Genomic DNA, 56,808 nt, shown 5'->3' on the forward strand with positions numbered 1-56,808 from the left:
TGGAAGAGCATGGAAACGAAAAAAAAGAATATTGAATATATCCCTGAGTTTCATAAATCATTTCGCCATCCGCGTTACTGGGGGGCCTGGCTGGGTGTGGCGGCGATAGCAGGAATTGCGTTAACTCCCGCATCGTTTCGCGATCCTGTGCTGGCGAAGCTGGGACGTCTTGCCGGAAGATTGGGGAAAAGTTCGCGCCGCAGAGCGCTGATTAATTTATCCCTGTGTTTTCCTGAACGTAGCGAAGCCGAGCGCGAAGCTATCGTCGATGAGATGTTTGCAACGGCTCCACAGGCGATGGTGATGATGGCAGAGCTTGCCCTGCGTGGCCCGGAGAAAATCCAGAACCGGGTTGACTGGCAAGGCCTGGAGATCATTGAAGAGATGCGCCGCAATGAGGAAAAGGTGATTTTTCTCGTTCCGCACGGTTGGGGTGTAGACATTCCGGCCATGCTGATGGCCTCTCAGGGCCAGAAAATGGCCGCGATGTTCCACAACCAGGGCAATCCTGTTTTTGATTACGTCTGGAACACGGTACGCCGTCGTTTTGGTGGCCGTTTGCATGCGCGTAACGATGGCATCAAACCCTTTATTCAGTCCGTGCGTCAGGGCTATTGGGGATACTATTTGCCGGATCAGGATCATGGTCTGGAGCACAGCGAGTTTGTCGACTTCTTCGCAACGTATAAAGCAACGTTGCCGGCGATAGGCCGCCTGATGAAGGTGTGTCATGCGCGTGTTGTCCCGCTATTCCCTGTGTACGACGGTAAAACACACCGTCTGACAATTCAGGTTCGCCCGCCGATGGATGATATTCTGACCGCAGATGACCACACTATTGCCAGACGCATGAACGAAGAGGTGGAGATTTTTGTTGCGCCGCACCTCGAGCAGTACACCTGGATCTTAAAACTGCTGAAAACCCGCAAGCCCGGCGAAATTGAGCCGTATAAACGTAAAGATCTTTACCCGAAGAAATAAAAAAAGCCTCTCATTTGAGAGGCTTTCTGTATCAGGTATCACCTGTAGGCCTGATGAGCAAAGCGATATCAGGCATCGAGCGGCGCGATTATTCTACGGTCAGAATACGCGTGGTATTGGTGGAGCCAATGGTGCTCATGACGTCGCCCTGGGTGACAATCACCAGGTCGCCAGAAACCAGGTAGCCTTTATCACGTAGCAGGTTCACCGCTTCGCTGGCGGCAACCACACCGTCGGTTTCGCTGTCAAAGTGAACAGGGGTGACGCCACGATACAGGGAGGTCAGGTTCAGCGTACGCTCATGACGCGACATGGCAAAAATCGGTAGACCGGAGCTGATACGGGACGTCATCAGCGCGGTACGGCCGGATTCCGTCATCGCGATGATGGCAGTGACCCCTTTCAGGTGGTTCGCTGCATACATTGCAGACATGGCGATCGCTTCTTCAACGTTATCAAACTGCACGTCGAGGCGGTGTTTGGAGACATTAATGCTCGGGATTTTTTCTGCGCCCAGGCAGACGCGTGCCATCGCGGCGACGGTTTCAGCCGGATACTGACCTGCGGCAGTTTCTGCCGAGAGCATAACGGCGTCGGTGCCGTCGAGTACGGCGTTCGCCACGTCCATCACTTCTGCACGGGTCGGCATCGGGTTGGTGATCATCGACTCCATCATCTGCGTGGCGGTAATGACCGCACGGTTCAGCTGACGCGCACGACGGATCAGGGCTTTTTGAATACCGACCAGCTCCGGATCGCCAATTTCAACGCCCAGGTCGCCACGAGCAACCATAACGACGTCAGATGCCAGGATGATATCATCCATCGCATTCTGGTCGCACACGGCTTCTGCACGCTCCACCTTGGCAACAATTTTCGCATCGCAGCCTGCATCGCGCGCCAGACGGCGGGCATAGTTCAGATCTTCGCCGCAGCGCGGGAAGGAGACGGCCAGATAGTCAACGCTGATTTGCGCCGCGGTGATGATGTCGGCTTTGTCTTTTTCGGTCAGTGCTTCTGCAGAGAGACCGCCGCCCAGTTTGTTGATGCCTTTATTATTGGAAAGTGGGCCACCGACGGTCACTTCGGTGAAGACCTTCATACCCTGAACTTCCAGCACTTTGAGCTGAACGCGACCGTCATCCAGCAGCAGGATGTCGCCCGGCACTACGTCAGCAGGTAGGCCTTTATAGTCAATACCGACTTTTTCTTTATCGCCTTCGCCTTTACCCAGGTTGGCATCTAACAGGAACTTGTCGCCAATATTGAGGAATACTTTGCCTTCTTTGAAGGTTGATACGCGGATTTTAGGTCCCTGCAGGTCACCCAAAATAGCAACGTGGCGTCCCAGTTTGGCGGCAATTTCACGGACTTTATCCGCCCGCAGTTTGTGATCTTCTGGAGAGCCGTGCGAAAAGTTCATACGTACAACGTTTGCGCCCGCGGCGATAATCTTTTCAAGGTTGTTATCGCGGTCAGTTGCTGGGCCTAACGTGGTAACGATTTTGGTTCTGCGAAGCCTTCTGGACATGTAATACTCCGTTGACTGAAACAACTAGGTGTTGCGTGTGAACATTGATCCGGCCGTTCTGGAACATAACGGTAAAAACGAACGACCCGGATGATAAAAGGGTAGAACATCGTTATTGCTTTTAGCGGTCATCACTCTTGATGAGTAATTCTTTATCAAAACGCGATTCCCTGAGCGCTTCCTTGACACGCTTCAAGTTATCTCTAAATTTTGCCCCACGGCGCAAAGTAAATCCCGTAGCCAGCACATCTATCACGGTCAGTTGAGCAAGTCGAGAGACCATGGGCATATATATGTCAGTATCTTCCGGTACATCCAGGGTAATTGCCAGCGTGGCTTCACGAGCCAGCGGCGTGCCGGGAGAGGTGAGGGCTATCACCATGGCATCGTTTTCCCGCGCCAGTTGTGCCAGCTCAACCAGACTCTTTGTTCTGCCGGTATGTGAAATGAGTACAATGACGTCATCATCGCTACAATTCATACAGCTCATACGTTGCAGTACAATATCGTCGGAATAGATAATCGGCACGTTAAAACGGAAAAATTTATTCATGGCGTCGTGCGCCACGGCGGCAGACGAGCCCAGGCCGAAAAAGGCGATTTTCTTCGCCTGGGTTAATAAATCGACCGCTCGATTGACCGCCGCGTTATCCAGCGACTGACGGACATGGTCCAGGCTTGCCATTGCGGATTCGAAGATTTTCCCGGTGTAGGACTCGACGCTGTCATCCTCATCGACATTACGATTAACATACGGGGTACCATTTGCCAGACTTTGCGCCAAATGCAGTTTAAAATCAGGGAAGCCCCTTGTGTCCATGCTGCGACAGAATCGATTCACCGTCGGTTCGCTGACGTTGGCTTCCAGGGCCAGTGTGGCAATACTTGAATGGATAGCCCGGTCAGGTGAGGTCAGAATGACATCGGCGACCTTACGTTCTGACTTGCTCAGATGTTCCAGTTTTAACTGGATTTTTTCCAGCATATTCATGATGTGGGTAGACTCATCGGCCATGGGCAAAAACGATTTCAGCCATATGGGGAAATCGAGCGGTAACTCTGGTAGATATTACCCCTGTGAACCCACATTCGGGGCAAAATGGACAGAAAAGTTGTTGTTTTTTTTCAATACATGATCGGAGTCGGGTTTTCTTACGTCTTCATAGGTACGCAAAAAAGCGACTTTTTTATCCATTTTGCGGCGGGAAACGCCAATAACGCTGCTGTTCACGGTAACAGCACGGCAGGATAAGCGTTTACGGTTCACGTAATCACGTAAAAGCAGTACAGTGCACTGTAATAAAATTACATTCAGTGTCGGGCATGAGAACCAGGCACTCAACTGAGGAGAATGACATGGCGGTAACGCAAACAGCCCAGGCATGTGACCTGGTCATTTTCGGCGCGAAGGGCGACCTTGCACGTCGGAAATTGCTGCCTTCCCTGTATCAGCTGGAAAAGGCCGGCCAGATTAACCCGGATACCCGCATTATTGGGGTAGGCCGCGCTGACTGGGACAAAGCAGCCTATACCAAGGTTGTACGCGAAGCGCTCGAAACTTTCATGAAAGAAAAAATCGATGAAAGTTTGTGGGATACCCTCAGTGGCCGTCTGGAGTTTTGTAACCTGGACGTCAATGACACCGCCGCTTTTAGTCGTCTGGGTGAAATGCTGGATCAAAAAGCACGCACCACGATTAACTACTTTGCCATGCCGCCAAGCACGTTTGGCGCGATCTGCAAAGGTTTAGGTGAAGCGAAACTGAACGCCAAACCGGCTCGCGTGGTGATGGAAAAACCGCTGGGAACGTCTCTGGCGACTTCACGTGAAATTAACGACCAGGTCGGTGAATACTTTGAAGAATGCCAGGTCTACCGTATTGACCACTATCTGGGCAAAGAAACGGTCCTGAACCTGCTGGCACTGCGTTTTGCCAACTCTCTGTTTGTGAACAACTGGGATAATCGCACCATCGATCACGTCGAAATTACCGTGGCGGAAGAGGTGGGTATTGAAGGACGTTGGGGCTATTTTGACCAGGCCGGTCAGATGCGCGACATGATCCAGAACCACCTGTTGCAGATCCTGTGCATGATCGCCATGTCGCCGCCGTCTGACTTGAGCGCTGACAGTATCCGTGATGAGAAAGTGAAGGTCCTGAAATCACTGCGTCGTATTGATCGCACGAACGTGCGTGAAAAAACGGTGCGTGGTCAGTACACCACCGGTTTTGCGCAAGGTAAAAAAGTACCTGGGTACCTGGAAGAAGAGGGTGCGAACAAAAGCAGCAACACCGAGACCTTTGTTGCTATCCGCGTGGATATCGATAACTGGCGCTGGGCGGGCGTACCGTTCTACCTGCGTACCGGTAAGCGTCTGCCAACCAAATGCTCTGAAGTGGTGGTGTACTTCAAAACACCTGAACTGAACCTGTTTAAAGAATCCTGGCAGGATCTGCCGCAGAACAAGCTGACCATCCGTTTGCAGCCAGACGAAGGCGTCGATATCCAGGTACTGAATAAAGTGCCTGGTCTGGACCACAAGCATAATCTGCAGATAACCAAGTTGGATCTGAGCTATTCCGAAACCTTCAATCAAACGCACCTGGCGGATGCTTACGAGCGCTTGCTGTTGGAAACTATGCGCGGCATTCAGGCGCTGTTTGTACGTCGTGATGAAGTCGAAGAAGCGTGGAAGTGGGTGGACTCTATCACCGAAGCCTGGGCAATGGACAACGACGCACCGAAGCCGTATCAGGCGGGGACCTGGGGACCGGTTGCCTCGGTGGCCATGATCACCCGTGACGGTCGTTCCTGGAACGAATTCGAGTAAAACTTCATCTAGCCATTAGGTGTTATTTTACCGGTAACATGATCTAACACAGATTGTAGAATAATTTTTGCACTTTTAAGCCTCGCGTGGATTCACCCGCGGGGCTTTTTTTATTACACTGCCTGAAACGATTTTGCCCCTGAGCTACGGCCTGCAAGCTCTTCAGTATGGTTTTACCACACTGAAACGCATTGTTAATCCTGATGCTCTGACAGATAAATTTTAGGAGCCTCTATGAATCCGAATTTGTTACGCGTAACACACCGTATCGTTGAACGTTCACAAAAGACGCGTTCTGCCTACCTCGCCCGTATCGAACAGGCTAAAACGAACACCGTTCACCGTTCACAACTGGCATGCGGAAATCTGGCCCATGGTTTTGCCGCCTGCCAGCCAGAAGACAAAGCATCGCTGAAAAGCATGCTGCGTAACAATATCGCGATAATTACCTCCTATAACGACATGCTTTCTGCGCATCAGCCGTATGAGCATTATCCGGATATCATTCGCAAAGCTTTGCATGAAGCCAATGCGGTGGGTCAGGTTGCGGGTGGCGTGCCTGCTATGTGCGATGGTGTAACCCAGGGACAGGACGGGATGGAGCTTTCCCTGCTGAGCCGCGAAGTGATTGCAATGTCGGCGGCCATAGGTTTGTCTCACAATATGTTCGACGGTGCGCTGTTCCTCGGCGTGTGCGACAAAATTGTCCCGGGTCTGGTGATGGCGGCACTGTCGTTTGGTCACCTTCCGTCCATCTTTATCCCTTCAGGACCGATGGCGAGCGGCCTGGCGAACAAAGAAAAAGTCCGTATTCGTCAGCTCTATGCCGAAGGCAAAGTTGATCGTATGGCGCTGCTTGAATCCGAAGCTGCGTCTTACCACGCGCCGGGAACCTGTACTTTCTACGGTACCGCAAACACCAACCAGATGGTGGTGGAGTTTATGGGTATGCAGTTGCCGGGATCCTCTTTTGTGCACCCGGACGCCCCATTACGCGAAGCGCTGACCGCAGCGGCAGCCCGCCAGGTTACGCGTCTGACTGGTAACGGTAATGAGTGGATGCCAATCGGTAAAATGATTGATGAAAAAGTGGTAGTGAACGGCATTGTGGCGCTGCTGGCGACCGGGGGGTCAACCAACCATACAATGCACTTGGTGGCGATGGCGCGCGCGGCGGGGATACTCATCAACTGGGATGATTTCTCCGATCTGTCTGACATCGTGCCGCTGATGGCGCGTTTGTATCCGAACGGCCCGGCTGATATTAATCACTTCCAGGCCGCGGGCGGTGTGCCAGTGTTAATGCGCGAGCTGCTCAATGCGGGTCTGCTGCATGAAGATGTCAACACCGTCGCGGGCTTCGGTTTGTCGCGTTATACCCTGGAACCATGGTTGAACAACGGTGAACTGGACTGGCGTGAAGGGGCTGAGAAGTCGCTGGACAGCGCCGTGATTGCGGCATTTGACCAGCCGTTCTCGCCTCATGGCGGCACTAAGGTATTGAGTGGCAACCTGGGACGCGCGGTGATGAAAACCTCCGCAGTACCGGTTGAAAACCAGGTGATTGAAGCACCTGCGATTGTCTTTGAGAGCCAGCATGATGTGTTACCAGCGTTTGATGCTGGCCTGCTTGACCGGGATTGCGTGGTAGTGGTGCGTCATCAGGGACCCAAGGCGAACGGGATGCCAGAATTACATAAACTCATGCCGCCTCTTGGTGTATTATTGGACCGTTGTTTCAAAATCGCGTTAGTTACCGATGGACGACTTTCAGGTGCTTCAGGTAAAGTGCCTTCAGCAATCCATGTAACACCGGAGGCCTATGATGGCGGGCTACTGGCTAAAGTACGCGATGGCGACATCATTCGTGTGAATGGACAGACAGGTGAATTGACGCTGCTGGTCGATGAAGAGGAACTTGCCTCTCGTCAGCCCCACATTCCCGATCTCAGTGCATCGCGGGTAGGAACAGGGCGTGAGATGTTTAGCGCGTTGCGCGAAAAACTGTCCGGTGCGGAGCAGGGCGCAACCTGTATCGATTTTTAAGACTCATTTTGTAATCAGGCGAGAGAAGATACTCTGATGAAAAACTGGAAGACAAGTGCAGAAGCAATCCTGACCACTGGCCCGGTTGTACCGGTTATTGTGGTGAATAAACTGGAACACGCGGTGCCGATGGCAAAAGCGCTGGTTGCAGGTGGTGTGCGTGTTCTGGAAGTGACCTTACGTACCGCATGCGCGATGGATGCCATTCGCGCTATCGCTAAAGAAGTGCCGGACGCGATTATCGGTGCAGGTACTGTTCTGAACCCGCAGCAACTTGCGGAAGTGACCGAAGCCGGCGCGCAGTTTGCGATTAGCCCAGGGCTGACCGAGCCTCTGCTGAAAGCGGCAACCGAAGGGACGATTCCGCTGATCCCTGGCATCAGCACCGTTTCTGAACTGATGCTGGGCATGGATTACGGCTTGAAAGAGTTCAAATTCTTCCCGGCTGAAGCGAACGGCGGGACAAAAGCGCTGCAGGCGATTGCGGGTCCATTCTCCCAGGTGCGTTTCTGCCCGACAGGCGGTATCTCTCCAGCCAACTACCGTGACTATCTGGCGCTGAAAAGCGTGCTGTGTATCGGCGGCTCCTGGCTGGTTCCGGCGGATGCGCTGGAAGCGGGCGACTACGATCGCATCACCAAACTGGCTCGCGAAGCGGTAGAAGGCGCGAAGCTGTAAGGCGAAAAATGCCCGATGACGCGATGTGTATCGGGCCGAGGTAATACCGTAAAACGGGCCATCTGGCCCGTTTTTTATCCAGCTACGTTTACCTGTGCGGCGGCGTTTTTCGCTCGCTCAACCGCCTCGTCAACGCTTTCCGCCATCGCCAGCACAACGCCTAAGCGACGTGAGCCATCAATTTCCGGTTTACCGAACAGACGAAGCTGCAAACCGGCGCCAACGGCATTTTCAACGTTACCAAACGTCACATTCTGACTGGTGAGTTGCGGCAGGATAACGGCTGATGCGGACGCGCCATACTGGCGGATTGCGCCGATGGGTAATCCGAGGAACGCGCGAACATGCAGCGCAAACTCGGACAGATCCTGCGAAATTAACGTCACCATGCCGGTGTCGTGTGGGCGAGGGGAAACTTCGCTGAAAATCACTTCATCACCGCAAACAAATAACTCTACGCCAAACAGTCCGTGCCCACCCAACGCCAGCACGACCTTACGGGCAATCTCCTGTGCGCGTTTCAGCGCCAGTTCACTCATCTGTTGCGGCTGCCATGATTCGCGGTAATCGCCATCTTCCTGACGATGGCCTACTGGTGCGCAGAAGTGCACGCCGTCAATGGCGCTGACGGTAAGTAAAGTGATTTCAAAATCGAAATTCACCACCCCTTCCACAATTACACGTCCCGCACCTGCCCGACCTCCCTGCTGGGCATATTCCCAGGCCTCGGTAAGCTGCTCAGCAGAGCGAATAAAGCTCTGCCCTTTGCCGGAAGAACTCATTACCGGCTTCACGATGCACGGAAAACCAATTTCAGCCACCGCATCACGAAAACGGGCTTCGCTATCGGCAAAGCGGAAAGAGGATGTGGGCAATGACAGTTCTTCAGCGGCCAGGCGACGGATGCCTTCACGGTTCATGGTCAACTGTGTGGCGCGCGCGCAAGGCACGATGTTCAGACCTTCCTGTTCCATTTTTACCAGCATATCCGTCGCAATGGCTTCAATTTCTGGCACGATATAATGTGGCTTTTCACGTTCGACGACCTCGCGCAATGCGGCGCCATCCAGCATATTAATCACGTATGCGCGGTGGGCTACGTGCATCGCCGGTGCGTCAGGGTAACGATCCACGGCAACGACTTCCACACCCAGGCGTTGGCATTCAATTGCCACTTCTTTGCCTAGCTCCCCTGAACCTAATAACATCACTCGCGTTGCTGCCGGACGCAGCGCTGTGCCTAATAACGTCATAAATTAATCCCCTGTTTTATCTGGGCGCAGTATATACGAAAACGTTTGCGTCTGTCTTTATAACCAGGTTGATTTCGAAGCGCAAAAAGAATATACTGTACATAAATACAGGTAATTTAAGAGGCTGCAAAAATGGCGGTTGAAGTTAAATACGTAGTCATTCGGGAAGGTGAGGAAAAAATGTCGTTTACCAGCAAAAAGGAAGCCGATGCGTATGACAAAATGCTGGATACAGCAGACTTGCTAGACACCTGGCTGGAGCAGTCGCCGGTCGCGCTGGAAGATGAACAGCGTGAAGCGCTTTCTCTGTGGCTGGCCGAGCAAAAAGACGTGCTGAGCGCCATCCTGAAAAACGGCAAACTGCCGTCTCCTCAGGCAGTAGAAAACACGGCTTCCGACGAGGACGACACACAAGCAGCCTGATCCAACTTGCGCTCCCGGCGTTTTGTACCATGCTTTTCCCTGAATCATTGTGCTGTACCCAACTGATTTCGTGTTGCATTTCTGCGGCCTGAAAGACGAAGGGGATAAAGGAGAAAAGAATGAATAAAAGAAAAACGCTATTGAGCCTGCTGCTGTTATCCGCCAGCGTAACGGCCTTTGCTGCAAATACGGAAAGTAAGACCGTTCAGTTTCCCAAGTGTGAGGGGCTCAACGCCGACGGTATTGCTGCGAGTGTAAAACGTGATTATCAGCAAAATCGCATTGTGCGTTGGGCTGACGATCAGAAAAAACTGGGGCAACTCGATCCCGTTGCCTGGGTTAATCCGCAGGACATTGTTGGCAAAGACGGGCAGTGGACGGTACCGCTTACCGTGCGCGGCAAGAGTGCGGATATTCGCTATCAGGTGAAGGTTGATTGCAAAGCGGGCAGCGCAGAGTATCTGGCGCAGTAACCCGGTATTTGCGCATCTTTTGCTACAATAGACACTTCCTGACATCCCCTCGGGTACGCTGTGATGATTCATCGTCAGTACTTGAGGGGCAAAATGGCTAACTGGCTAAATCAATTACAATCTCTTCTTGGGCAAAAAGGATCTTCCGCATCCTCTTCGGGCGATCAGGGACTGAGCAAACTGCTGGTTCCCGGCGCATTAGGAGGGCTGGCGGGATTACTGGTTGCCAATAAATCCTCACGTAAATTGTTAACCAAGTACGGTACCAGTGCGCTGCTCGTTGGTGGCGGTGCGGTAGCCGGAAGCGTGCTATGGAATAAATATAAAGATAAAGTGCGTTCGGCGCATCAGGATGAACCGCAATTTGGTATGCAAAGTACACCGGTGGATGAGCGGACTGAACGCCTGATCCTCGCGCTGGTCTTTGCGGCAAAAAGCGATGGTCATATTGATGCAAAAGAGCGTGCGGCCATCGAGCAGCAGCTGCGTGAAGCGGGTGTGGAAGAGCAGGGGCGCATCCTGATTGAACGCGCCATTGAGCAACCGCTTGATCCTCAGCGTCTGGCGCAGGGGATCCGCAATGAAGAAGAGGCGCTGGAAATCTACTTCCTCAGCTGCGCGGCGATTGATATCGACCACTTTATGGAGCGCAGTTATCTGAACGCGCTGGGAGATGCGTTAAAGATCCCGCAGGATGTTCGAGAAGGTATTGAGCAAGATCTTAAGCAACAGAAACAGGCATTGCCGGGCTAAATAGTTACCGCATAGGAGCATATTTCGCTTGCATCATTGCTGACTTTTGCCACCCTTATAGGATGATTAAGCAAAAGAACAATGACATGCTACCCAACGCTCCTCGTATTCCACACGCCATGACACAACATGGCGACACCCGCGTCGATAATTATTACTGGTTGCGAGATGATACCCGCTCGCAACCAGAAGTCCTCGATTACCTGAAGCAAGAAAATGCTTATGGCCGACAGGTTATGGCCTCACAGCAGGCGTTGCAGGATCGCGTGCTAAAAGAAATTATCGACCGTATTCCCCCGCAGGATGTTTCCGCTCCCTACGTGAAAAACGGTTATCGCTACCGGCATATCTATGAGCCCGGTTGTGAGTATGCCATTTACCAGCGTCAGTCTGCACTCAGCGAGGAGTGGGATACCTGGGATACACTGTTGGACGGGAACCAGCGCGCAGCCCACAGCGAGTTTTATACGCTGGGTGGCCTGGCAATATCCCCGGACAACACCATCATGGCACTGGCTGAGGATTATCTCTCACGTCGGCAATATGGCGTGCGTTTTCGCAATCTGCAAAGCGGTAACTGGTATCCGGAAGTCCTCGACAACGTCGAGCCTGAACTCGTCTGGGCCAATGACTCGCAAACTTTCTATTACGTGCGTAAGCATGAAACAACATTACTGCCGTATCAGGTTTGGCGACACACCGTCGGCTCACCGTCGTCCGAAGACAGGCTGGTCTATGAAGAGGCAGACGATATGTTCTATGTCAGTCTGCACAAAACGACTTCGCAGCATTATGTCGTTATTCATATTGCTAGTGCGACCACCAGTGAGGTCCTGCTGCTTGACGCTGAGCTGGCCGACGCCGAACCGTTGGTTTTTTTACCGCGGCGTAAAGACCATGAGTACAGCCTTGATCACTATCAGCACACGTTTTATTTGCGATCTAACCGACAGGGCAAAAACTTTGGCTTGTACCGCACCCGAGTGCGTGATGAACAAGCCTGGGAAGCGTTAATCCCGCCGCGTGAAAACGTCATGCTGGAAGGGTTTACGCTGTTTACCGACTGGCTGGTGGTGGAAGAACGTCAGCAAGGCTTAACCAGCCTGCGGCAGATAAACCGCAAGACGCATGAAGTCGTTGGGATTGCCTTTGACGATCCGGCCTATGTCACCTGGCTTGCCTATAATCCCGAGCCAGAAACATCGCGGCTGCGCTATGGCTATTCGTCCATGACGACACCGGACACGCTATTTGAGCTGGATATGGACACCGGAGAGCGACGAGTGCTCAAACAAACGGACGTCCCCGGTTTCGACGCGGCGCATTACCGCAGTGAGCATGTGTGGGTAACCGCGCGGGATGGTGTCGAGGTACCGGTTTCACTGGTTTACCATCAGCAGCATTTCCAAAAAGGGAAAAATCCACTGCTGGTATACGGTTATGGTTCGTATGGCGCCAGTATGGACGCTGATTTCAGCAGCAGCCGTTTGAGCCTGCTGGACCGCGGTTTTGTGTATGCCATTGCCCACGTCCGTGGCGGCGGTGAGTTGGGGCAGCAGTGGTACGAAGACGGTAAATTCTTACAGAAGAAAAATACCTTCAACGATTATCTCGACGTTTGCGACGCGCTGCTCAATCTGGGCTACGGATCGCCTTCACTCTGCTACGGCATGGGAGGAAGCGCGGGTGGAATGCTGATGGGCGTTGCCATTAACGAACGTCCGGATCTGTTTCACGGGGTGGTTGCCCAGGTGCCGTTTGTTGATGTGGTGACTACGATGCTGGACGAGTCGATCCCGCTCACCACCGGAGAGTTTGAAGAGTGGGGCAACCCGCAGGATGTGGAATATTACACCTACATGAAAAGCTACAGCCCGTACGATAACGTTACGGCCCAGACCTATCCGCATCTGTTGGTCACCACCGGGCTTCACGACTCCCAGGTGCAATACTGGGAACCGGCAAAATGGGTGGCGAAACTGCGTGAGCTGAAAACGGACGACAATCTACTGTTGCTGTGTACGGATATGGACTCCGGACACGGCGGTAAGTCTGGTCGCTTTAAATCTTATGAAGGTGTAGCTCTTGAATTCGCCTTTTTGATTGCCCTGGCGCAGGGGACGTTGCCCGGCCACGCGGCCGTCTAGGCATTATCCAGATAGTGTTTCAGCGTTAACCGCAGCTCCGGGCTCATACTGTCAAGGTTATTAAACAGCCAGCGCAGATAGCCCGGATCGCGTTCTGCCACCTCGGAAACGGGTTTACCGCGGTATTTACCAAAGGTAAAGGTGGTTAACAGTGCAGGGCGTCCGGTGATATCAACCATTTGCTCTGCCGACCAGCCCGAGGTGTTCATGATGTCGATCAGCAGTGCTGCGGTAATATAGCAATCGTACAGCGCGCGGTGCTGATGCAAACCTACGGGCGTCTGTACGCTCAGCTTGCGGGAGTTATACAGCGCCATGTTGCTGTATTTGATCCCCGGCCACAGGCGGCGGGACAGCTTCATGGTGCAAATCCATTCGCCAGGCATATCAGGTAATACACGACGATCAAAACTGGCATTGTGCGCGACGTACCACTCGCTGCCGTAATAATGCGAGATGACGTCTTCTATCCATGGTTTATCCGCCACCATGGCTTCCGTAATCCGATGAATCGCCATTGCCTGCGGGCTGATGGGGCGGTCGGGCCGCACCAGATGGCTCATCGGATTCACAATCTTGCCATCAACCACATCGACAGAAGCGATCTCAACAATGCCCCCCTGCAGGCCACAGGTTTCCGTATCTATTATGCGCAACATGCCATGCTCCAGGCCGAAAACGACTAGCGTAATGGAATGATATCGCCTTGCCAACCCTGAGAGGTACGTTTGCCGGTTAAGAGCAGTGAACCGCTATCCGCGCGTACGATTAAACGGCCCCGTTCATCCCATAATGCACTGCTCCCGCGTGCATTAGCCATCAGCACAGCAATGGCGAACTGATGTGAGAAACGCTGCAGGCGGGAGGCGGATGGGAGAAGGTCAGGTTCGCTGACGCACTGGCAGGTGGTAAACAGTGAAAACGCAGGATCAATATCGATACCTTCCGGCTGGCTGTCGACGACGCTGATGATATTTCGCTGTCTGGCGATACAGGCGCCGTGGCTTTGGTGAAACGTTAACGGTGATGTCATCCACGGAGAAAAAAGAGCCATGCCTTTCACAAAACGCTCGTTATGTTCAACAGGTAACCCGACGATAATGGTCATGCAATACGTCGCTGCGGCGTGGGCGAGGGGCAGCAACAAAGATTCATCGGGCGGGGCTGGAAGCTCATCGCTCTCATCAATGCAGCCCAACAGAGACAGGGAGGGAAAAACCAGCAGCTCACATTGGCATTTTGCGGCTGCTCTGATGAATTGCAGGTGATGGGCGACATGTTCAGTTAGTGATGTTTGAAGCGGTTCATACTGCGCTGCGGCGATTTTCCAGTGTGACATAATGACTTCCTTTTCATAGTGCCTACAATCATCTTCAAAGTATAGGTTAAGAATATACTTATACTGTAGCAGTCAGCATGTAAGGAATCGTAACGTATTATAAGGTTTATTTAACTTTCGGCTCGTAAGGTAAACGTGAGAGGGAAACGGATGCTAAACGATGTGCAATTAACCGTTCACGAAACCAGTCTCGCAAATGTGCGGGTTGCTCGCGCTCGACGACTTCTGCAACGACAGGCATGTTATAGCGTTCCTTAAAGGCGACGCCAGCCGCAGCCAGGTCAACATTGACCTTATCCATTTCAGCTTGTTCGAGTTTGGCCAGGTTCATGTGTTTCTCCTTATGGGTATTTCGTAGCGCGCAAAAGTTACTAAGAGTGCACGTTAATGGCAAGTCTGAATTGATGATTCTCGACTCGTACATTATAGGAGGTTATTCTCTATAAATTAGACATAACAAAAAGGAATAGTTGATATGACTTCACCTGCATCTTCACTTCGCTATGCACTCATCGCCCTCGTATCCACGTTGATTTCTCCTGCCGCGCTGGCACATGCGCACCTGACACAGCAAAATCCAGCATCGAATGCACAGATTACCGCATCTCCAGAGGTGTTGACCCTGAATTTTTCAGAGGGTGTCGAGCCTGCATTCAGCGGCGCAACGTTGACCGGCCCGCAGCAGCAGCCGATTAAAACAGGCAAGGCGACGCGTAATGAGCAGGACAAGACGCAGCTGATCGTTCCTGTTGAACAACCGCTGGATGCCGGAAAATATACGGTTGACTGGCATGTTGTTTCAGTCGATGGTCATAAAACGAAGGGGCACTACACGTTTAGCGTGAAATAAAACGATGCTGGCATTCACCTGGGTTGCGCTGCGGTTCATCCATTTTACCTCTTTGATGCTGGTGTTTGGCTGTGCGCTGTACGGCGCCTGGCTGGCCCCGGTTTCGGTACGACGTTTAATGATGCGCCGTTTTATGCGCCTGCAACGGCACGCCGCGACGTGGAGTTTTATCAGCGCGACGCTGATGCTGGCGATTCAGGGGGGATTAATGGGGTCCGGCTGGCAGGACGTTTTCTCCGTTGATATATGGGAGAGTGTCCTGCAAACCCAGTTTGGCGGCGTATGGCTGTGGCAAATTATCCTCGCCCTGGTCACGCTGGTGGTGACCCTCCTTGTACCGCGCAGCATGTCACGACTGCTGCTGATGCTGACGATAGCGCAATTTATCTTATTAGCCGGTGTTGGGCATGCGACGCTGCATGACGGCGCAACTCGGGCGGTACAGCAGCTTAACCATGCCCTGCATCTGGTCTGCGCTGCAGCCTGGTTTGGCGGCTTGTTGCCGGTACTCTATTGTATGAGAATGGCACAAGGCCGCTGGCGACAGCAGGCTATCGCCACCATGATGCGCTTTTCACGCTTTGGGCATCTTTTCGTTATGGGGGTGTTACTGACGGGGATAACCAACGTGCTGCTTATCGTCGGGTGGTCTGTTCCCTGGCATGCGCCCTATGGGCAACTTCTGTTGTTAAAATGTGTGCTGGTCATACTAATGGTGGCGATTGCGCTGGCGAACCGGTATGTTCTCGTACCACGTATGCAGCAGGATAACCGCTGCATGACTCTTTATTTTATTTGGATGACTAAGATTGAATGGGGAATAGGGGCCGTTGTGCTGGCAATTGTCAGCTTGTTTGCAACCCTGGAACCGTTCTGATGGACTGGCAAAGCGTATGAAAAAATTGATTATCTCGGTGTTACTGCTGGTAAGTTCAGGGGCGGCATTGGCTGCGCCGCAGGTCATTACCGTCAGCCGGTTTGAGGTTGGCAAAGACAAGTGGGCGTTTAATCGCGAAGAAGTGATGCTGACGTGCCGACCGGGGAATGCGCTGTATGTCATCAACCCCAGCACGCTGGTGCAATATCCGCTGAACGATATTGCCAGGCAGCAGGTAGAAAGCGGTAAAACCACCGCTAAACCGATCGACATTATCCAGATTGACGACCCAGCAAAACCCGGCGAAAAAATGAGCCTTGCTCCGTTTATTGAACGCGCAGAAAAGCTCTGTTAATTGTCAGATATAGCTCTCTGATTTCCAATAAAAAACCGCAACGTTCTGGTAAAAGAACTTGCGGTTTTCGCGTTGTAGCGGGTGACAATCATCCTTTTTTTCAGGCCACTTTGGTCGCGGACTGGAAAACCTGGCGCTGTCATCTATTCTTAAATGGCAGGGTAACTTAGCCTGCATTAATGCCAACTTTTAGCGCACGGCTCTCTCCCAAGAGCCATTTCCCTGGACCGAATACAGGAATCGTATTCGGTCTCTTTTTATCTGGCGAATACGATGCCGTCCAAGGCAAAACACTGCGTGTCGCATGCTGTATTCTTCCCAAACCATACCATACTCCGCCCCTCAATCGTCCAGGCTTTTTTACTGCTATTGTTAAATTTTTATAAGGGTGATTTTTGTATACAGGAGGTCAAATGAGACACTCTGCCCCTGTCTACCAGAGAATAGAAGGTACACGTTGGCGCCACGTCTGGGTGGTGGGGGATCTCCACGGCTGTTTTTCCATGTTGATGGCTAAATTGCGCCAGTGCCGTTTTGATCCGTGGCAGGATCTGCTGGTTTCTGTCGGTGATGTGATTGACCGTGGGCCAGACAGTCTGCGCTGTCTGGCGCTATTACGCACAAAATGGATGGTGGCGGTCAGGGGGAATCATGAACAGATGGCGCTGGATGCCCTGAAAACGGGCGAAAAGTTGCTGTGGCAGATGAACGGAGGAGAATGGTTTACCCATGCCGTGCAACCGGCAGCGGAGTATGCGCTTGAGGTGTGTCAGCAATTACCCTGGATTGTGGAACTGCGCTGCCAGAATGGCGTACACGTTATCGCCCATGCTGATTACCCGGATGATGAATATCAATGGCAGAAGAATGTCGATTTACAACGGGTATTGTGGGATCGCTCACGGTTGATAAACAAAAATGGCGGAATTGGTGGCGCGGACCATTTCTGGTTTGGTCACACGCCGCTGCGCCATCGTCTGGACGTTGATAACCTGCACTATATTGATACCGGCGCGGTATTCGGCGGCGAGCTTACGCTGGTGCAATTACAATAATCAAAAATCGCTATATTCCTGGGCAGGTCGCCAGAAGCTGTCGATGTAGCCATCCGCCGGTAAGCATCCGCCATTACGAATACGCTGATCGTCCATCGAAATAAGACACTGCTGTTCCGTATTGTAGATATCGACCACGATATCTTCACAACCGCCATCCAGGTAGCAAACAAAAAGAACCAGCGTGAACATTCCATCCCCAAATTGTACTGCCGTACCGATAGTGTAGAAGAGGTTACTACGCGGGGGAATGAAGGCATAAATAACCCGTCTGGCGACGGGTTCTTTTTGAATCAGGCAAAACGCATGATCCAGGCATCTGACTTACGATCGTAGTGCTCGCGGAATAGAACAGAATGTTCGCCATTAAGGAGGGCCGGGACGCTGGTATCGGCATCCCAGGCGTCCAGTTGCATACATAAATCCGGATCGGATTTACACGGAATGGTTAACGTTCGGTCTCCCGGCGATTCGCCATGTAACTCGGCGTCGTCGATTTCAAAAGCGCCAATGCGCACACTGGTTTTCATCATCGTGCTCTCCGTCAATTTGCTGGTTGTGGTACGACCAGTTAGGCCGTCCATTTTTCAGCGTAGTCAACGTGAGCAAAAGCGCCAGTAAAAACGTGCGTTATCCTGTAAAGAGTTTGCCATCCCGCACAAGATCGCGTGGATAGCTGTTCTTCAACCGTGAACCGATCCTTTTTGCCAGCCCAATTGGCAGGTGTTGGAAGGTGACCAGAACGTCGTCAGTGGTTGGAGCGGTCTGCGGGTATACATCTCTGCCGCGATACCACTCTTCGGCTTCCTCAAGGGTCAGTTCGAACGCATTGCGGTGATGTAGGTCGGCGAGAGCGATGACGGCCTCATGTTGCCAGCGATACCCTTTATTGTGGGTTTCGGCGAGCTTAATCCCGAGGCGGGAAAACCGCACTTTACCAATCAGTGATTCGATCTCAACCGGGAACAACCAGATTTCTTTATCACGCTGCCAGAGGCGCATATTGTCTTCCCATTGTAATCCGCTGGCGTTAGCCGCCGCGGTAACCTGTGCAGTTTCACGACCTTTCAATGGGCTGAACGGGAAATTGCCGACCTTATATTTGGGGGCCGGCAGAGGAGGGATACTGGCCGTTTTTCGCAAACGGGCGACGAAGAATCCTTCGCAGTCGTAAATTTGCGGGAAGACATGCAGAAAACCTTCTGGCGTCAACGCGCGTTCGGCTTCCGGGAATAAATCGCCCAATGGGAGAAACTCCACGGCGTCCGGATAGGTTTCTAGCAGCCACTGCATGACGCGTTCATTTTCATCACGGTTCAACGTGCAGGTGGAATACACCAGCGTGCCGCCAGGGCGTAAGGCATGAAACGCGCTGTCGAGCAGTTCGCGTTGGGTGGCTGCAATTGCAAGATTACTGTCGACGGACCAGTTTTTCAGCGCATCGGGATCTTTACGCACCACGCCTTCACCGGAACACGGAGCATCCAGCAGGATGGCATCGAAAGACTCTGGCAGTGCAGCACCAAACACGCGTCCGTCAAAGTGGGTGAGGGCAACGTTAGCGATCCCGCAGCGACTGATATTGGCATGCAGTACTTTGACGCGACTGGCGGAAAATTCATTGGCCAGAATTGCGCCTTTGTTCTTCATTTTTGCAGCGATTTGCGTGGTTTTCGAGCCCGGTGCAGCGGCGACGTCCATCACGCGATCTGGGGTATTCCCTTCGGCAAACAGCGCGGCAACCGGCAGCATTGAGCTGGCTTCCTGAATATAAAACAGTCCACTTAAATGCTCAGCGGTGCTGCCCAGCGGGACTGACTCCTCGTCGTTGCGTTCGATCCAGAAACCTTCCTCGCACCAGGGGATCGGCGTGAGCGACCAGCCGTAAGGTGCCGTTAAATCGAGGAAATCGACAACGGAGATTTTCAGGGTATTAACGCGAATGCTGCGTCGTAACGGACGCTGGCAGGCGGCGAGAAATTCATCGAAAGAGAGCGTGGAAGGCATTGCTTCCCGCATTTGAGTCAGAAAGGCGTCAGGAAAATAAGCCACTTGGTCGCACCGGAAAAAAAACAGGCGCGCAGTGTAGCATATTTGCTCCGGCGCGAGTACGCCGGAGCAGGAGGTATCAACGTGGCAGGGCTGTTCCCCATTCACGCCACTCTTTTGGTTCGCTTTCCAGCAACAGGAAGTGTTTTCCGGCCTGCGCTTTTGGTGCCAGTGGTGTACCCGGTGGGGTGGCGAAGGCAATACCGCCGCGAATGAACTGATTAAAGGTCCCGGTTTTCACCACGCCGCCAGTCAGGCCGAAGTCGAGGTTGTACCCGGATGCAAGCCAGAACACGGAGTTGTTACGCACCAGGTGCTGATAGCGCTGGCTGATGCGCATGGCAATCATCACGCGGTCAGAAAGTGAACCCAGCGTCAGCCCGGTGACGGTACCCACCTCAATACCTCTGAACAGAACCGGGGTGCCGATATTCAGAGAACCGGCTTCCGGCGCCTCGACCACGATGCTCAGGCCATCAAGATAACGTGAGTCGGTAATGGTGGCTTCCTGTAGCTCAAAATCACGGCGTGGATTCCCGCGACCTGGCTCTACGTTTATATAAGGCTGTAAGATGGTATCCAGATGCTCTACGCCAGCCGCAGAGATTTGCGGGGTAATGACCGAGAAGCGTGTTCCGCTGCGTGCAAAGGTCTGGACATATTCCGGGTACAGTACCGCTTTCGCCTGCACTTCATTGCGTGCGGTGATGAGCTCCAGGGTTTGGATCTGGCCGATATCAATGCCCAGATAGCGAATTGGCATGCCAGCCGCGAGCTTACCGGCGTCAAAGGCGTGCAGGGTAATTTGGCCGCCTACCGCACGAGCGGCGGTTTCTGATGCGTACAGAATCTGCTTATCACCTTTGCGCTGGCTGGCGCTGGCCCCACTCAGGTTGTCGAAGCTAATTGCACCTTTTAACGCGCGTGACAGCGGAGAAGCCTGTACTGTCAGGCCGCTACCGTTAAGCTGAACTTTTGCGCCGCCTTCAGCCCAGAACACGCTGTTGTTGGTCAACAAGTTGCGATATTCCGGCTTAATGTGCAAATCGATATCAAACGCATCAGCACGGGGGCGAACGCTAATCACTTCACCCACTTCGAATTTACGGTACAGCACTACCGAACCGGCCTGCACGTCGGGCAACGTTTCGGCGCGCAGGCTGAGCGTGGTGGTGGGCAGATCGCTCAGACTGTTTTCAATCGCTTTCTCCAGGTTGGCATACAGCGGATAACTGGTTTTCATTTCACCTTTGGTGCCGGGTAAAATACGAATACCGCCGCTAATCCATTCGCTGGCGCTGGCCCCTAAGAACTCAACGCCGTCAATGCCCACTTTGACGTCAACCCGACTGTTAACCACAAATTTACTGTCACCCTGTACCAGGTCGCGATGCTGGGGTTCGATAGCGACGGTAAAGGAGACGCCTTTACTGGATAGCGTACGTTCAATTACTTGTCCAACCTGGACGCCGTGCAGGATCAGCGGTTGACCCGCCTCAATGCCGTAGCTTTCTGGCGCGGTCAGGGTGAGCGTCATCACGCCCGGATCGTGAAGTAAGGATTTTTCACCAGGAACCACCACAAACTGGCTGCGTGGTTCGCCCTCGCCGGGGACCAGTTCAAAGGTTTTACCGGTTAACAGCGAACTCAGGTTTGCATCGCTCAACGACAATTTGGGACTGTGTAGTTCAATGCGTGTGTTGTCTCGCAGTAACGAGACAACGCTCGGGTCTACCGTCATTTCTCCAGTGACTTTACCACCAGGGAGCAGTTCCAGTTTCGTCAGTTCGCCGACTTCTAAACCCTGGTACATCAGGGATGTCGAGCCCGCTTTTAGACCATCTCCACTTGGAAGTTCCAGCTTGACGATCACGCCGCGCTGGCTGTGGGCGAGGTCCTGATACAGACCAAACGTGTCATCAGCGGCAGCCGGTTGTGAATCTTCCGGCGAATCAAAGGCGATAGCGCCATTGACCAGTGCGGCCAGACTTTCCAGTTTGACCTTCGCCCCGCTGAGGCTGATATCCGCATTGACCCCGGATACGTTCCAGAAACGGCTACCTTTTTTGACCAGGTTAGTAAATCGGCGCTCAATCAGCACATCAATGGTCACGCCCTGATTGTTGGGGTTAATGGTGTAGTCATATACCCGGCCTACCGGTATTTTGCGGAAATAAACCAGCGAACCGCTGTTCAGGGAACCAAGGTCCGGCGCATGAAGATGTAGCATTAAATCGCCGTTATTCAGGCGATACTTTGGCTGTGTATCAAGGGCAACGAAATGATCGTTCGGTTCGCCGGTTCCCGGCATCATCCCGATATAGTTCCCGCCGACCAGCGCATCAAGCCCGGAGACTCCCGCCAGCGACGCTTTTGGTGTCACCAGCCAGAACTGCGTATCTTTACGCAAGGCATCTTTCATGCTGGCTTTGATGCTGACGCGAACTTCAATTTTGCGCAGATTTTTGCTGAGACTAATATCCTGCACCGTGCCAACTTCGACACCCTGATAGCGAACGGGCGTCCGGCCCGGCACAATGCCATCCGCAGACATAAAGTCGATGGTGACAGTGTTGCCACGATCTTCATAGCTTCCCCAGATCAGCCAGCCGGCGATCATTAAGGCAATGATCGGCAGCAGCCAGAACGGAGAAATGCGGCGTTTTGTTTTAATCTGCGCTTCAGTCTGCGAAGCGGGCGTTTCCTGACTCATGTGCATCCCAAAGTAAGCGACTGTCCAGCCATTCCACAGCAAGAATAGTCAAAATTACCGCTGCGCCGAAATAAAACGCAGCCGGTCCCATAGTAAAAGCCAGTATCTGGTCGCGATTAATCAGCGACATGGTTAAGGCAATAACAAACAGATCCAACATCGACCAACGGCCGATCCACGTCACTATTCGCAGCAGCAGAATACGCGTACGTAATCCCTGTTCACATTTAAAATGGATGCTAATCAATAGGGTAAGCATCACAATCACTTTGGTGAAAGGCACCAGAATACTGGCGATAAAGACGATTGCTGCGACGCCAACATTGCTGTTTGCCAGCGACATAATACCGGACAGGATCGTGTCTTCCTGCCGGGAGCCGTTAACGTAAATAACCGAGATAGGCAGCAGATTAGCAGGCAGTAGCAGGACAATCGAGGCCAGCAGCGCGGCCCAGCACTTTTGTATGCTTTGATTCCTGCGCCAGCGCAATGGAATATGACAACGTGGGCAGCGACTGCGGGTGTCCGGATAGCCCGTAAAATGGCAGCCGAGGCATACGCGAAGTTGCTCATCGGGGCGCCGTGCGGGTCTTTGCGGATAAAAACGGTCCCACAATTGTTCTACATTGAGGTGCGACAGCGTCAGAATGCTGAGGATCACCAGAGCAAGAAAAGCATACAGCCCCACGCCCGGCAGCAGAAAAGCGTAGTCCTGTACTTTAATCGACGCGACGCCAATACCCACCAGGTAAATATCAAGCATGACCCATTCCTTGAGCCTTTCCAGCATCAGCAGGACCGGGCGCAGATTCATACCGAGAATGTTACCCAACCACAGATAAGCAATTGAGGAAACGAGTATTATCGGCGCGCCCATCACGCAAAATAGCACGAAGGAGGCGGTGAGTGGATCGCCCTGCCGGGTCATCTGCCAGATGCCCTGAACCACATTGGCATCGATACGAATACCTAATAAATAGATATGTAACAGCGGCTCTCCCCAGGCGAAAGGCATCAGCAGCAGCATGGTGAAAGCCATTGCTGCCAGGCGTGTTAACGACCAGTCGCGCCCATCACGGATTTTTGCCTGACAGCGGGGACAGTATGCACTTTGGTGCGAACGCATCTTTGGCAAGCTAAATAGCATGTCGCATTCGGGGCAACGCTGGTAGTGCGCGCGGGGAAGCGCCTCACCGACGGACCTGATCGCTATTTTTTTGAAGGGCTTGATGCGTGGAGTATTCAGGGCCATGTATCGCGGATCAAAGTGTTAGAGTGATGTTATCTTAACTCATGACGGGAATGATCTTGAGCATTAACGCATTTAATGTTTATTTTAGTAGGCTGCAGTTTTTAAGTAAGACAACTAAGTGATTATATAATGAACAAAATAGAGCTATACACGGATCTGAACCGTGATTTTCGCGCATTGATGGCAGGCGAAACCAGTTTTCTGGCAACGTTGGCAAATACCAGCGCCTTGCTGTACGACCGTCTTTCAGAAGTGAACTGGGCTGGTTTTTATCTGCTCGAAAACGATACGCTAGTGCTCGGTCCCTTCCAGGGAAAGATCGCCTGTGTGCGCATCCCTGTTGGGCGTGGCGTGTGTGGTACGGCGGTGGCGCAGAACCAGGTTCAGCGCATTGAAGACGTTCATGCCTTTGACGGGCACATTGCTTGCGATGCCGCCAGCAATGCTGAAATCGTCCTGCCGATAATGGTCGACAATCAGATAATCGGCGTGCTGGATATTGATAGCACAGCGTTTGGCCGTTTTACTGAAGAGGATGAGCAGGGGCTGCGTACGCTTGTGGCACAGCTCGAAACCGTGCTTGTAATGACGGATTACAAAAAATTCTTTGCGACCGTCGCAGGATAATCAACGGATAACGTAGCAATTACTGATGACGTCATTATAATGACGCCTGTTCATGCCTGCGCTTGTTGGCTACGTCCGTTGTAATCAGGAAATTTCATGGAAAATCAACCTAAGTTGAATAGCAGTAAAGAAGTTATCGCGTTTCTGGCCGAACGCTTCCCACAGTGTTTTAGTGCGGAAGGCGAAGCGCGCCCGCTGAAAATTGGCATTTTTCAGGATCTGGTAGAGCGTGTTGAGGGTGAAATGAACCTCAGCAAGACACAGCTTCGTTCTGCCTTACGTCTCTACACTTCAAGCTGGCGCTATCTGTATGGCGTTAAGCTGGGCGCAACGCGTGTCGATCTCGACGGCAACCCATGTGGTGAGCTGGATGAGCAGCACGTCGAACATGCGCGCAAACAGCTTGAAGAAGCAAAAGCCCGCGTTCAGGCGCAACGTGCCGAGCAACAGGCTAAAAAACGCGAAGCGGCAGCTGCTGCTGGTGAAAAAGACGGCGCCCCGCGTCGCGAGCGTAAGCCGCGTCCTGCTCCGCGTCGTAAAGAAGGCGCAGAGCGTAAACCTCGCGCTGAAAAACCGGCCGCTCAAGCACCGCGTGCTCCTCGCGAAGAACAGCATACTCCAGTGTCTGATATTTCAGTACTGAAGGTAGGGCAGTCCTTAAAGGTGAAAGCAGGTAATAATGCGATGGATGCCACCGTATTAGAAATCACCAAAGATGGTGTCCGTGTACAGCTGAATTCGGGTATGTCTTTGATTGTACGCGCAGAACACTTGGTGTTCTGAAACGGAGGCCTGGCCTGGCATGAACAATTTTTTTAGGCTTACTGCGTTAGCTGGTCTGTTTGCATTAGCAGGCCAGGCACTCGCTGTGGAAGACATCACGCGTGCCGATCAACTCCCCATTTTAAAGGAAGAAACTCAGCACGCGACGGTGAGCGAACGTGTCACATCACGTTTTACGCGTTCACATTATCGCCAGTTCGATCTGGATCAGGCGTTTTCGGCAAAAATTTTTGACCGCTATCTGAATCTGCTCGACTACAGCCATAACGTGCTGTTAGCGAGCGATATAGAGCAGTTTGCTAAAAAGAAAACCGTCATCGGTGATGAACTGCGCACGGGCAAGCTGGATGTCTTTTACGATCTCTACAATCTGGCGCAAAAGCGCCGGTTTGAACGTTACCAGTACGCGTTAAGCGTGCTGGCGCGTCCAATGGATTTCACCGGTAACGACACGTTTAACCTAGATCGCAGCAAGGCCCCGTGGCCAAAAAGCGAAGCCGAGCTAAACGCATTGTGGGACGGTAAGGTTAAATTCGATGAGCTTAGCCTGAAATTGACCGGTAAAACCGATGCTGAAATTCGCGAAACGCTGACCCGTCGTTACAAATTTGCTATTCGTCGTCTGGCGCAAACCAACAGTGAAGATGTTTTCTCACTGGCGATGACGGCGTTTGCACGAGAAATCGACCCACATACCAACTACTTGTCTCCGCGTAACACCGAACAGTTCAATACTGAAATGAGCCTGTCTCTGGAAGGTATTGGCGCGGTTCTGCAAATGGATGATGACTATACGGTCATTAATTCTATGGTAGCGGGCGGTCCGGCAGCCAAAAGCAAGGCGATAAGCGTTGGCGATCGTATTGTTGGCGTTGGTCAGGCTGGTAAAGGCGTGGTGGATGTGATTGGCTGGCGTCTTGATGACGTCGTCGCGCTGATCAAAGGACCAAAGGGTAGCAAGGTTCGCCTTGAAATCCTGCCCGCCGGTAAAGGTACCAAGACGCGTACTGTTACGCTAACGCGCGAACGTATTCGTCTGGAAGACCGCGCGGTTAAAATGTCGGTCAAAACCGTTGGCAAAGAAAAAGTTGGCGTGCTCGATATTCCAGGTTTCTATGTTGGCTTGACGGATGACGTTAAAGTTCAGCTGCAGAAGCTGGAAAAACAAAACGTGAGCAGCGTGATTATCGATCTGCGTACCAACGGTGGTGGCGCACTGACCGAAGCGGTCTCGCTTTCCGGCCTGTTTATCCCTTCTGGTCCTGTTGTTCAGGTCCGTGACAATAACGGTAAAGTTCGCGAAGACAGTGATACCGACGGCGTTGTTTACTATAAAGGCCCGCTGGTAGTGCTGGTTGACCGCTTCAGTGCTTCTGCATCCGAGATTTTTGCCGCGGCCATGCAGGATTATGGTCGTGCGTTGATCGTCGGTGAACCGACCTTCGGTAAAGGCACCGTGCAGCAATACCGTTCTCTGAACCGTATCTACGATCAGATGCTGCGTCCGGAATGGCCTGCGCTGGGTTCCGTTCAATACACTATCCAGAAGTTCTACCGTGTCAACGGTGGCAGCACGCAGCGTAAGGGCGTTACGCCGGATATCATCATGCCAACAGGCAATGAAGAAACTGAAACCGGTGAAAAGTTTGAAGATAATGCCCTTCCGTGGGATAGCGTCGATGCGGCAACCTATGCGAAGTCAGATAATTTAACGCCGTTTGGCCCTGAATTACTGAAAGAACATAATGCGCGTATCGTTAAAGATCCTGAATTCCAGTACATCATGAAGGATATTGCCCGTTTCAATGCCCTGAAAGATAAGCGCAACATTGCGTCTCTGAATTACGCTCAGCGTGAGAAAGAGAATAACGAAGATGACGCTCTGCGTCTGGCGCGTATCAACGATCGCTTTAAACGTGAAGGGAAACCGCCGCTGAAGAAACTGGACGATCTGCCGAAGGATTACCAGGAGCCGGATCCGTATCTGGATGAGACAGTGAAAATCGCGCTCGACCTGGCGCATCTTGAAAAAGACAAGCCAGCGGAACAGACCGCAACGAAGCAATAATATCCTACAGGCACAAGAAATTGTGCCTGTTTTTTTAACAAGCGCATGAAGTCGTCAGTCTGATACGGTAAAATGTAAAGTTGTGTCTTTCTGGTGACTTAGCACGTATGCATGCTTGAAAATAGCCGTAAGACCCATACGATATGGGTAATCGCATAGTGCGTTTTGTTAAATTGAGGTTAAAAGAAAATTATGATGCGAATCGCGCTCTTCCTGCTGACGAACCTGGCTGTGATGGTCGTTTTCGGGCTGGTATTGAGCCTGACAGGGATCCAGTCAAGCAGCGTTCAAGGCTTGTTGATTATGGCACTGCTGTTTGGTTTTGGTGGTTCCTTCATTTCGCTGCTGATGTCCAAATGGATGGCGTTAAAGTCCGTTGGCGGGGAAGTGATTGAACAGCCCCGAAATGAAAGAGAACGCTGGCTGATGAATACTGTGGCGACGCAGGCTCGTCAGGCCGGGATCGCTATGCCGCAGGTGGCTATTTACCACGCGCCAGATATCAACGCGTTTGCGACCGGCGCGCGCCGGGATGCTTCGCTGGTGGCTGTCAGCACCGGCTTGTTGCAAAATATGAGCCCGGACGAAGCCGAGGCCGTTATCGCGCATGAAATTAGCCACATTGCCAATGGTGATATGGTCACCATGACGCTGATCCAGGGCGTGGTGAACACCTTTGTTATCTTTATCTCGCGTATTCTGGCGCAAATTGCCGCTGGCTTTATGGGCGGAAACCGCGAAGAAGGTGAGGGCAGCAACGGCAACCCGTTAATCTACTTCGCCGTCGCAACGGTGCTGGAGTTGGTGTTTGGTATTCTGGCGAGCATTATTACCATGTGGTTCTCACGTCATCGTGAATTCCATGCGGATGCCGGTTCTGCCAAACTGGTGGGTCGTGAGAAAATGATTGCTGCGCTGCAGCGGCTGAAAACCAGCTATGAGCCGCAGGAAGCAACCAGCATGATGGCCTTCTGCATCAACGGTAAATCCAAGTCGCTGAGTGAGCTGTTTATGACTCACCCACCGCTGGATAAGCGTATTGAAGCACTGCGTAGTGGGGAATACCTGAAATAACTCTCAGCAAGTTAAATAATAAAAAAGCGCGTCGATTGACGCGCTTTTTTTACGCCTGAGCCCGTGGTTGGGTGATCCGCAGTCCACTAACAATGGCGGCAAGGGTCGCCAGTATGCCCGCCGTCAACAGCGACATATGTGTTCCGCTATCACCAAACTGATTCAGCATTAATGCCACTAACGCGGCGCCAGTACTTTGGCCCAGCAAACGTGCTGTACCTAACATGCCGCTTGCGCCACCGCTACGTTCACGCGGCGCGGAAGTGATGATGGTGTGGTTGTTTGGCGACTGGAACAGGCCAAAGCCCGCACCGCACAGAATCATCGGCCAGATAATATTGAAGTCTGATGGTGTGGATGGCAGCAACACCAGCGAAAATAATCCACACGCCATCACCACCATGCCCAACGCACCCAAAAGCCCTGCGTGAACACGCTCAATCAGGTAACCTGCCAGCGGTGCCATGACCATGGTGGCCAGCGGCCATGGGGTCAACAGCAGGCCTGTTTCAACCTCACTACGACCCAACACGGTTTGTAAAAAGAAGGGCAGAGAAACCATGGCCAGCATTTGCGCGCAGAATGAACAGATAGACGTGCAGATGGAGAGCGAAAAAAGCGGTATGCACAGCAAATCAACCGGTAATAGGGGGACAGGCAGCGACAGCTGCCGGCGGACAAAGAAAAATCCGACGACTATGAGTCCTGCCAGTTCAGCCCCGATTAGCGTTAACGACTGTCCCTGAGCAAATCCGCTGAGCGCGGTTACCAGCAAACCGAACGTTAACGCATTCATCACCGCGCTGGGTAGATCAAAACGGGGTTTATTATTGCGTGCAGCATTCGCAGGCAGAAAGCGTATAGCCAGCAACAGGGCAATAATCCCGAGAGGTACGTTAATCAAAAACAACCATTTCCATGAGGCAATGGAGAGGATTGCTGCTGCAATAGTCGGCCCGGCGGCAGACGAGACCGCCACGATGAATGAATTAATTCCCATCCCGCGGCCAAGTTGGCGTTGGGGGTAAATCAGGCGGATCAGCGCTGTATTCACGCTCATTAACGCAGCCCCGCCAAACCCTTGCGCGATACGTGCAAGGGTTAGCATCTGCAGGGAGTCCGACAATGCACAGAAGAGTGACGCGAGCAGAAAAACGACCAACCCGCATTTATAAATGCGTCGGTAGCCAAACATGTCGCCTAAAAACGAGAGTGATAACAGTGAAACTACAATCGCGATTTGATAGGCATTAACCACCCAGATTGAACTGGCGGGGGAGGCATGAAGATCGGCGGCAATCGTCGGCAGGGCAACGTTGGCAATTGCCCCATCCAGTACGGCCATCGAGATACCAATAATAATGGTCAAAATTGCGCCATAGCGTTGGGGCAACGGCAGGCCATCGGCCTGGAATTTATCCATAGGAAGTCAATAGAGTCGGAAATTATGATGAGAATAATAATTTTAGCATTGATATTCAGGCGTTATGTCGCAGATTTGTAACTAAGTGAGCAAAGATGGATTGCGAGCAGTGGTACGTGAAATTATAATAAAAACCGGTTCTGATTTTTATAAAACACTCGTAATGAGGTGATAAATGGCTATCGCAGATCTGGATAAACAACCCGATTCTGTTTCTTCCGTGCTGAAAGTTTTTGGCATTCTGCAGGCGCTGGGTGAAGAGCGCGAAATTGGTATTACCGAATTGTCGCAACGCGTCATGATGTCAAAAAGCACCGTTTATCGCTTTTTACAGACCATGAAAACGCTGGGTTATGTGGCACAGGAAGGGGAGTCAGAGAAATACTCTCTGACCCTGAAATTGTTTGAATTGGGTGCGCGTGCGTTGCAAAACGTGGATTTGATTCGTAGCGCTGATATTCAGATGCGCGAGCTGTCGCGTTTGACCAAAGAGACGGTGCACCTCGGTGCGCTGGACGAAGACAGTATTGTCTACATCCACAAAATCGACTCAATGTATAATTTGCGCATGTATTCTCGCGTAGGTCGTCGTAACCCTTTATATAGCACGGCGATCGGTAAAGTGTTGCTAGCATGGCGCGATCGCGATGAAGTAAAACAGATTCTTGAAGGCGTTGAGTACAAACGCAGCACCGACCGTACTATCACCAGCACTGATGAATTGCTGCTGCTGCTGGATAAAGTGCGTGAACAAGGTTACGGTGAAGACAATGAAGAGCAAGAAGAAGGACTGCGTTGCATAGGTGTGCCGGTCTTTGATCGTTTCGGCGTAGTCATTGCGGGTCTGAGTATTTCCTTCCCAACTTTGCGTTTTTCTGAAGAACGTTTACATGAATATGTTGAGATGCTGCACACGGCAGCGCGTAAAATTTCAGAGCAAATGGGTTATAACGACTATCCATTCTGATTTGATTAATTTGTCATAGGCTAAAAAGCCCAGGTATTAAGCTACCGGGGCTTTTTAATTGACAAAATTAGCGCACGCTGGCGTAAATAATGAGCGGTTATATTGCCGCTATATTAACCGTTATCGATAATTACGGTGCTTTTCCTTAGCAGGGGACAGTCCGACAGTCCGATGATACCGCTACTGGTATGCACATACTGTGCGGTGCTGGTGCCCCGAGCTGTAAGGTACTGACATTGCAGACCGAGTCCGGCTGCGTTCTCTTTGCTTCCTATCAAAACGCCGTAGCCGCTGAGTAATAAACCGATCCAAACCAGAGCCAACAATACAATCGCGCGAATAATCAGACGCATTACAACCTCTTATCTTTTCTCGTTATAATAAGATTAGCCTGTACACTGAATGAAACAAGTGAATCATTCCTAAAAAGAGTAATACCGTTACAGTTAACGCTGGGTTTAGGTAACGCATGATAATTTAGTCGCATAAAATGTGGATGCGGAGAGTGGAGTTGGCGTGAAAAAAATTCGGTGGGTGGTCCTGATAGTTGTCATGCTGGTATGCATGCTGATGTGGGCGCAGGTGTTCAACATCATGTGCGATCAGGACGTACAATTTTTCAACGGAATTTGCGCCATCAATAAATTTATTCCCTGGTAAGCGCATTTTAGCAACAGTTGATTACCTTCTTGTGCGGCAGTGGTAAACTACGCTGTCTACATTGAGGTGGTGAAATGAACGAAGTTTTAAACTCTGGCGCGTTAAGTTTTGCGTCTTTAGTTGTATCGGTGGTGGTTCTGGTTATCGGGCTGGTGTTGTGGTTCTTCATCAATCGGGCAAGCTCACGTACTAATGAGCAGATCGAGTTACTTGAAGCGTTGTTAGATCAGCAAAAACGACAGAATGCATTGCTCCGTCGTCTTTGCGAAGCTAACGAACCGGAGAAGGTCCCTGAGCCTGCGGAGCAAAAACAGGATGAAGATGATGACATCATTCGCCTGGTAGCAGAACGCTAGTCACCTGAAAGACAGGGTGGGCGTCTGACGACGTTGTTCTCAGATACTCCATCCTGTCGCTAGTCGAGTCAGATGATTTTCTTCTGCAACCTTCGTGCTGTTTGCGCGATGAACTGTATGTAACGTCCCTCCTTCTATTCACGTTGCCTCATTAATCTCCTGCCAGCGTCCGGCGTTAAATATAATTACCCATACGTTAATAATATGATTATATCATTTTTGTGATAACGGTCGTTTTATTATCAGCGAAACGTTTCTCTTACTTTTTTTTGTGCCTTGTCATCATTGTTTCATTATTTTTCTGCAAAATCAGAAGACAGATCTCATTTTTGCTGTTGTGACAAATTATGCATTACTAAGCATAAAAAATGATATTCAGCACATGGAGCATCAGAGATTCTGGAACAACCTCACAAGGTAAGCTATGGTAGACATGTCACGGCTGCTGCGTATGCCAGCCGGGGCTGGGCGAGAGCGGCGAGAATATATCCCGACTTGGTCTGGCGCATAACTGTGCAGTTGTCGTGAGATGAACTTCTGGATTTGTGCGACCGATCGAGACACGTTTAAAAATGGCTTGCCATTATTATCGTTGTATGTGATAACACGTTTTGGGTTAAACGAGGTACAGTTCTGTTTATGTGTGGCATTTTCAGTAAAGAAGACCTGAGTAAACACGTTGACGTTGAATACCGCTTCTCTGCCGAACCTTATATTAGTGCCTCAAGCAGTAATGTCTCAGTTTTATCTATGTTATGCCTGCGGGCGAAGAAAATACTCTAAGGAATTTTGCAAATGGCAAAGATTAAAGGTCAAGTTAAGTGGTTCAACGAGTCTAAAGGTTTTGGTTTCATTACTCCTGCTGATGGCAGCAAAGACGTGTTCGTACACTTCTCTGCAATCCAGGGTAACGGCTTCAAAACTCTGGCTGAAGGCCAGAACGTTGAGTTCGAAATTCAGGACGGCCAGAAAGGTCCGGCTGCTGTTAACGTAACAGCTATCTGATCGAAACCACTGATTTGAAGCGCTCAGGCGCAGAAATCTCAGATATAAAGCCTCGCATTTGCGGGGCTTTTTAATTCAGGTTACGTCAAAATATTTCAAAATAGCCTCCCATTAGCGCTTTGTTGCAAAGGCGTGATGTTCGTAGCATTGTTTCCCCCGCTTTCTGCCGCTAATTCTCGTTAAATCAGTCACCTGAATACTAACTTGCTGGAGACCAGGTGAAAAAGAAAAACGACGGCGATGCACGCAATTTTACTCCCGTACGTTTTGCCCTGCTTTGCGCGGCAATTTTATTAAGTTTGGGACTTCTCCTTGGGCGGGTGGCGTGGCTGCAAATTGTCACGCCGACCAGTCTGGTGAAGCAGGAGGACATGCGTTCGTTACGTGAAGTCACAACGGCATCACCGCGTGGAATGATTACCGACAGAGAAGGGCGACCGTTGGCGGTCAGTGTACCGGTTAATGCTGTCTGGGCCGACCCTAAGACAATTATTAGCAAAGGCGGTGTCGGCTATAACGAGCGCTGGCAAGCGCTGGCAAAGACTCTGAATCTGTCACTTGGCTCACTGGCGGAACGCGTTAACAGTAATCCTGCCGGGCGCTTTATCTACCTGGCGCGCCAGATTTCGCCCCAACAGGCAGAATGGGTCGATAAACTGAATCTCCCCGGAATTAATCTGCGTGAAGAATCGCGTCGCTTCTATCCTGCCGGGCATGTCGCGGCGAATCTGATTGGCTTCACTAATATTGACGGCCAGGGTATTGAAGGTGTTGAGAAGAGCTTTAATAGCCAGTTGATGGGCAAACCCGGATCGCGATTGGTGCGCAAAGACAAATTTGGCCATGTGATTGAGAACATCACGGAAGTGATGCCCGTGCCCGCACACGAGTTGCAACTCAGCATCGATGAGCGCTTACAGACGGTCACCGAAGATGCGCTGGACAATGCCGTGACGTGGAATAAAGCCGAATCAGGCGCGGCGGTGCTGGTCAGTATTGCTACGGGTGAAATACTGTCGATGGCGAGTTTCCCGGATTTCAATCCTAACAACCGCGACGGCGCGGTGCTGGACGATTTTCGTAACCGCGCGATCAGCGATACCTTTGAGCCAGGGTCTACCGTTAAGCCGTTAGTGCTTATGACTGCCCTGCAACAGGGGATTGTTCAGCCCGACAGCGTGATTGATACCCACCCCTTTAATCTTGATGGGCACCGTATTCGCGACGTTGGCTATTATCCTGAGTTGTCGCTGACTGGGATTTTACAAAAGTCGAGCGATACCGGCGTGTCACATTTATCATTAGCTATGCCCATTCAGAGACTGTTGGATACCTACAAGAGCTTTGGTTTTGGCGAACCAACCGGGCTGGGGTTGACCGGTGAAAGCAGCGGTTTAATGCCCCAGCGGCGTTATTGGAGTAGCCTGGATCGCGCGACCTTTGCTTTCGGTTACGGTTTAATGGTCACGCCGTTACAGCTGGTGCATGTTTACGCCACTATTGGCAGTTTTGGCATCTATCGACCGCTGTCCATTACCCGTATCGATCCACCGGTGATAGGTCGGCGCGTAATGTCTGAGGCATTAGTTCATCAGGTTGAGCATATGATGGAAAGTGTCGCGTTGCCCGGCGGTGGAGGAACAAAGGCCGCGGTACGAGATTATCGTGTGGCGGTGAAAACCGGGACGGCAAAGAAAATTGGTGATGACGGTAAATATGTCGATAAATACGTGGCGTACACGGCGGGAGTCGCCCCGGCAAGCAATCCGAAGTTTGCGTTAGTGGTAGTTATCAACAATCCGCAAAACGGGGCGTATTACGGGGGAGCAGTATCGGCTCCTGTCTTTAGTCAGATAATGGGGGACGTGCTGCGTCTGGAAAATGTCGAACCGGATGGCATGCCCGCCGACTCTGAGCATTTGCTGGTGATGCACGGTAATAACGGCGTCTCTCCGGCGCTGTAGTTATTTTCCCTGGGCGCAATTCGCGTTACACTTGCGCCCTGAAGCCATCTGCCGGAGTTGTCATGTCGTTTTCCTGTCCCCTTTGCCATCAGCCTCTTACACAAGATAAAAACAGTTTTTCCTGTCCTGGACGGCATCAGTTTGACCTGGCGAAAGAAGGATATGTCAACTTACTGCCTGTTCAACATAAACGGTCGCGCGATCCGGGCGACAGTGCGGAAATGATGCAGGCGCGTAGGGCATTTCTCGACGCCGGACACTATCAGCCATTGCGTGATGCGATCGTGAATGTCCTCCAGGAAACATTAAGCGCAGATGATGCGTCAATGCTTGATATCGGCTGTGGGGAAGGGTATTACACGCACGCATTTGCTGATGCGATAGCAGGCGCGACTTTTGGACTGGATGTCTCGAAAGTGGCGATTAAGGCTGCAGCAAAGCGTTATCCACAGGTGACCTTTTGTGTCGCGTCAAGCCATCGCCTGCCTTTTGCCGATGCTTCAATGGATGCCATTATCAGGATCTACGCTCCCTGCAAAGCTCAGGAACTGGCGCGCGTGGTGAAGCAAGGGGGATGGGTGGTAACGGCCACGCCGGGTCCGCGTCATTTGATGGAGCTGAAAGGGTTGATTTACGATGAAGTGCGCCTGCATGCGCCGCACACGGAACAGCTGGAAGGCTTTACCCTGCAGCAGAGTATTGCGCTGGGCTACCAGATGCAGCTCAGTGGCAGTGAGGCAGTAGCGTTACTGCAAATGACGCCTTTCGCCTGGCGGGCAAAACCGGAAGTCTGGGAAACTCTGGCGGGGAAAACGACATTTGACTGCCAGACAGACTTTAGTATTCATATCTGGCAGCGCGTGAATTAACCGTGGAAATGTGCCCAGAGGATCTGGGCACCGATAACTATCAATACCACCCCGCCGAGAATTTCAGCACGTTTGCCCAACATTGGGCCAATGAAACGCCCGATCATCATCCCCAGCGTGGACATAATCAACGTGGCGCAACCGATGGCCAGCGCGGTGGCAATAATGTTCACCTGTAGAAAAGCCAGACCGACACCGACGGCCATCGCATCCAGACTGGTCGCAATGGCGGTGGTCACCAGCAGCCAGAAACCATGGCGGCGCTGCGGCTCATCATCTTCATCACCGTTATCACGGAAGCCTTCGATTATCATTCGCCCACCGAGGAAAATCAGCAGGGTGAAGGCAATCCAGTGGTTCCACTCAAGTACGAATTTACTCGCCAGCATGCCCATTCCCCAGCCAATCAGCGGGGTCAGCGTCTCGACTGCACCGAAAATAAGGCCAGTGCGCAGAGCTTCAGAGAATTTGGGTTTGTGTAGCGTGGCGCCTTTGCCAATTGATGCGGCGAAAGCATCCATCGACATGCCGAAAGCGAGAAGAACAGTAGCGGTGATATTCATAACAACGTCCTGACCGGGGTATCCATTAAACACACCACTGCCCCCAGTAACCATGCACGTCAGAACACGCAGTTCAGAAGACATACATTGCAGTTGATGTGTCTATGGTCTCGCCTGACTGTATGTTTACAGTCCGTACGTGCCACGTCTTGCGACGAGTATGTTGACACGTACATTTCCGGAGTCTGGAAATTGGCTACTCCCCAACGACGGGCGCAACCTTAGCATATTTTGAGAATATAAAACAATAAAAGGGGAAATATTATTTGGCTTCTAATTGAAAACGATTTTCATTTAGATTTAATTATCGATAAAACGTTAAATTAAATAACAAGTAAAGGCGTGAAATATAGCCTGTGCTATATTTGTTTTGCGTTGATATACAAAAATATAGTTCAGGCTATGTTTATAACTCACTGATTTGATACAAGTAGTTTATATATTCTCTCAAGGTCGTCTATATTTCGTACGCGGATAAGTAAACGTCGATGTTCTAATTGCATCACCAGTACGCCATCTTCTGACAAATTCATTTCTTTAATCCGGCTATATTCCACCCAAACATTGGCGAAGAAAAAACCTTTTTGCTTGAAGATGATTTTTGGTGTGCGGATCCAGAACAGATATATCCCCATCAACACCAGTGCACATAATAACCATGTGGTGAACTGTGCCCCATGACTGGTGACGTTGTTGTAGATAAGAATCGCGATTAACCCAATGAAGATAACGCTATCGACGCGGCTGCGAGGCAGCAGTGGAACAGCAAGCAGAGTAGGGCCATTACGGCGGGGCATGATGAACTGATCGTAGATGGCAAACACCAGCAGCGACAAGATAAAAAGTACCAGCACCAGGTCCGTGATAGTCATGAATCCTCAACCTTCTAAATAGAAAAACCGGGAGCAGTGCCCCCGGTATTGTATAGCAGTCTTACAGGCCGAGCAGACCGACAGCGTAACCCGCGATGCCGATGACGAAGAAGCCAACGATAATCCACAGGGCGTTCACTTTCTTACGCAGCAGCCACATACAGGCGAAGGTCAGCAGCAGCGGCACCAGTCCAGGCATCAGCTGGTCAAGGATAGTCTGCACGGTGGTTACGCGAGTCTGACCATCCTGACCGGTGATGGTGGAAACCACCAGCGGGATGTTCACATGCGTCCACTTATTCACCAGGGCCCCCATGACAAACAGGCCGAGGATTGACGCCCCCTCAGTCAGTTTCTGCAGGAAGCCGCCGCCCATATCTTTAACGATATCGACACCTTTACGGTAACCGTAAGCCACGCCGTAGTAGCGCGTTGCCAGGCGAACGATGTTAAACAGAATGAAGAACAGCAATGGACCCAGCAGGCTGCCGCTCATCGCGATACCTGCACCGAGGGCAGCAAATACCGGACGCACGGTACCCCAGAAGATCGGATCGCCCACGCCTGCCAGTGGTCCCATCAGACCGACCTTGATACCGTTGATGGCACCATCGTCAATCTCTGCGCCGTTAGCACGCTGTTCTTCCATCGCCAGGGTTACGCCAAGAACTGGTGCCGCAACATATGGATGGGTGTTAAAGAATTCCAGGTGACGCTTAATAGCTTGCTTACGTGCGTCGTTGTTCTCCGGGTACAAGCGGCGAATTGCCGGTATCATTGAGAAGCAAAAACCCAGCGCCTGCATACGTTCGAAGTTCCATGAACCCTGAAACAGGTTAGAACGAAGGAACACGCCACGAATGTCACTCGGAGTGAGTTTTTTCTCGGTGGTAGTTTTAGTCATATCAACCATTTCGCTCACCTACTAGTCCAGTTCGTTATCAAGGTCATTGTTGCCAGCAGCTTGCGCTGGTGCACCCGCTACGCGATTATATTTCGGGCTCAACTGAATGTAGAGGATGGCCATGACTGCGCCGATCACACCCAGTGCAACCAGGTTGAAGTTGGTAAATGCTGCAGTAACGAAGCCGAGGTAGAAGAATGGCATCAGGTAGCCAGCGCGCATCATGTTGATGACCATCGCATAACCTACGACGACAATCATACCGCCCGCGATGTTCAGACCGCCGGTGACTACTTCAGGAATCGCGTTCAGCAGGCCCTGGACTTCACTGGTGCCGACAGAAATTGCCACGATAACCGCAGGGATAGCGATACGCATTGCCTGCAGGAACAGTGAGGACACATGCAGCCAGGAGAGCGCCGTCAGGTTGCCGTTCTCAGCCGCCTTATCCGCGGCGTGCTGGAAAGCTACGGTGATGGTACGAACGATGATGGTCAGAACCTGGCCTGCTGCTGCCAGCGGAATAGCCAGCGCGATACCAGCACCGATGCTTTGGTGACCCGCGATAACCAGAACGGTAGAAATAATTGAGGCCAGTGCGGCATCCGGTGCAACCGCAGCACCGATGTTCATCCAACCCAGCGCGATCATTTCCAGGGTACCACCGATGATAATACCGGTTTTCATGTCCCCAAGAACGGCGCCAATCAGCGTACAGGCCACCAGCGGACGGTGGAACTGAAATTCATCGAGTACCGACTCCATACCCGCGATACATGCGACGATGAACACCAGCACAATCTGAAGAGTGGTAATCTCCATTGTACTTCTCCTATTGCTATACAGACTTAAGTGTGAAATCTAAGTAAATGCCAGCGGGTTATTTCGCTTTGGCAATCAAATCCATCATTTTCAATTTCTGATCGGTAGAAACCTTACGGGCTTCGAGTTCAATGCCACGTGCATTGAGTTTCTTGAAGGCTTCGATGTCTTTTTCATCAACGGAAATCGCGTTGTTAACCTGCGTTTTACCCTGACGGAAAGCCATGCCACCAATGTTTACCGAGGTGATTTTCACGCCACCTTCCACGACACGTTCGACATCGGTCGGGTTGGTGAACAGCAGCATCACACGATCGCCTGCATATTTCGGGTTGTTGTAGACGCGGATCATCTTCGCGACATCAACCACGTGCGCCGTCACACCCGGAGGGGCAACCTGAGTCAGCAGTGTTTTACGCACGGTATCTGCGGCAACTTCATCGCTGACGACGATAATGCGGGTCACGTTAGTTTCTTTGGTCCAGCGGGTCGCTACCTGACCGTGGATTAAGCGGTCATCGATACGCGCCAGGCCGATGTGCATATAATCGTTCGGGCCCATCGGTTTAGCCGGCGTTGCTGCTTTTGCTACAGCAACTGGGGCTGGGGCGGCTTTCTCAACCGGTTTCGCTTTCAGCGCTTTTACGCCTTCGCTACCGGTTTCAACCGCCAGTGCAACTAATTCATCAAAGCTTGGATTGTCATCACGCGCCATGAAGGTTTCGACCAGCATAGGAATATTTACGCCAGCGATCACTTCGTAATGCTCTTTGTCGACGACAATGCGGCTCGCAGCGTTGAACGGGCTGCCTCCCCATGTATCAACGAGAAACAGCACGCCTTTACTGGTATCGAGTTTTGCCAACTGAGCGTTGTACTTTTCGATCAGCGTTTCAGCATTTTCGCCTGGAACGAAATCGATCCAGCCAACGTTTTCCTGCTCGCCTAACAGCATTTCTGCTGTTTTAAGTAACTGCTCTGCAGCCCAACCATGTGTGCCTATAACAATAGCAATGGTCACTTGCTACCTCCTTTATTATCGTTAACACATCGACAACGAGATGTATTTTGAATCGTCGTCCGCAATCGAATCGATTCAGATAAGGGTTACAATGAAAAACCTATGATTTTCGTGAATTATTTTAGATATCGAAAAAAATATTTTATGTGATGAAGATCCGTAATTTAACTTCCGATTCTAAGAAATTTCGAAGAGTAAAATATCTCCGACACAACTTATTGCAAAGGAAGGTAAATCTTTGCTAAAAACCGGTTGTGTCTGTTATGTTTAGCATATATTTAACTAATCAGGAGTATAGGGCAGTAGCCCACCGTATGGATCGTCACCGACGTCATTTCACCTTTAGGACGCTTCGCGCCTGTCAGTTTGGCACTTTTTGCCACAAACTTTATCTGCATATTGCTTTAACGCCTGAGATGTCCAGGGCGCAGTTTAGCCATTCTTTAAGCAGGAGCTTGTCATGGAATTATTAATGGACCCGCAGATTTGGGTGGGTTTGCTCACGCTTGTTGTTCTCGAAATTGTTCTGGGTATTGATAACCTGGTCTTTATTGCGATTCTGGCCGATAAGCTGCCGCCTAAGCAGCGAGATAAAGCGCGTCTGATCGGTTTGTCACTGGCGCTGATTATGCGTCTGGCGCTGTTGTCCGTGATCTCGTGGATGGTTACGCTGACGAAACCGCTGTTCACGGTTATGGATTACTCGTTCTCGGGGCGCGACCTGATTATGCTGCTGGGAGGTATCTTCCTGCTATTCAAGGCCACCACCGAACTGCATGAGCGGCTGGAAAACCGTGAGCATGATACCGGTCAGTCAAAAGGCTATGCGAGCTTTTGGGTTGTCGTGACGCAGATTGTGATCCTTGATGCGGTCTTCTCACTGGATGCGGTGATTACTGCCGTCGGTATGGTGAACCATCTGCCTGTGATGATGGCGGCGGTGGTGATTGCAATGGCGGTGATGCTGCTGGCGTCCAAGCCACTGACGCGATTCGTGAACCAACATCCGACCGTCGTGGTGCTGTGTCTGAGCTTCCTGTTGATGATCGGTTTGAGTCTGGTCGCTGAAGGGTTTGGCTTCCATATTCCGAAAGGCTATCTGTACGCTGCTATCGGCTTCTCGATTATTATCGAACTGTTTAACCAGATTGCCCGTCGTAACTTTATTCGTCATCAGTCGACGCTACCGCTGCGTGCTCGCACCGCCGACGCCATTGTGCGTCTGATGGGGGGTAAACGTCAGGCTGGTGTGCAGATGGAGTCAGACAACCCGGTGCCGGTACCTGTTCCGGAAGGGGCGTTTGTTGAAGAAGAACGCTATATGATCAACGGCGTATTGTCGCTGGCCTCACGTTCATTACGCGGCATCATGACGCCACGTGGCGAAATCAGCTGGGTAGATGCGGATCTGAGCGTGGCAGAAATCCGCGCACAACTGCTCTCCTCCCCACACAGCCTGTTCCCGGTGTGTCGCGGTGAACTTGACGAAATTATCGGTATCGTGCGGGCAAAAGAGCTGTTGGTGGCCCTCGAAGACGGTGTCGATGTGGCGGCAATCGCCTCGGCATCACCGGCCATCGTGGTCCCTGAAACGCTGGATCCGATTAATCTGTTGGGTGTGTTGCGTCGTGCTCGCGGCAGCTTTGTTATCGTCACCAACGAATTTGGTGTTGTCCAGGGTCTGGTGACACCGCTGGACGTGCTGGAAGCCATTGCCGGTGAGTTCCCGGATGCCGATGAAACACCGGAAATCATCGCCGATGCGGGCGGCTGGCTGGTTAAAGGCGGCACCGACCTGCATGCTCTGCAGCAGGCGCTGGACGTTGATACGCTGGTGGACGAAGACGAAGACATTGCCACGGTGGCAGGGCTGGTGATTGCGGCGAACGGCCACATTCCGCGTGTTGGAGATGTGATTGAGGTCGCACCTTTAAGCATCACCATTGTCGAAGCTAATGACTATCGTGTGGATCTCGTTCGCATTGTTAAAGAGCAACCTGCTCACCACGAAGACGAATAATCTGAGCTACCGAAACGGCATAACGGGCATGATACGCCCGTTATGCCTGGCGGGTGGTGGTGTGCTGCTGCCCGCCAGCCATTTCGGAAAATCACGCAATGGCATCGGCTTGGCATAGAGAAATCCCTGCAACACATGCACGCCATGTCGGCGTAAATGCTGCGCCTGTGCTTGTGTTTCAACCCCTTCTGCAACCAGCTCAATATTCAGTTTTTTCCCCAGCGCGATGATGATATCGGTGACCGTTGAATTGACGGCGTCGGTCCCGATTGCAGAGGTAAAGGATTTATCAATCTTCAGTACATCCGGGCGTAACTTCTCCAGCCACGAGAGCGAGCTGTTGCCGGTACCAAAATCATCGATGGCCAGTTTTACCCCCAGACGGTGTAGTTCGTGCACCATTCGATAATCGACATCCATAAGCGCATCGCGCTCGGTTAGTTCAATCACCAGTTGCTGAATGGGATGCTGACTGAACCAGTACTGATTAAGATCTTTTAACAGCATACCGTCACGAAAATGGCTGGCGGCGACGTTGATACCAATATGGAACTGGCTGCTCATCGGGAAAACATGTCGTTGCTGAATGGTTTCTGCGATGACGTGACGGGTCAGGGGCACAATCAGGTTGTGCTCTTCCGCGATAGGGATAAACACTTCAGGTGAAATCCAGCCCTGGCGCGGGTTGTTCCAGCGTAAGAGAATTTCAACGCCCGTGCACTGCTGGGTACTGGCGTTCAGCAGTGGCTGACAAAATAGCTCGAATTCCCGTTCAGCGAGGGCCAGATTAATTTCCCAGGAAAAACTCATTCTATTGGCGGTGGCCAGCCATGCCAGATACCCGACTAACAGACTGAGCATCACCGCTAATGGTAACTGTGTGGGCAGATGCCTTAACGCCAGCTCGCTGGCACCCGGCCCGCTGACGCTAATGGCAAAGGGAAAGTGTTGCGATGAAAGTTGGTAGCGTTGTTCGTCATCACTTTCCGGTAGCTTGTCGACAACGCCTTGTCCGTACAGCAGATGCCGTTTTCCGATGGTTAAGCTGGCATGTGTAATTTGTGGGGGTTGCGGCTCAAGTAGCATGCCCGACAATAATTCAATATTGACGATTTCCAGCACCCCATCTCCGCCATTGGCTGACGACGGATACCATTGCGTAAGAATAGGACTGCCCTTAATCAGCGAATGATCGGTGGACAGCAATAACTGCGGCTCGCGACTGGGCAATTCAGGTTGCAACTGGTTGATTGGCACATTGCGATAGCCAAAGATGCTTGAGCAATAGAGGATGCCGCCCTGAACAAGGCTGATTGAACGTACGGTTTGCAGTCTGGCGACATGTTTACTCAGGGGTAAACGTGCCACTGAGCAGGGCAGGCCGATTAGCGGCAGCAGCACCTCACGTCCGGTCTGCAACGGTAGCAGGATGTCATCCAGCTCTTCTACGGCATGGTTAGCGAACGTGACGGTATAATGATGATTTAAATTACGCTCCGAAATAAATCGGACAGATAATGTGATAATGAGCGTCAGCAGTGCACAAATTGTGCAGACGATTAAGCGATTACGGCGATAACTTTTGATGATCCGTTGTGCTGTTTGCATGCGGGCCGCCCGATAGGCCGTTGGTCACAGAAGCCAACAGCAACAGAGCAAGTGTAGTGGGGGAAATTACAGTAGACGAGGCTGAGGAAGTAATTTCGCCCATCCGTCGCAGATGGGCGAAAATTAAGTATTAGTCACACTGAACTTTGATCGCCAGGCCGCCGCGAGAGGTTTCGCGGTACTTGGCATTCATGTCCTTGCCGGTTTCGTACATGGTCTCGATGACTTTATCCAGCGAGACGCGTGGGGCACTGGTACGACGCATGGCCATACGTGCCGCGTTGATCGCTTTCACAGAGGCAATCGCGTTACGCTCAATGCACGGCACCTGTACCTGCCCGGCAACCGGGTCACAGGTTAAGCCGAGGTTATGTTCCATACCAATTTCTGCTGCCACACATACTTGCTCCGGGCTTGCACCCAGCAACTCTGCCAGACCTGCTGCAGCCATAGAACATGCCACGCCTACTTCACCCTGACAGCCTACTTCTGCGCCAGAAATTGAGGCATTCATTTTGTACAGCGCGCCAATTGCACCGGATGCCAGGAAATAACGGATATAGATATCCGTACTGACAGGCTCAATGAAGTGATCGTAGTAAGCCAGAACCGCAGGCACGATACCGCAAGCACCGTTGGTCGGTGCCGTCACAACGCGACCGCCAGCGGCGTTCTCTTCGTTCACGGCCAGCGCAAACATGTTCACCCAGTCGATCACGTTCATTGGATCGTTGGAGAGCTTGTCGCTGGAGACCAGCATGCGACGCAGGGCAGAGGCACGACGTGGCACGCGCAGCGGGCCAGGCAGAATGCCTTCGGTGTTCATCCCACGATCGATACAGGCCTGCATGGTTTGCCAGACGTTGCCAAAATACGCTTCAATCTCTTCTTTGCTGTGCAGTGCAAGTTCGTTCTGCATCACCATGCCAGAGAGCGACAGACCGGTGCTGTTGCAGTATTCCAGCATTTCAGCGGCAGATTTGAACGGATAAGGTACGCTGACCTCATTCGCCGCATCCTGACCAAAGTGTTCTTCATCAACGATGAAACCACCGCCGATGGAATAATAAGTTTTGCTATAAACAACGGTGTCACCGTTGTACGCGTGAATTTGCATACCGTTCTCATGCAGCGGCAGATTGCCGTTGCGAAAACGCATGCCGTCGTTTTGCGGGAAATCAACTTCGTGCCGACCCTGCGCAAGCAGCAGGCGTCCACGTGCTTCGACATCGCGGATAAATCCGGGAATGCTGTCAATGTCCACGGTCGCAGGTTCATTACCTGCCAGACCCATAATAATGGCGATATCGGTGTGGTGACCTTTACCCGTGAGCGACAGTGAACCATACACGTCGACGGCGACACGAGTAACGCTGTCCAGTAATCCTTTTTCGACCAGGTCATCGACGAACTGTTTACCCGCCTTCATAGGTCCTACGGTATGGGAAGATGAGGGACCAATCCCCACCTTAAACATGTCGAATAGACTAATCACGATAATACTCCTACAGGGCGACTGGGCTTGCCAGTAACGATGTTATAACTGCGCATAGTGTAAGAGGGAACGCGGCGATCGGCTTAACTATTCACATGAATTAAACTAATAGATAACCGCGGTTTTACTAATGTTGTGACCGACGTTTCAGGTTGTGTCTACAGTGCGTAAAGATAAGTATAGTCAGGGTTTCACGCCAATTTGCAGCGCCAGCTCACGAATTATCCCGGCGGTCATCCCCCAGACGAAATAATGCTCATACCACGACAGCCAGACGCGGTGCGAGTCGCCCCGACGGTAGATATCTAAGGGGTGATACCGACCCAAATGCAGCGCTTGTGCCAGCGGCATTTCAAACACCGCAGAGACTTCATCTTCGCTTGCCCGATACGGCAGATTGGGCGGGATAATGCCAACCACCGGCGTGACCTGAAATCCGGTGACGCTATCCACCGGCGGCAGGACGCCAATCACCTCAACGCACGAAGGGGGAATGGCAACTTCTTCTTCGGCTTCTCGCAGCGCGGCGGCAATCAGCGACGCGTCGCTACTGTCTACGGCTCCGCCCGGGAAGGCAACCTGTCCGGCGTGTTTACGTAAATGCACCGAGCGTTGGGTTAACAGCAATCCCGGCTGTGGGCGGCGAACGACCGGGATCAGCACGGCGGCCTGGCGCTGGTTTAACGCTTCATGATTGACCTGCGGGCGCAGGAGAAGAAAGCGCGATAAAAAGTCATCAAGCGTCAGGCTGCTGTTTTCCACGGTTCAGTTCTCCAGTTGGTGCAAAATACGGTTCACTTTATCAAACGTTTCCTGATATTCCGCGTCTTCCTGACTGTCCGCAACAACACCACCGCCAGCCGAACAGTAAAGCTGTCCGTCGGTGGCCGTCAGGGTGCGGATGGTAATACTGGTATCCATATTGCCGCAAAAGCTCAGATAGCCGACGCTGCCGCACCAGGCGTTACGCCTATGCGGTTCCAGTTCGTCAATAATTTCCATCGCCCGCACCTTTGGCGCGCCGGTAATGGAACCACCCGGGAAGGCGGCGCGCAGCAGATCCGTGGCGTGCAGCGATTCCGGCAAACGCGCAGTAATGGTGCTGACCAGATGGTGCACGGCAGGGAAGGGTTCGACGACAAACAGTTCGGGAACCTTGACCGAACCCGGCACAGCAACGCGACCAATGTCGTTACGCATCAGATCCACGATCATCAGGTTTTCAGCACGATCCTTAGGCGAGTTTGCCAGTATTTGCGCCTGCTGACGATCGGCATCTGGCGAGTCCAGTCGCGGCAGGGTGCCCTTGATGGGGCGCGTCTGGATCTGCCGATTTTCCAGCTGAATAAACCGCTCTGGAGACAGGCTGAGGATTGCGCCTTTCTCAAGGCGGATAAACGCACTGAATGGGGCGCAGTTGGCATGATTGAGTCGCACAAAGGCGAGCCACTCATCCCCTTGATACTGCGCCTGAAAACGTTGGGCAAGGTTGACCTGATAGCAATCGCCGCTGTGCAGATAGCGTTGTACCTGGCGAAACTTTTCGCCGTACTGCGCGCGGCTCATATTGGATTGCCACGCTGACGTTAACATAAAGGGCTCACGCATTGGCGCGTGCTGGCTTTCCAGCCAGTGACGGCGGGCCTGCACATCACCGTGGCTGAGCAGCGACACGGTTTGTCGCTGGTGATCGACAATCAGTGCCCAGTCGTAAATACCAACCGCCATGTCTGGCAGGCTGATATCACGTTCAGCGATGTTTGGCAGAGCCTCGAAGCACCGGCCCAAATCATAACCAAACAGGCCCAGCGCCCCTCCCTGGAAGGGAAAGTCGGGATTATAATCGGGCCGTATTGCCAGTGAAGTTAGCGCCGAGCGTAACACCGTCATCGGGTCATCAGGCGTGTGCGTGATTCCTTCTTTGTCATGCACTGCGGTGTCTGCATCTCGCGTGACCAGCGTCATTACAGGGTCGGCGACCAGAATATCAAAGCGATTATGCGGGTGGTCGGCGTGCCCCGAATGTAGCAGCATCGCCCACGGCAGATGGCTTAAGGTCGAGAAATAGCGTTCAGCGGCGTCCTGACGCCAGGGTAATGTAATTACTGCGGGGGATAACGTTTTCATCAGTCCTGACTCGTTACTACTTTACTGGCTTACTGCCCGGTAGCATGGGATAATTAGCGCAGACAATTTAGCAGGAGTTAACAATGTTTGCAGGTTTACCTTCACTCAGTCATGAACAGCAGCAAAAAGCGGTCGAGCGTATTCAGGAACTGATGTCACAGGGGATGAGCAGCGGAGAAGCGATCACTCAGGTCGCGGCTGAAATTCGCGCCACTCATACCGGCGAACGGATCGTGGCGCGTTTTGAAGACGAGGACGAAGACGAGTAACGCCCGTTACACCGCGGCGATAATCTTGATCTCGACTTTGTATTTCGGGTTCATCAACCCGGCCTGTACGGTACAACGCACGGGCGCGTGACCGGCAACGACCCACGCGTCCCAGGCTTTGTTCATGGCGGCGAAGTCGCTTTTGTCCGTCAGGAAAATGGTCGCGTCAAGAATGCGTGATTTGTTGCTGCCCTGTTTTTCCAGCACCGCATCAATTTGTGCCAGCGTGTTAGCCGTTTGTTCAAACGCCTCAGCATCCAGGTTTTCCGGTACGCCGGTGTAATATAACGTGTTGTTGTGAATCACCACGTCTGACCAACGATCCTCGGCATCAATGCGCACGATAGTCATAGAATATTCCTCATTTACATTTTTCTTCATGGGCTTCAGATTGCGCCAAGACTGCCACAATGTTGTGCCCGCGTCACCTCTTCAACTGGCGAAAGACCCGCTGGCCTGACATAATCCCTGTTCAAATGAACAGGGGGTAGTGTGACGGACGATTTTGCAGCAGACGGTCAGTTGGCTAAAGCGATACCGGGTTTTAAACCGCGTGAACCACAGCGACAGATGGCCGTCGCCGTCTCGCATGCCATTGAAAAATCACAGCCGCTTGTCGTCGAAGCCGGGACCGGGACCGGGAAAACCTATGCCTACCTTGCGCCTGCACTGCGCGCCGGTAAGAAAGTAATTATTTCTACCGGATCGAAAGCGCTGCAGGATCAACTTTACAGTCGCGATCTCCCTACCGTGGCAAAGGCGCTGAAATTCACCGGCAAACTGGCTCTGCTGAAAGGGCGTTCCAACTACCTGTGTCTGGAGCGTCTCGAACAGCAGGCGCTGGCGGGGGGTGACCTGCCGGTGCAAACCTTAAGCGACGTGATCCTGCTGCGCTCATGGTCGAATCAAACCGTTGATGGTGACATCAGTACTTGCGTCAGTGTGGCGGAAGACTCGCACGCATGGCCGCTGGTGACCAGCACCAACGACAACTGTCTGGGCAGTGACTGCCCGCTGTATAAAGACTGTTTCGTCGTTAAAGCGCGTAAAAAAGCCATGGATGCGGATGTGGTGGTAGTTAACCATCACCTGTTTCTCGCCGATATGGTGGTAAAAGAGAGCGGGTTCGGGGAGCTGATCCCGGAGGCGGACGTGATGATCTTCGATGAGGCCCATCAGCTACCGGATATTGCCAGCCAGTATTTTGGTCAGTCGCTTTCCAGCCGCCAACTGCTCGATCTGGCTAAAGACATTACCATTGCCTATCGCACCGAGCTAAAAGATACCCAGCAACTGCAAAAGTGCGCTGACCGTCTGGCGCAAAGCGCGCAGGATTTCCGTCTACAGCTGGGCGAACCGGGCTATCGCGGCAACCTGCGTGAACTGCTGGCCGATCAGCGCATTCAGCGGGCATTTTTGCTGCTCGATGACACGCTGGAGCTGTGCTACGACGTGGCGAAGCTGTCGCTCGGACGTTCGGCGCTGCTGGATGCCGCATTCGAGCGCGCCACGCTGTATCGTGCTCGCCTGAAACGCCTGAAGGAGATCAACCAGCCGGGATTCAGTTACTGGTATGAATGCACCTCACGGCATTTTACGCTGGCGCTGACGCCGCTCACCGTGGCGGATAAATTCAAAGAGGTGATGGATCAAAAGCCAGGCTGCTGGATTTTTACCTCCGCCACGCTGTCGGTTAACGACGATCTTCACCACTTTACCGCGCGACTGGGCATTGAGCAGGCCGAATCAATGTTGTTGCCGAGCCCCTTTGACTACACGCGACAGGCGCTGTTGTGCGTGCCGCGCAATCTCCCGCAAACTAACCAGCCGGGGGCGGCGCGTCAGCTGGCCGCCATGCTGAGGCCCATTATTGAAGCCAACAATGGCCGCTGCTTTATGCTGTGTACTTCTCACGCGATGATGCGCGACCTGGCGGAACAGTTTCGCGCCACCATGACGCTCCCGGTCCTGCTACAAGGAGAAACCAGCAAAGGGCAGCTATTGCAGCAGTTTGTCAGTGCTGGGAATGCTCTGCTGGTGGCGACCAGCAGCTTCTGGGAAGGCGTGGACGTGCGAGGAGACACGCTGTCGCTGGTCATTATCGACAAGCTGCCGTTTACCTCACCGGACGATCCGCTGCTGAAAGCGCGAATGGAAGACTGTCGGTTGCGCGGCGGCGATCCGTTTGATGAAGTTCAGCTCCCGGATGCGGTAATTACGCTAAAGCAGGGGGTGGGGCGCTTGATTCGCGACGCTGACGATCGCGGGGTCCTGGTGATTTGCGATAACCGGCTGGTAATGCGACCTTACGGCGCGACATTCCTTGCCAGCCTGCCACCGGCACCTCGCACCCGAGACATTGCCCGTGCGGTTCGCTTCCTTGCCATTCCAACGACTGAGTAATTTGTTACAGACTGTGGTAAGATGCGCGCCAAATTTATTGATCTGATCACGAAGACCCATGCGAATTCTGGCTATCGATACCGCCACAGAGGCGTGCTCTGTCGCCCTGTGGAATGACGGTAATATCAACGCTCATTTTGAGCTTTGCCCACGAGAACATACCCAACGGATCCTGCCGATGGTTCAGGATATCCTGACCGCTGGCAATGTCATGTTACCGGACATCGATGCTCTGGCGTTTGGTCGTGGTCCCGGCAGCTTCACCGGCGTGCGTATAGGCATTGGCATTGCTCAGGGGTTAGCGTTAGGGGCGAACTTGCCGATGATCGCCGTCTCTACGCTGGCGACTATGGCGCAGGGAGCCTGGCGAAAAAACGGCGCAACGCGCGTGCTGGCGGCAATTGATGCGCGCATGGGCGAAGTGTATTGGGCCGAATACCAGCGTGATGAAAATGGTATTTGGCACGGCGAAGACACCGAAGCGGTATTAACCCCGGAACAGGTTCATGAACGACTGCTGAAGCTCTCAGGTGACTGGGTGACGGTCGGGACGGGTTGGCCTGCATGGCCTGAACTTGGCAAAGACAGTGGCCTGGCGCTACGCGATGGTGAGGTTTTGCTTCCTGCAGCTGAAGATATGCTGCCTCTCGCGACCCCATTGCTAGCCACTGGAACGACGGTGGCGGTCGAACATGCTGAACCGGTTTATTTACGTAACACCGTGGCATGGAAGAAACTTCCCGGTAAAGAATGAATCTTAGTAGTACATCTCCCGATGAATTCAAACGGGCTCAACGCGATGAATGCGTAGCAGTTTGAAGCGTACCGGGGTAGGCGCTGAGATAAGGGAGTCGCAATATGGTGGTTCAAAAGCGGATAATAAAAGGTATGTTGGCGGGCGTCTTGGTGTTAATGCTGAGCGGTTGCGTCACCATTCCTGATGCGATTAAAGGTTCAAGCCCAACGCCACAGCAGGATCTGGTTCGGGTCATGAACGCGCCACAGCTTTACGTCGGGCAGGAAGCACGCTTTGGCGGTAAGGTGGTGGACATTCAGAACCAGCAGGGGAAATCCCGACTGGAGATTGCCACCGTGCCTCTCGACAGTGGCGCGCGACCGATTCTGGGCGAAGCATCACGCGGGCGAATTTATGCCGATGTTAACGGCTTCCTCGATCCGGTGGATTTCCGTGGACAACTGGTTACCGTCGTAGGTCCCATTAGCGGCACGGTGGACGGTAAAATTGGCAGTACGCCGTATAAGTTCATGCTGATGCAGGTAACCGGCTATAAACGCTGGCATATTACTCAGCAGATCGTGATGCCTCCACAGCCGATTGATCCCTGGTTCTACGGTGCGCGTGGCTGGCCATATGGCGGCTATGGCGGATGGGGATGGTACAATCCAGGTCCGGCACAGGTTCAGACCATAGTTACAGAATAATTCATTGATTTATTTGAAAAAGAAGCAGCGGCGTGTCCGCTGTTTCTGCATTCATATGGATATAAGAAAAATAAATAGTGACGCGCTTCGCAACCTTGTCGTTGTGTAATAAACAAACTGGTACGCTGAGTTAATATTATGTTAACGGTTTGTTTATTGTCTGGGGTTGTGATGACGACGAATACGCATTTTAGAGGTGATGTATTGAAAAAGGTTTGGCTAAACCGCTATCCCGCAGGCGTTCCCGCGGAGATCAATCCTGACCGTTATCAATCCCTGGTGGAACTCTTTGAACATTCAGTAAGACGCTATGCCGATCAGCCTGCGTTTGTGAATATGGGGGAGGTGATGACCTTCCGCAAACTTGAAGAGCGCAGCCGGGCATTTGCGGCGTATTTGCAAGAAGGGCTGGGGCTGAAAAAAGGCGATCGTGTCGCGCTGATGATGCCGAACCTGCTGCAGTATCCGGTGGCGCTGTTTGGCATTCTGCGTGCCGGCATGATTGTGGTAAACGTGAACCCATTGTACACGCCGCGTGAGCTGGAGCATCAGCTTAATGACAGCGGTGCGGCAGCGATTGTGATCGTGTCCAACTTTGCCCACACGCTGGAGAAAGTGGTCGATAAAACGTCGGTTCAGCATGTGATCCTGACACGAATGGGTGATCAGCTTTCTACCGCCAAAGGAACACTGGTTAACTTTGTCGTGAAGTACATCAAGCGGCTGGTACCGAAATATCACTTGCCTGATGCCATCTCGTTTCGCAGCGCGTTGCAAAACGGGTACCGTATGCAGTATGTGAAGCCTGAAGTCGTGTCTGAGGATCTGGCCTTCCTGCAATATACCGGCGGCACGACTGGCGTGGCGAAAGGTGCAATGCTTACCCACCGCAACATGCTGGCTAACCTTGAACAGGTCAATGCTACTTACGGTCCGTTACTGCATCCGGGTAAAGAGTTGGTGATCACCGCGCTACCGCTGTATCACATTTTTGCTTTAACGATGAACTGCCTGCTGTTTATTGAGCTGGGCGGTCAAAACGTACTGATCACTAACCCACGTGATATTCCGGGTCTGGTAAAAGAGCTGGCCAAATACCCGTTTACCGCCATGACAGGCGTCAACACGCTGTTCAACGCCTTGTTGAATAACAAAGACTTCCAGCAACTGGACTTTTCGTCGCTGCATCTTTCTGCGGGGGGCGGTATGCCTGTTCAGCAGGCAGTTGCAGAACGTTGGGTGAAGCTGACCGGCCAATATCTGCTGGAAGGGTATGGCCTGACTGAGTGTTCACCACTGGTGAGCGTCAACCCGCACGATATCGATTATCACAGCGGCAGTATTGGCCTACCGGTCCCTTCTACTGAGGTTAAGCTGGTGGATGATGACGATAACGAAGTCCCACCGGGTGAGCCGGGGGAACTGTGCGTGAAAGGCCCGCAGGTTATGCTGGGTTACTGGCAGCGCCCGGATGCGACCGATGAAATTGTCAAAGATGGCTGGTTGCACACCGGGGATATTGCGGTAATGGACGACGAAGGCTTCCTGCGTATCGTCGATCGTAAAAAAGATATGATTCTGGTCTCCGGATTTAACGTTTATCCGAACGAAATTGAAGATGTGGTGATGCAACATCCTGGTGTTCAGGAAGTTGCCGCGGTGGGCGTGCCATCGGGCAGCAGCGGTGAAGCGGTGAAGATTTTTGTCGTGAAGAAAGACGCGTCACTCACCGATGAAGCGCTGATTACGTTCTGTCGCCGTCAGTTGACCGGCTACAAGGTCCCTAAGCTGGTGGAATTCCGTGATGAGTTGCCAAAATCTAACGTTGGTAAAATTTTGCGACGAGAATTGCGTGACGAAGCCCGTAGCAAAGTGGACAATAAAGGCTGAGCGTTAAGTCAGTCATCAGAAAGCGCCGGTTAATCCGGCGTTTTTTTTGGCGCAAACCTGAGAGAGCACGATTTGAATTACCAAATGATTACCACGGACGACGCGTTGGCCACGCTGTGCGAAGCCGTTCGTGAGTTTCCGGCGATTGCCCTGGATACTGAATTTGTTCGCACGCGTACCTATTATCCGCAATTGGGGCTTATTCAGTTGTTTGACGGCAAACACGTTGCTCTGATTGATCCGCTAGGGATCACCGACTGGTCGCCGCTGCGCGATATTCTGCGCGATACCACGATAACCAAATTCCTGCATGCGGGAAGTGAAGACCTGGAAGTGTTTCTCAACACCTTTGGAGAGCTTCCGCAGCCGCTGATTGATACGCAAATTCTGGCCGCGTTTTGCGGTCGCCCGCTATCGTGGGGATTTGCCGCAATGGTGGAAGAGTTTACTGGTGTGGCGCTGGACAAAAGCGAATCCCGTACAGACTGGCTGGCACGACCGTTGACAGAGCGTCAGTGTGAGTATGCCGCTGCGGACGTCTGGTATTTATTACCGATCACCACAAAACTGATGGCCGAAACCGATGCCTCTGGCTGGCTTCCGGCCGCGCTGGATGAGTGTCGTTTAATGCAACAGCGTCGTCAGGAAATACTGGCACCTGAAGACGCGTGGCGTGACATTACCAACGCCTGGCAACTGCGTACCCGCCAGCTTGCCTGCCTGCAACTGCTGGCTGACTGGCGACTGCGCAAAGCGCGTGAACGCGACCTGGCGGTGAACTTCGTGGTACGAGAAGAGCACCTGTGGTCAGTGGCACGCTATATGCCGGGCAGTCTGGGTGAACTGGACAGTCTCGGTCTTTCCGGGAGCGAAATCCGCTTTCACGGCAAGACGCTGATTTCGTTGGTGGAAAAAGCGCAGGCTCTGCCGGAAGCATCGCTGCCTGAACCGCTGCTGAATCTGATGGACATGCCGGGCTACCGCAAAGCCTTCAAAGCCATCAAGACGCTGGTAGCCGACGTGAGTGCGGAACATAATCTCAGTGTGGAACTGCTGGCGTCCCGTCGTCAGATCAACCAGTTGCTTAACTGGCACTGGAAATTAAAGCCGAAGTCTTCCTTGCCGGAGCTTATTTCCGGCTGGCGCGGTGAGTTGATGGCCGAGCGGCTTAACGCCTTGCTGCTGGAATATCCGCAATAAGCGAGTGTCTGGTGGTTATTCTGGTACCCATATCGATTGTTTACTCTGGAATAACACTAATTCAGGACGGGTCACTGAGAATAAAAAAGGCAGAATAATCTGCCTTTTTTGATCATGACTTTTTTAGCAAAGCGGTTATTTCGACTCTTCCGCTTCCGGTAATGTCACGTTAAGTTCGAGGATAGAAATATCGCCATCTTTTTGTTCAAGCTGCACGGTGACCATCTCTGGATCAATTTGTACATACTTACAGATAACGTCGAGAATATCTTTCCTCAACTGCGGTAAATAATGCGGCTCGGCGTCGCTCCGGCGTCGTTCCGCAACAATGATCTGCAGTCGCTCTTTAGCGATGTTTGCTGTGCTCTTTTTCCGCGAGAGAAAAAAATCCAGTAATGCCATAACTTATCCTCCGAACAGGCGTTTGAGGAAACCTTTCTTCTCTTCTTCAACGAAGCGGAAAGGACGTTCTTCTCCCAACAGGCGGTCTACGGTATCTGCATAGGCTTTACCGGCATCAGCATTGATGTCGAGAATTACCGGTTCGCCCTGGTTAGACGCGCGCAGAACTGACTGATCTTCCGGAATCACACCAACCAGTTTGATTCGCAGAATTTCCAGCACGTCTTCCATACTGAGCATGTCGCCTCTGTTTACGCGGCCCGGGTTGTAGCGCGTAAGCAGCAGGTGTTCTTTAATCGGATCTTCGCCATTTTCTGCGCGGCGAGATTTCGACGCCAGAATACCCAAAATACGGTCAGAGTCGCGTACTGAGGAAACTTCCGGGTTAGTGGTAATGATCGCTTCATCGGCAAAATACAGTGCCATCAGCGCGCCGGTTTCAATACCTGCCGGGGAGTCGCAGACGATGAAGTCGAAGTCCATCGATTTCAGATCATCCAGAACTTTTGCGACGCCTTCACGCGTCAGCGCATCTTTATCGCGAGTCTGTGAGGCCGGAAGAATAAAGAGGTTTTCAGTACGCTTATCTTTGATTAACGCCTGATTTAACGACGCGTCGCCCTGAATAACGTTGACGAAGTCATAAACGACGCGGCGTTCGCAACCCATAATCAAATCGAGGTTACGCAGGCCGATATCAAAATCAATAACGACAGTTTTCTTTCCCTTCTGGGCCAAACCTGTAGCGATGGCCGCGCTGGAGGTGGTTTTGCCAACGCCCCCTTTACCCGAAGTAACAACAATAATGCGTGCCATAGAAATTCCTTGTTAAAAAGGGATCAATTCAACGGTTGAACTGTCAAAGCGTTCTCTGCTAATTGCAGGCGCGCCGCTTTGCCATAAAATTCTGCTGGGATTTTATCACTCAGCCAATAAACACCTGCGATAGACACCAGTTCTGCCGTCAGGTGGGTACAAAAAATTTGTGCTTCTCGATCGCCGCTTGCACCTGCCAGTGCGCGACCTCTCATCATGCCATAAACGTGAATGTTGCCGTCAGCAATGAGCTCTGCGCCCGCACTGACGTGGTTTGTAACAATCAGATCACATTGTGGTGCATAAATGCGCTGGCCGGAACGAACCGGCACATTTATTAATCGTGTTTTTGTGATGGGAGTAACGTTTTGCACCGGTGCGGCAGGAACTGGTTCAGCAACGGAGGCAGGACGTAGCGCTTTTTCTTTACCTTCAGTCAGTAAAGGCAGGCCCATTTCGTCGATTTCTGCTTTCAGCCTGGCGTCTTTGCAGCCGCTAACGCCGATAATACGCAGACCGGTAGAGGCGACAACTTTCTGCAGCGCCGACCAGTTTATCGGGCTTTCAAGACCACTGACGTTGATCACCACGGGAGCATGTTTTAAAAAAGCAGGAGCCTGCGCGATTTTGTCTTCCAACGCCTGACGAATAACCTCGGGTTCTGCCTCGTGCAAGTGAACCACTGATAAGGTGAAGCTACTGCCTTTAAGCTCGATTGGCGTGTTTGACATCCTGGCCTTACTCAATTTGCTATTTATCATCCCCAGCGTGGGGTGATATTCCGAAGACTATAAGGCATGTTATAGTCAGTATTATATTGAGGCAAGCCACCATTCCGCGAATTCAGAGTAAAAGATATGTTTTGTGTGATCTACCGAAGCAGCAAACGTGACCAGACCTATTTATATGTCGAAAAAAAAGACGATTTCTCTCGTGTTCCTGAAGAATTGATGAAAGGTTTTGGTCAGCCGAAGTTGGCAATGATTTTACCGCTTGATGGCCGCAAAAAACTGGTGAACGCCGATCTTGAAAAAGTAAAACAGGCGTTAACCGAGCAGGGCTATTATTTACAAATCCCGCCACCGCCAGAAGATTTACTCAAACAGCATCTGTCTGTGGCAAAACAAAATACACCAGACGCTAAAGGTTAAACTGCATCCGGCAGCAGCATGTCTCGTCGATGCAGTTTCTGAAATCTAATACGACGTTAGGGGAAAGTCATGTATCAACATCACAACTGGCATGGTGCTCTGCTGGATTACCCAGTGAGTAAAGTGGTTTGCGTAGGCAGCAATTACGCAAAGCACATTAAAGAGATGGGCAGCGCAACGCCGGATGAACCGGTGCTGTTTATCAAACCGGAAACGGCGCTGTGCGACCTGCGCCAACCGCTGGTTATCCCGGCGGATATGGGGGCGGTGCATCACGAAGTTGAGCTGGCGGTGCTGATTGGTGCGACTTTGCGTCAGGCAACGGAAGAACATGTCCGTAAAGCCATTGCCGGTTATGGCGTGGCGCTGGATCTGACCCTGCGCGATATTCAGGGCAAA

At 52.1% G+C, this 56,808-nt stretch carries 58 protein-coding genes and 1 riboswitch (1 of these 59 running past the window's edge); of the genes, 32 read left to right on the forward strand and 26 right to left on the reverse strand.

Going from position 1 to position 56,808, the window contains the following annotated elements; all coding sequences use genetic code 11:
- The first annotated feature begins 9 nt into the window (after positions 1–9).
- Positions 10–981, forward strand: a complete 972-nt coding sequence (gene lpxM / locus IMQ48_RS12285) for a lauroyl-Kdo(2)-lipid IV(A) myristoyltransferase (protein ID WP_196209264.1) — start codon at positions 10–12, stop codon at positions 979–981.
- A gap of 88 nt (positions 982–1,069) precedes the next feature.
- Here lpxM and pyk read toward each other — a convergent pair whose 3' ends face one another.
- Positions 1,070–2,512 carry a pyruvate kinase gene (pyk, locus tag IMQ48_RS12290; RefSeq protein WP_096757427.1) on the reverse strand — a complete coding sequence of 481 codons (1,443 nt, stop codon included), beginning with the start codon at positions 2,510–2,512 and terminating at the stop codon, positions 1,070–1,072.
- 121 nt (positions 2,513–2,633) lie between these two features.
- Entirely contained in the window at positions 2,634–3,503 is an 870-nt protein-coding gene (locus IMQ48_RS12295; RefSeq protein WP_196209327.1) for a MurR/RpiR family transcriptional regulator, read from the reverse strand.
- 365 nt (positions 3,504–3,868) lie between these two features.
- On the opposite strand from IMQ48_RS12295, the gene zwf reads away from it, so the two are divergent.
- From zwf to kdgA, 3 genes are all read left to right on the forward strand, one after another.
- The gene (gene zwf, locus IMQ48_RS12300) at positions 3,869–5,344 is read left to right on the forward strand and encodes a glucose-6-phosphate dehydrogenase (RefSeq protein WP_196209265.1); all 1,476 of its coding nucleotides are present in this window, start codon (positions 3,869–3,871) and stop codon (positions 5,342–5,344) included.
- A 234-nt stretch (positions 5,345–5,578) separates the two neighbouring features.
- On the forward strand, positions 5,579–7,390 hold the full coding sequence (gene edd, locus IMQ48_RS12305) for a phosphogluconate dehydratase (RefSeq protein ID WP_196209266.1): 1,812 nt from the start codon (positions 5,579–5,581) through the stop codon (positions 7,388–7,390).
- Positions 7,391–7,426: 36 nt separating this feature from the next.
- A complete protein-coding gene (gene kdgA / locus IMQ48_RS12310; protein WP_196209267.1) occupies positions 7,427–8,068 on the forward strand; it encodes a bifunctional 4-hydroxy-2-oxoglutarate aldolase/2-dehydro-3-deoxy-phosphogluconate aldolase in 642 nt (213 codons plus the stop codon).
- A gap of 74 nt (positions 8,069–8,142) precedes the next feature.
- On the opposite strand, the gene purT is transcribed toward kdgA, so the two are convergent.
- Positions 8,143–9,321 (reverse strand): formate-dependent phosphoribosylglycinamide formyltransferase, encoded by a 1,179-nt coding sequence (gene purT, locus IMQ48_RS12315; protein WP_196209268.1) that lies wholly within the window; start codon positions 9,319–9,321, stop codon positions 8,143–8,145.
- A 132-nt stretch (positions 9,322–9,453) separates the two neighbouring features.
- Here purT and yebG point away from each other — a divergent pair, with 132 nt between their 5' ends.
- The 4 genes from yebG (at position 9,454) to ptrB (ending at position 13,117) form a co-directional block, all read left to right on the forward strand.
- Positions 9,454–9,744 (forward strand): DNA damage-inducible protein YebG, encoded by a 291-nt coding sequence (gene yebG / locus IMQ48_RS12320; protein ID WP_196209269.1) that lies wholly within the window; start codon positions 9,454–9,456, stop codon positions 9,742–9,744.
- Positions 9,745–9,863: 119 nt separating this feature from the next.
- Positions 9,864–10,217, forward strand: a complete 354-nt coding sequence (gene yebF, locus IMQ48_RS12325; protein ID WP_196209270.1) for a protein YebF — start codon at positions 9,864–9,866, stop codon at positions 10,215–10,217.
- Between the two features lie 93 nt (positions 10,218–10,310).
- Entirely contained in the window at positions 10,311–10,970 is a 660-nt protein-coding gene (locus tag IMQ48_RS12330; RefSeq protein WP_196209271.1) for a tellurite resistance TerB family protein, read from the forward strand.
- Positions 10,971–11,056: 86 nt separating this feature from the next.
- Complete coding sequence (gene ptrB, locus IMQ48_RS12335) at positions 11,057–13,117, forward strand: oligopeptidase B (protein ID WP_196209272.1); 2,061 nt, start codon at positions 11,057–11,059, stop codon at positions 13,115–13,117.
- On the opposite strand, the gene exoX is transcribed toward ptrB, so the two are convergent.
- From exoX to IMQ48_RS12350, 3 genes are all read right to left on the reverse strand, one after another.
- A complete protein-coding gene (gene exoX / locus IMQ48_RS12340; RefSeq protein WP_196209273.1) occupies positions 13,114–13,776 on the reverse strand; it encodes an exodeoxyribonuclease X in 663 nt (220 codons plus the stop codon). The genes ptrB and exoX overlap by 4 nt on opposite strands.
- Positions 13,777–13,799: 23 nt before the next feature.
- On the reverse strand, positions 13,800–14,456 hold the full coding sequence (locus IMQ48_RS12345; RefSeq protein ID WP_196209274.1) for a carbon-nitrogen hydrolase family protein: 657 nt from the start codon (positions 14,454–14,456) through the stop codon (positions 13,800–13,802).
- A gap of 106 nt (positions 14,457–14,562) precedes the next feature.
- On the reverse strand, positions 14,563–14,787 hold the full coding sequence (locus tag IMQ48_RS12350) for a DNA polymerase III subunit theta (protein ID WP_196209275.1): 225 nt from the start codon (positions 14,785–14,787) through the stop codon (positions 14,563–14,565).
- A 144-nt stretch (positions 14,788–14,931) separates the two neighbouring features.
- On the opposite strand from IMQ48_RS12350, the gene yobA reads away from it, so the two are divergent.
- From yobA to pphA, 4 genes are all read left to right on the forward strand, one after another.
- The gene (yobA, locus tag IMQ48_RS12355; RefSeq protein WP_196209276.1) at positions 14,932–15,306 is read left to right on the forward strand and encodes a CopC domain-containing protein YobA; all 375 of its coding nucleotides are present in this window, start codon (positions 14,932–14,934) and stop codon (positions 15,304–15,306) included.
- Between the two features lie 4 nt (positions 15,307–15,310).
- Positions 15,311–16,183, forward strand: coding sequence for a copper homeostasis membrane protein CopD (gene copD / locus IMQ48_RS12360; protein ID WP_196209277.1), 873 nt, complete (start codon positions 15,311–15,313; stop codon positions 16,181–16,183).
- 16 nt (positions 16,184–16,199) lie between these two features.
- Positions 16,200–16,538, forward strand: coding sequence for a YebY family protein (locus IMQ48_RS12365; protein ID WP_196209278.1), 339 nt, complete (start codon positions 16,200–16,202; stop codon positions 16,536–16,538).
- Positions 16,539–16,951: 413 nt separating this feature from the next.
- Positions 16,952–17,593, forward strand: a complete 642-nt coding sequence (gene pphA / locus IMQ48_RS12370) for a protein-serine/threonine phosphatase (protein ID WP_196209279.1) — start codon at positions 16,952–16,954, stop codon at positions 17,591–17,593.
- Here the strand turns inward: pphA and IMQ48_RS12375 are convergent, their stop codons facing one another.
- The 5 genes from IMQ48_RS12375 to yebS all read right to left on the reverse strand — a co-directional run bounded on the left by IMQ48_RS12375 (position 17,594) and on the right by yebS (position 23,607).
- Positions 17,594–17,785: a YebW family protein gene (locus IMQ48_RS12375; RefSeq protein ID WP_196209280.1), complete on the reverse strand. Its 192-nt coding sequence runs from the start codon at positions 17,783–17,785 to the stop codon at positions 17,594–17,596.
- A 101-nt stretch (positions 17,786–17,886) separates the two neighbouring features.
- Positions 17,887–18,123, reverse strand: a complete 237-nt coding sequence (locus IMQ48_RS12380; protein ID WP_161959030.1) for a YebV family protein — start codon at positions 18,121–18,123, stop codon at positions 17,887–17,889.
- Between the two features lie 100 nt (positions 18,124–18,223).
- Positions 18,224–19,645 carry a 16S rRNA (cytosine(1407)-C(5))-methyltransferase RsmF gene (gene rsmF / locus IMQ48_RS12385; RefSeq protein ID WP_370551858.1) on the reverse strand — a complete coding sequence of 474 codons (1,422 nt, stop codon included), beginning with the start codon at positions 19,643–19,645 and terminating at the stop codon, positions 18,224–18,226.
- A gap of 76 nt (positions 19,646–19,721) precedes the next feature.
- Positions 19,722–22,355, reverse strand: coding sequence for a PqiB family protein (locus IMQ48_RS12390; protein WP_196209281.1), 2,634 nt, complete (start codon positions 22,353–22,355; stop codon positions 19,722–19,724).
- Positions 22,324–23,607: a membrane integrity lipid transport subunit YebS gene (gene yebS, locus IMQ48_RS12395; RefSeq protein ID WP_196209282.1), complete on the reverse strand. Its 1,284-nt coding sequence runs from the start codon at positions 23,605–23,607 to the stop codon at positions 22,324–22,326. The genes IMQ48_RS12390 and yebS overlap by 32 nt, the downstream gene beginning before the upstream one ends.
- 129 nt (positions 23,608–23,736) lie before the next feature.
- Between yebS and IMQ48_RS12400 the strand changes: the two genes are divergently transcribed.
- The 4 genes from IMQ48_RS12400 to htpX all read left to right on the forward strand — a co-directional run bounded on the left by IMQ48_RS12400 (position 23,737) and on the right by htpX (position 28,159).
- Positions 23,737–24,234: a GAF domain-containing protein gene (locus IMQ48_RS12400; RefSeq protein WP_196209283.1), complete on the forward strand. Its 498-nt coding sequence runs from the start codon at positions 23,737–23,739 to the stop codon at positions 24,232–24,234.
- A 96-nt stretch (positions 24,235–24,330) separates the two neighbouring features.
- Positions 24,331–25,017, forward strand: a complete 687-nt coding sequence (gene proQ / locus IMQ48_RS12405; RefSeq protein ID WP_096756697.1) for an RNA chaperone ProQ — start codon at positions 24,331–24,333, stop codon at positions 25,015–25,017.
- Positions 25,018–25,036: 19 nt separating this feature from the next.
- Positions 25,037–27,085, forward strand: coding sequence for a carboxy terminal-processing peptidase (prc, locus tag IMQ48_RS12410; protein ID WP_196209284.1), 2,049 nt, complete (start codon positions 25,037–25,039; stop codon positions 27,083–27,085).
- 192 nt (positions 27,086–27,277) lie between these two features.
- Positions 27,278–28,159 (forward strand): protease HtpX, encoded by an 882-nt coding sequence (gene htpX / locus IMQ48_RS12415; protein ID WP_045444014.1) that lies wholly within the window; start codon positions 27,278–27,280, stop codon positions 28,157–28,159.
- A 49-nt stretch (positions 28,160–28,208) separates the two neighbouring features.
- Here htpX and IMQ48_RS12420 read toward each other — a convergent pair whose 3' ends face one another.
- Positions 28,209–29,582: an MFS transporter gene (locus IMQ48_RS12420; RefSeq protein WP_196209285.1), complete on the reverse strand. Its 1,374-nt coding sequence runs from the start codon at positions 29,580–29,582 to the stop codon at positions 28,209–28,211.
- A 175-nt stretch (positions 29,583–29,757) separates the two neighbouring features.
- On the opposite strand from IMQ48_RS12420, the gene kdgR reads away from it, so the two are divergent.
- Complete coding sequence (kdgR, locus tag IMQ48_RS12425; protein ID WP_096756701.1) at positions 29,758–30,549, forward strand: DNA-binding transcriptional regulator KdgR; 792 nt, start codon at positions 29,758–29,760, stop codon at positions 30,547–30,549.
- Between the two features lie 113 nt (positions 30,550–30,662).
- Here kdgR and IMQ48_RS12430 read toward each other — a convergent pair whose 3' ends face one another.
- Positions 30,663–30,902 carry a YobH family protein gene (locus IMQ48_RS12430; protein WP_049040524.1) on the reverse strand — a complete coding sequence of 80 codons (240 nt, stop codon included), beginning with the start codon at positions 30,900–30,902 and terminating at the stop codon, positions 30,663–30,665.
- Positions 30,903–31,065: 163 nt separating this feature from the next.
- Between IMQ48_RS12430 and mgrB the strand changes: the two genes are divergently transcribed.
- The 6 genes from mgrB to rlmA all read left to right on the forward strand — a co-directional run bounded on the left by mgrB (position 31,066) and on the right by rlmA (position 35,403).
- Entirely contained in the window at positions 31,066–31,209 is a 144-nt protein-coding gene (mgrB, locus tag IMQ48_RS12435) for a PhoP/PhoQ regulator MgrB (RefSeq protein ID WP_196209286.1), read from the forward strand.
- Positions 31,210–31,283: 74 nt separating this feature from the next.
- A complete protein-coding gene (locus IMQ48_RS12440) occupies positions 31,284–31,565 on the forward strand; it encodes a YebO family protein (protein ID WP_196209287.1) in 282 nt (93 codons plus the stop codon).
- Positions 31,566–32,204: 639 nt separating this feature from the next.
- Complete coding sequence (locus IMQ48_RS12445) at positions 32,205–32,348, forward strand: DUF2627 domain-containing protein (RefSeq protein WP_196209288.1); 144 nt, start codon at positions 32,205–32,207, stop codon at positions 32,346–32,348.
- 12 nt (positions 32,349–32,360) lie between these two features.
- Entirely contained in the window at positions 32,361–32,570 is a 210-nt protein-coding gene (gene cspE, locus IMQ48_RS12450; RefSeq protein ID WP_001062678.1) for a transcription antiterminator/RNA stability regulator CspE, read from the forward strand.
- A 218-nt stretch (positions 32,571–32,788) separates the two neighbouring features.
- Entirely contained in the window at positions 32,789–34,534 is a 1,746-nt protein-coding gene (ftsI, locus tag IMQ48_RS12455) for a peptidoglycan glycosyltransferase FtsI (RefSeq protein ID WP_196209289.1), read from the forward strand.
- A gap of 62 nt (positions 34,535–34,596) precedes the next feature.
- Positions 34,597–35,403 (forward strand): 23S rRNA (guanine(745)-N(1))-methyltransferase, encoded by an 807-nt coding sequence (gene rlmA, locus IMQ48_RS12460; protein ID WP_196209290.1) that lies wholly within the window; start codon positions 34,597–34,599, stop codon positions 35,401–35,403.
- On the opposite strand, the gene mntP is transcribed toward rlmA, so the two are convergent.
- The 5 genes from mntP to manX form a co-directional block, all read right to left on the reverse strand.
- Positions 35,400–35,966 carry a manganese efflux pump MntP gene (gene mntP, locus IMQ48_RS12465; protein ID WP_196209291.1) on the reverse strand — a complete coding sequence of 189 codons (567 nt, stop codon included), beginning with the start codon at positions 35,964–35,966 and terminating at the stop codon, positions 35,400–35,402. The two genes, rlmA and mntP, sit on opposite strands and share 4 nt — an antisense overlap.
- Positions 35,967–36,082: 116 nt before the next feature.
- Positions 36,083–36,183: riboswitch (yybP-ykoY riboswitch) on the reverse strand.
- Positions 36,184–36,379: 196 nt separating this feature from the next.
- Complete coding sequence (locus IMQ48_RS12470; protein ID WP_196209292.1) at positions 36,380–36,838, reverse strand: DUF986 family protein; 459 nt, start codon at positions 36,836–36,838, stop codon at positions 36,380–36,382.
- A gap of 61 nt (positions 36,839–36,899) precedes the next feature.
- A complete protein-coding gene (locus IMQ48_RS12475) occupies positions 36,900–37,751 on the reverse strand; it encodes a PTS mannose transporter subunit IID (RefSeq protein ID WP_196209329.1) in 852 nt (283 codons plus the stop codon).
- 12 nt (positions 37,752–37,763) lie between these two features.
- The gene (locus IMQ48_RS12480) at positions 37,764–38,564 is read right to left on the reverse strand and encodes a PTS mannose/fructose/sorbose transporter subunit IIC (protein WP_196209293.1); all 801 of its coding nucleotides are present in this window, start codon (positions 38,562–38,564) and stop codon (positions 37,764–37,766) included.
- Positions 38,565–38,622: 58 nt separating this feature from the next.
- Positions 38,623–39,585, reverse strand: coding sequence for a PTS mannose transporter subunit IIAB (gene manX, locus IMQ48_RS12485; protein ID WP_196209294.1), 963 nt, complete (start codon positions 39,583–39,585; stop codon positions 38,623–38,625).
- Between the two features lie 460 nt (positions 39,586–40,045).
- Here manX and yoaE point away from each other — a divergent pair, with 460 nt between their 5' ends.
- Positions 40,046–41,605 (forward strand): CNNM family cation transport protein YoaE, encoded by a 1,560-nt coding sequence (gene yoaE, locus IMQ48_RS12490; protein WP_196209295.1) that lies wholly within the window; start codon positions 40,046–40,048, stop codon positions 41,603–41,605.
- A 6-nt stretch (positions 41,606–41,611) separates the two neighbouring features.
- Here the strand turns inward: yoaE and IMQ48_RS12495 are convergent, their stop codons facing one another.
- The 4 genes from IMQ48_RS12495 to pabB form a co-directional block, all read right to left on the reverse strand.
- Positions 41,612–43,213: an EAL domain-containing protein gene (locus IMQ48_RS12495; protein WP_196209296.1), complete on the reverse strand. Its 1,602-nt coding sequence runs from the start codon at positions 43,211–43,213 to the stop codon at positions 41,612–41,614.
- 130 nt (positions 43,214–43,343) lie between these two features.
- Complete coding sequence (gene sdaA, locus IMQ48_RS12500) at positions 43,344–44,708, reverse strand: L-serine ammonia-lyase (RefSeq protein ID WP_196209297.1); 1,365 nt, start codon at positions 44,706–44,708, stop codon at positions 43,344–43,346.
- A gap of 183 nt (positions 44,709–44,891) precedes the next feature.
- Positions 44,892–45,470 carry a CoA pyrophosphatase gene (locus tag IMQ48_RS12505; RefSeq protein ID WP_115258246.1) on the reverse strand — a complete coding sequence of 193 codons (579 nt, stop codon included), beginning with the start codon at positions 45,468–45,470 and terminating at the stop codon, positions 44,892–44,894.
- Between the two features lie 3 nt (positions 45,471–45,473).
- Positions 45,474–46,835 (reverse strand): aminodeoxychorismate synthase component 1, encoded by a 1,362-nt coding sequence (gene pabB / locus IMQ48_RS12510; RefSeq protein ID WP_196209298.1) that lies wholly within the window; start codon positions 46,833–46,835, stop codon positions 45,474–45,476.
- An 83-nt stretch (positions 46,836–46,918) separates the two neighbouring features.
- On the opposite strand from pabB, the gene IMQ48_RS12515 reads away from it, so the two are divergent.
- Complete coding sequence (locus IMQ48_RS12515; RefSeq protein ID WP_135322157.1) at positions 46,919–47,104, forward strand: YoaH family protein; 186 nt, start codon at positions 46,919–46,921, stop codon at positions 47,102–47,104.
- A gap of 6 nt (positions 47,105–47,110) precedes the next feature.
- Here the strand turns inward: IMQ48_RS12515 and IMQ48_RS12520 are convergent, their stop codons facing one another.
- A complete protein-coding gene (locus tag IMQ48_RS12520; RefSeq protein ID WP_196209299.1) occupies positions 47,111–47,455 on the reverse strand; it encodes a RidA family protein in 345 nt (114 codons plus the stop codon).
- Between the two features lie 141 nt (positions 47,456–47,596).
- Between IMQ48_RS12520 and IMQ48_RS12525 the strand changes: the two genes are divergently transcribed.
- From IMQ48_RS12525 to rnd, 5 genes are all read left to right on the forward strand, one after another.
- Complete coding sequence (locus IMQ48_RS12525) at positions 47,597–49,507, forward strand: ATP-dependent DNA helicase (protein WP_196209300.1); 1,911 nt, start codon at positions 47,597–47,599, stop codon at positions 49,505–49,507.
- A gap of 58 nt (positions 49,508–49,565) precedes the next feature.
- Entirely contained in the window at positions 49,566–50,261 is a 696-nt protein-coding gene (gene tsaB, locus IMQ48_RS12530) for a tRNA (adenosine(37)-N6)-threonylcarbamoyltransferase complex dimerization subunit type 1 TsaB (protein WP_196209301.1), read from the forward strand.
- Positions 50,262–50,365: 104 nt separating this feature from the next.
- Complete coding sequence (locus IMQ48_RS12535; protein WP_196209302.1) at positions 50,366–50,950, forward strand: Slp family lipoprotein; 585 nt, start codon at positions 50,366–50,368, stop codon at positions 50,948–50,950.
- 204 nt (positions 50,951–51,154) lie between these two features.
- A complete protein-coding gene (fadD, locus tag IMQ48_RS12540; RefSeq protein ID WP_196209303.1) occupies positions 51,155–52,840 on the forward strand; it encodes a long-chain-fatty-acid--CoA ligase FadD in 1,686 nt (561 codons plus the stop codon).
- Positions 52,841–52,924: 84 nt separating this feature from the next.
- Entirely contained in the window at positions 52,925–54,040 is a 1,116-nt protein-coding gene (rnd, locus tag IMQ48_RS12545) for a ribonuclease D (RefSeq protein WP_196209304.1), read from the forward strand.
- A 135-nt stretch (positions 54,041–54,175) separates the two neighbouring features.
- Here the strand turns inward: rnd and minE are convergent, their stop codons facing one another.
- The 3 genes from minE to minC are packed head-to-tail and all read right to left on the reverse strand — an operon-like array spanning position 54,176 to position 55,989.
- Positions 54,176–54,442, reverse strand: a complete 267-nt coding sequence (gene minE, locus IMQ48_RS12550) for a cell division topological specificity factor MinE (protein ID WP_003833739.1) — start codon at positions 54,440–54,442, stop codon at positions 54,176–54,178.
- A 3-nt stretch (positions 54,443–54,445) separates the two neighbouring features.
- Positions 54,446–55,258, reverse strand: coding sequence for a septum site-determining protein MinD (minD, locus tag IMQ48_RS12555; RefSeq protein ID WP_096756725.1), 813 nt, complete (start codon positions 55,256–55,258; stop codon positions 54,446–54,448).
- Between the two features lie 23 nt (positions 55,259–55,281).
- Positions 55,282–55,989, reverse strand: coding sequence for a septum site-determining protein MinC (gene minC, locus IMQ48_RS12560; protein WP_196209330.1), 708 nt, complete (start codon positions 55,987–55,989; stop codon positions 55,282–55,284).
- 126 nt (positions 55,990–56,115) lie between these two features.
- Between minC and IMQ48_RS12565 the strand changes: the two genes are divergently transcribed.
- Positions 56,116–56,409, forward strand: a complete 294-nt coding sequence (locus IMQ48_RS12565) for a YcgL domain-containing protein (protein WP_196209305.1) — start codon at positions 56,116–56,118, stop codon at positions 56,407–56,409.
- A gap of 69 nt (positions 56,410–56,478) precedes the next feature.
- A protein-coding gene (locus tag IMQ48_RS12570) for a fumarylacetoacetate hydrolase family protein (RefSeq protein WP_196209306.1) crosses the window boundary here: on the forward strand, positions 56,479–56,808 show its 5' portion. 330 nt of this gene lie beyond the right edge of the window; only the first 330 of its 660 coding nucleotides appear in the window; the start codon lies at positions 56,479–56,481; its stop codon lies off the right edge, out of view.

Origin of the sequence: Citrobacter sp. Res13-Sevr-PEB04-36 (assembly GCF_015672735.1) — a bacterium.
Lineage (GTDB): Bacteria > Pseudomonadota > Gammaproteobacteria > Enterobacterales > Enterobacteriaceae > Citrobacter.

Bases quoted from the DNA above. Each gene is read 5' to 3' on its own strand.
- minE (WP_003833739.1), bottom strand. From the start codon at position 54,442: ATGGCATTACTGGATTTTTTTCTCTCGCGGAAAAAGAGCACAGCAAAC.
- IMQ48_RS12375 (WP_196209280.1), bottom strand. From the start codon at position 17,785: ATGTTCACGCTGGTTCTTTTTGTTTGCTACCTGGATGGCGGTTGTGAA.
- yebF (WP_196209270.1), top strand. From the start codon at position 9,864: ATGAATAAAAGAAAAACGCTATTGAGCCTGCTGCTGTTATCCGCCAGC.
- cspE (WP_001062678.1), top strand. From the start codon at position 32,361: ATGGCAAAGATTAAAGGTCAAGTTAAGTGGTTCAACGAGTCTAAAGGT.
- IMQ48_RS12565 (WP_196209305.1), top strand. From the start codon at position 56,116: ATGTTTTGTGTGATCTACCGAAGCAGCAAACGTGACCAGACCTATTTA.
- IMQ48_RS12475 (WP_196209329.1), bottom strand. From the start codon at position 37,751: ATGGTTGATATGACTAAAACTACCACCGAGAAAAAACTCACTCCGAGT.
- kdgA (WP_196209267.1), top strand. From the start codon at position 7,427: ATGAAAAACTGGAAGACAAGTGCAGAAGCAATCCTGACCACTGGCCCG.
- IMQ48_RS12535 (WP_196209302.1), top strand. From the start codon at position 50,366: ATGGTGGTTCAAAAGCGGATAATAAAAGGTATGTTGGCGGGCGTCTTG.
- IMQ48_RS12520 (WP_196209299.1), bottom strand. From the start codon at position 47,455: ATGACTATCGTGCGCATTGATGCCGAGGATCGTTGGTCAGACGTGGTG.
- yoaE (WP_196209295.1), top strand. From the start codon at position 40,046: ATGGAATTATTAATGGACCCGCAGATTTGGGTGGGTTTGCTCACGCTT.
- IMQ48_RS12480 (WP_196209293.1), bottom strand. From the start codon at position 38,564: ATGGAGATTACCACTCTTCAGATTGTGCTGGTGTTCATCGTCGCATGT.
- IMQ48_RS12470 (WP_196209292.1), bottom strand. From the start codon at position 36,838: ATGACTATCACGGACCTGGTGCTGGTACTTTTTATCTTGTCGCTGCTG.
- IMQ48_RS12515 (WP_135322157.1), top strand. From the start codon at position 46,919: ATGTTTGCAGGTTTACCTTCACTCAGTCATGAACAGCAGCAAAAAGCG.
- proQ (WP_096756697.1), top strand. From the start codon at position 24,331: ATGGAAAATCAACCTAAGTTGAATAGCAGTAAAGAAGTTATCGCGTTT.
- exoX (WP_196209273.1), bottom strand. From the start codon at position 13,776: ATGTTGCGCATAATAGATACGGAAACCTGTGGCCTGCAGGGGGGCATT.
- pphA (WP_196209279.1), top strand. From the start codon at position 16,952: ATGAGACACTCTGCCCCTGTCTACCAGAGAATAGAAGGTACACGTTGG.
- pabB (WP_196209298.1), bottom strand. From the start codon at position 46,835: ATGAAAACGTTATCCCCCGCAGTAATTACATTACCCTGGCGTCAGGAC.
- yebG (WP_196209269.1), top strand. From the start codon at position 9,454: ATGGCGGTTGAAGTTAAATACGTAGTCATTCGGGAAGGTGAGGAAAAA.
- zwf (WP_196209265.1), top strand. From the start codon at position 3,869: ATGGCGGTAACGCAAACAGCCCAGGCATGTGACCTGGTCATTTTCGGC.
- IMQ48_RS12295 (WP_196209327.1), bottom strand. From the start codon at position 3,503: ATGAATATGCTGGAAAAAATCCAGTTAAAACTGGAACATCTGAGCAAG.
- rnd (WP_196209304.1), top strand. From the start codon at position 52,925: ATGATTACCACGGACGACGCGTTGGCCACGCTGTGCGAAGCCGTTCGT.
- IMQ48_RS12430 (WP_049040524.1), bottom strand. From the start codon at position 30,902: ATGCGTCTGATTATTCGCGCGATTGTATTGTTGGCTCTGGTTTGGATC.
- yebS (WP_196209282.1), bottom strand. From the start codon at position 23,607: ATGGCCCTGAATACTCCACGCATCAAGCCCTTCAAAAAAATAGCGATC.
- pyk (WP_096757427.1), bottom strand. From the start codon at position 2,512: ATGTCCAGAAGGCTTCGCAGAACCAAAATCGTTACCACGTTAGGCCCA.
- IMQ48_RS12495 (WP_196209296.1), bottom strand. From the start codon at position 43,213: ATGCAAACAGCACAACGGATCATCAAAAGTTATCGCCGTAATCGCTTA.
- IMQ48_RS12440 (WP_196209287.1), top strand. From the start codon at position 31,284: ATGAACGAAGTTTTAAACTCTGGCGCGTTAAGTTTTGCGTCTTTAGTT.
- prc (WP_196209284.1), top strand. From the start codon at position 25,037: ATGAACAATTTTTTTAGGCTTACTGCGTTAGCTGGTCTGTTTGCATTA.
- edd (WP_196209266.1), top strand. From the start codon at position 5,579: ATGAATCCGAATTTGTTACGCGTAACACACCGTATCGTTGAACGTTCA.
- IMQ48_RS12345 (WP_196209274.1), bottom strand. From the start codon at position 14,456: ATGTCACACTGGAAAATCGCCGCAGCGCAGTATGAACCGCTTCAAACA.
- tsaB (WP_196209301.1), top strand. From the start codon at position 49,566: ATGCGAATTCTGGCTATCGATACCGCCACAGAGGCGTGCTCTGTCGCC.
- IMQ48_RS12445 (WP_196209288.1), top strand. From the start codon at position 32,205: ATGTGTGGCATTTTCAGTAAAGAAGACCTGAGTAAACACGTTGACGTT.
- kdgR (WP_096756701.1), top strand. From the start codon at position 29,758: ATGGCTATCGCAGATCTGGATAAACAACCCGATTCTGTTTCTTCCGTG.
- mntP (WP_196209291.1), bottom strand. From the start codon at position 35,966: ATGAATATCACCGCTACTGTTCTTCTCGCTTTCGGCATGTCGATGGAT.
- IMQ48_RS12420 (WP_196209285.1), bottom strand. From the start codon at position 29,582: ATGGATAAATTCCAGGCCGATGGCCTGCCGTTGCCCCAACGCTATGGC.
- IMQ48_RS12330 (WP_196209271.1), top strand. From the start codon at position 10,311: ATGGCTAACTGGCTAAATCAATTACAATCTCTTCTTGGGCAAAAAGGA.
- minD (WP_096756725.1), bottom strand. From the start codon at position 55,258: ATGGCACGCATTATTGTTGTTACTTCGGGTAAAGGGGGCGTTGGCAAA.
- purT (WP_196209268.1), bottom strand. From the start codon at position 9,321: ATGACGTTATTAGGCACAGCGCTGCGTCCGGCAGCAACGCGAGTGATG.
- IMQ48_RS12350 (WP_196209275.1), bottom strand. From the start codon at position 14,787: ATGAACCTGGCCAAACTCGAACAAGCTGAAATGGATAAGGTCAATGTT.
- ptrB (WP_196209272.1), top strand. From the start codon at position 11,057: ATGCTACCCAACGCTCCTCGTATTCCACACGCCATGACACAACATGGC.
- copD (WP_196209277.1), top strand. From the start codon at position 15,311: ATGCTGGCATTCACCTGGGTTGCGCTGCGGTTCATCCATTTTACCTCT.
- IMQ48_RS12365 (WP_196209278.1), top strand. From the start codon at position 16,200: ATGAAAAAATTGATTATCTCGGTGTTACTGCTGGTAAGTTCAGGGGCG.
- yobA (WP_196209276.1), top strand. From the start codon at position 14,932: ATGACTTCACCTGCATCTTCACTTCGCTATGCACTCATCGCCCTCGTA.
- IMQ48_RS12400 (WP_196209283.1), top strand. From the start codon at position 23,737: ATGAACAAAATAGAGCTATACACGGATCTGAACCGTGATTTTCGCGCA.
- minC (WP_196209330.1), bottom strand. From the start codon at position 55,989: ATGTCAAACACGCCAATCGAGCTTAAAGGCAGTAGCTTCACCTTATCA.
- IMQ48_RS12380 (WP_161959030.1), bottom strand. From the start codon at position 18,123: ATGAAAACCAGTGTGCGCATTGGCGCTTTTGAAATCGACGACGCCGAG.
- lpxM (WP_196209264.1), top strand. From the start codon at position 10: ATGGAAACGAAAAAAAAGAATATTGAATATATCCCTGAGTTTCATAAA.
- IMQ48_RS12390 (WP_196209281.1), bottom strand. From the start codon at position 22,355: ATGAGTCAGGAAACGCCCGCTTCGCAGACTGAAGCGCAGATTAAAACA.
- rlmA (WP_196209290.1), top strand. From the start codon at position 34,597: ATGTCGTTTTCCTGTCCCCTTTGCCATCAGCCTCTTACACAAGATAAA.
- htpX (WP_045444014.1), top strand. From the start codon at position 27,278: ATGATGCGAATCGCGCTCTTCCTGCTGACGAACCTGGCTGTGATGGTC.